Raw genomic sequence first — 57,671 nt, forward strand, 5'->3', positions numbered from 1 at the left:
AGCATTGTTGGAGAGTTTGATCCTGGCTCAGGACGAACGCTGGCGGCGTGCTTAACACATGCAAGTCGAGCGGTAAGGCCCTTCGGGGTACACGAGCGGCGAACGGGTGAGTAACACGTGGGTAATCTGCCCTGCACTCTGGGATAAGCCCGGGAAACTGGGTCTAATACCGGATACGACTTCGTTGGGCATCCAATGGGGTGGAAAGTTCCGGCGGTGCAGGATGAGCCCGCGGCCTATCAGCTTGTTGGTGGGGTGATGGCCTACCAAGGCGACGACGGGTAGCCGGCCTGAGAGGGCGACCGGCCACACTGGGACTGAGACACGGCCCAGACTCCTACGGGAGGCAGCAGTGGGGAATATTGCGCAATGGGCGAAAGCCTGACGCAGCGACGCCGCGTGAGGGATGACGGCCTTCGGGTTGTAAACCTCTTTCGCCAGGGACGAAGCGAGAGTGACGGTACCTGGAGAAGAAGCACCGGCTGACTACGTGCCAGCAGCCGCGGTAATACGTAGGGTGCGAGCGTTGTCCGGAATTATTGGGCGTAAAGAGCTCGTAGGCGGTTTGTTGCGTCGGTCGTGAAAACCTGGGGCTTAACCCTGGGCTTGCGGTCGATACGGGCAGACTTGAGTTCGGTAGGGGAGACTGGAATTCCTGGTGTAGCGGTGAAATGCGCAGATATCAGGAGGAACACCGGTGGCGAAGGCGGGTCTCTGGGCCGATACTGACGCTGAGGAGCGAAAGCGTGGGGAGCGAACAGGATTAGATACCCTGGTAGTCCACGCCGTAAACGTTGGGCGCTAGGTGTGGGGCTCTTTCCACGGGTTCCGTGCCGTAGCTAACGCATTAAGCGCCCCGCCTGGGGAGTACGGCCGCAAGGCTAAAACTCAAAGGAATTGACGGGGGCCCGCACAAGCGGCGGAGCATGTGGATTAATTCGATGCAACGCGAAGAACCTTACCTGGGCTTGACATGCGCCAGACATCCCTAGAGATAGGGCTTCCCTTGTGGTTGGTGTGCAGGTGGTGCATGGCTGTCGTCAGCTCGTGTCGTGAGATGTTGGGTTAAGTCCCGCAACGAGCGCAACCCTCGTTCCATGTTGCCAGCGGGTAATGCCGGGGACTCATGGGAGACTGCCGGGGTCAACTCGGAGGAAGGTGGGGATGACGTCAAGTCATCATGCCCCTTATGTCCAGGGCTTCACACATGCTACAATGGCTAGTACAGAGGGCTGCGAGACCGTGAGGTGGAGCGAATCCCTTAAAGCTGGTCTCAGTTCGGATTGGGGTCTGCAACTCGACCCCATGAAGTCGGAGTCGCTAGTAATCGCAGATCAGCAACGCTGCGGTGAATACGTTCCCGGGCCTTGTACACACCGCCCGTCACGTCACGAAAGTCGGTAACACCCGAAGCCCACGGCCTAACCCCTTGTGGGAGGGAGTGGTCGAAGGTGGGACTGGCGATTGGGACGAAGTCGTAACAAGGTAGCCGTACCGGAAGGTGCGGCTGGATCACCTCCTTTCTAAGGAGCATTCGACCCTCGCAGAGTCTGAAGCTTTGTCGAGTGGGAGGCCACTAGCAGCGGCGTATGTTCGCTGGGTGGAGCTCAAAGAATCGTGGAACTACTGGTTTTCGGCGCTCAGACAGCGCAGATGGGTCGGCACACTGTTGGGTCCTGAGGCAACACGCGTAGGCGTGCGAGGCTTCTGGTGACCGGAGTTGCTCCGAGTTCAAACCGGCCAGGGTGACCTGGAAGAGGTGTTCTCAGTAGTGGGCGGCTTTCTGGTGTGGTGTTTGAGAACTGTACAGTGGATGCGAGCATCTTTGTGGTCAAGTTGTTAAGGGCATACGGTGGATGCCTTGGCATCAGGAGCCGATGAAGGACGTGGGAGGCTGCGATATGCCTCGGGGAGCTGTCAACCGAGCTGTGATCCGAGGATTTCCGAATGGGGAAACCCGGCACCCGTTATGGGGTGTCACCTGCACCTGAATATATAGGGTGTGTGGAGGGAACGCGGGGAAGTGAAACATCTCAGTACCCGTAGGAAGAGAAAACAACCGTGATTCCGTGAGTAGTGGCGAGCGAAAGCGGATGAGGCTAAACCTACTGCGTGTGATACCTGACAGGGGTTGCGTAGTGGGGGTCGTGGGACCCACTGGCTGGGGCTGTCAACTCAGCGGAGAGTCATAAAATCATGTTGCTAGTCGAATCAGTCTGGAAAGCTGAACCGTAGAGGGTGAGAGTCCCTTAGGCGAAAGCGCGTGATCTCTCTTGGTGGTGTTCCCGAGTAGCAGCGAGCTCGTGGAATTTGCTGTGAATTTGGCGGGACCACCCGTTAAGCCTAAATACTTCCTGGTGACCGATAGCGGACTAGTACCGTGAGGGAAAGGTGAAAAGTACCCCGGGAGGGGAGTGAAAGAGTACCTGAAACCGTGTGCCTACAAGCCGTCAGAGCCTTTCGGGGTGATGGCGTGCCTTTTGAAGAATGAGCCTGCGAGTTAGTGCTGCGTGGCGAGGTTAACCCGTGTGGGGTAGCCGTAGCGAAAGCGAGTCTGAAGAGGGCGTTGAGTCGCGTGGTCTAGACCCGAAGCGGAGTGATCTACCCATGGCCAGGGTGAAGCGCCGGTAAGACGGTGTGGAGGCCCGAACCCACCAGGGTTGAAAACCTGGGGGATGAGCTGTGGGTAGGGGTGAAAGGCCAATCAAACTCCGTGATAGCTGGTTCTCCCCGAAATGCATTTAGGTGCAGCGTCGTATGTTTCACGGTGGGGGTAGAGCACTGGATGGCCTAGGGGGCCTACAAGCTTACTGAAGTCAACCAAACTCCGAATACCATCGTGTGAGAGTGCGGCAGTGAGACTGCGGGGGATAAGCTTCGTAGTCGAGAGGGAAACAGCCCAGAACACCAGCTAAGGCCCCTAAGTGTGCGCTAAGTGGGAAAGGATGTGGGGTCGCCCAGACAACCAGGAGGTTGGCTTAGAAGCAGCCATCCTTGAAAGAGTGCGTAATAGCTCACTGGTCAAGTGGTCCTGCGCCGACAATGTAGCGGGGCTTAAGCGTACCGCCGAAGCTGTGTCATTCATGCATATACATCCAGTGATGCTTTCGAGTGTCTCTGCAGTGGCATGGATGGGTAGGGGAGCGTCCTGCACCCCTGGAAGCGAGCGTGGAAACGACTCGTGGAGGGTGTGGGAGTGAGAATGCAGGCATGAGTAGCGATAGCAGAGTGAGAACCTCTGCCGCCGGATGACCAAGGGTTCCTGGGCCAGGCTAATCCGCCCAGGGTAAGTCGGGACCTAAGGCGAGGCCGACAGGCGTAGTCGATGGACAACGGGTTGATATTCCCGTACCCGCGTGAACGCGCCCATGATGAACCCAGCGATACTAACCACCCAAAGCTATGTGTTGAGCCTTCGGGCGATTCATGTGGTGGAGCGTGGGACCTGAACTGGTATTAGTCAAGCGATGGGGTGACGCAGGAAGGTAGTTCCGCCAGTGAGTGGATGTACTGGTGTAAGCGTGTAGGGCGGTGTGTAGGCAAATCCGCACACCATTGAGCCTGAGACGTGATGCGTAGCCGATTGAGGCGAAGTGGATGATCCTATGCTGCCGAGAAAAGCCTCTAGTGAGTGTTCAAGCGGCCCGTACCCTAAACCGACACAGGTGGTCAGGTAGAGAATACTGAGGCGTTCGGGTGAACTGTGGTTAAGGAACTCGGCAAAATGCCCCCGTAACTTCGGGAGAAGGGGGGCCGTGTGGCGTGAAGGGATTTACTCCTGGAGCGTTGTGTGGCCGCAGAGACCAGCGAGAAGCGACTGTTTACTAAAAACACAGGTCCGTGCGAAGTCGTAAGACGATGTATACGGACTGACGCCTGCCCGGTGCTGGAACGTTAAGAGGACGGGTTAGTCACCTTGTGTGGCGAAGCTCAGAATTTAAGCGCCAGTAAACGGCGGTGGTAACTATAACCATCCTAAGGTAGCGAAATTCCTTGTCGGGTAAGTTCCGACCTGCACGAATGGCGTAACGACTTCTCGGCTGTCTCAACCACAGGCCCGGTGAAATTGCACTACGAGTAAAGATGCTCGTTACGCGCGGCAGGACGGAAAGACCCCGGGACCTTTACTATAGCTTGGTATTGGTGCTCGGTTCGGCTTGTGTAGGATAGGTGGGAGACTGTGAAGCTCGGACGCTAGTTCGGGTGGAGTCGTTGTTGAAATACCACTCTGGTCGAATTGGGTGTCTAACCTCGGACCATGATCTGGTTCAGGGACAGTGCCTGGTGGGTAGTTTAACTGGGGCGGTTGCCTCCTAAAGGGTAACGGAGGCGCTCAAAGGTTCCCTCAGCCTGGTTGGCAATCAGGTGTTGAGTGCAAGTGCACAAGGGGGCTTGACTGTGAGACTGACGGGTCGAGCAGGGACGAAAGTCGGAACTAGTGATCCGGCCATGGCTTGTGGAAGCGTGGTCGCTCAACGGATAAAAGGTACCCCGGGGATAACAGGCTGATCTTGCCCAAGAGTCCATATCGACGGCATGGTTTGGCACCTCGATGTCGGCTCGTCGCATCCTGGGGCCGGAGTAGGTCCCAAGGGTTGGGCTGTTCGCCCATTAAAGCGGTACGCGAGCTGGGTTTAGAACGTCGTGAGACAGTTCGGTCCCTATCCGCCGCGCGCGTAGGAGACTTGAGGAAGGCTGTCCCTAGTACGAGAGGACCGGGACGGACGAACCTCTGGTGTGCCAGTTGTTCCGCCAGGGGCATGGCTGGTTGGCTACGTTCGGAAGGGATAACCGCTGAAGGCATCTAAGCGGGAAGCTCGTTCCAAGATGAGGTCTCCCACCTTTTATAGGGTAAGGCTCCCAGCTAGACGACTGGGTTGATAGGCCAGAGATGGAAGCGCGGTAACGTGTGGAGTTGACTGGTACTAATAGGCCGAGGACTTGTTCACAAAGGTGTTACGCATCCACTGTACGGTTTCTGAGATACCAGGCTGGGCACCTCGGGTGGGGTGTGGTCTGTGAATTTCATAGGTTTACGGTGATAATAGCGAAGAGGAAACGCCCGGTCCCATTCCGAACCCGGAAGCTAAGCTCTTCAGCGCCGATGGTACTGCACTGGGTACGGTGTGGGAGAGTAGGTCGTCGCCGTAATTTATTTCCGGAAGGGCCCCACAGGTATCTGTGGGGCCTTTTCCGCATGTCATGTTCGTGAGTGTTTATCCGTGTTCTAACCCGGATAAACACTCACGAGGGGTGAGCTGGGCCTGCCTGGAACTCTGGGGCCGCGGGCCGGTTGTTACCATGGTCGATGGCCTGCTGGCCGACTTGAGAATTTTTCAGCCCCGCCGGACGGGGCGTGGAGGTCTAGGTGTCAGAGTTCGAACGGCCCGACGACGGCCGCGGCGATCAGCCGCGCGGTCGCGGAGCCGGCGGTGATCGGCAGAACGATCGCCGTAAAGACGGTCGTCGTGGGTTCGCCGGCGACCGCAAGCCCCGTGGAGCCGGTACCGATCAGCGGTATGGCGGCCGGGCCCGTGACGACCAGGGCAGGCGTGACTCGTGGCGTGGTGACAACCGCCGGGAGGACCGCCCGCGCCGGGACGACTCCGACCGCCGCGACTTCCGCAACGACTCCGGACGTGGCCGGGACGACCGGCCTTTCCGCAAACCCACGCGGGACGACAACTCGCGCGGCTACGCCAGCGACAAACCCCGCCGTGACTTCACCCCGCGCGACCGGGACAACCGGGGCGGAGACCGACGCGGCTTCGACCAGGACCGCCCGCGCCGCAGCTTCGACCGGGACGAGCGCCCGCGTCGGGACTTCAGTGACCGGGGTCCGCGTAAGGACTTCGGCCGGGATGACCGTCCCCGCCGCGATTTCAATCGCGACGACAAGCCTGCTCGTAGCTACAACCGGGACGACAAGCCGCGCCGCGACGACGACCGCGGTCCCCGCCGGGACTTCAACCGGGATGACCGTCCGCGCCGCGACTTCACCCGTGACGATCGCCCGGCTCGTAGCTACAACCGCGATGACAAGCCGCGTCGGGACTTCAGTGACCGTGGCCCGCGCAAGGACTTCAACCGGGATGACCGTCCGCGCCGCGATTTCAATCGCGATGACAGGTCTGCTCGTAGCTACAACCGCGATGACAAGCCGCGTCGGGACTTCAGTGACCGTGGCCCGCGCAAGGACTTCGACCGGAGCGACCGTCCCCGCCGCGACTTCAGCGGTGACGACCGCGGTCCCCGGCGCGATTTCAACCGGGACGACCGCCCGCGTCGGGACTTCAGTGACCGTGGTCCGCGTAAGGACTTCGGCCGGGATGACCGTCCGCGCCGCGATTTCAATCGCGATGACAGGCCTGCTCGTAGCTACAACCGGGACGACAAGCCGCGCCGGGACTTCAGCAAGGACGACCGGCCCCGCCGCGACTCCGGCGACCGTGGCCCGCGCAAGGAATTCAGCCGCGACGACCGTCCCCGCCGGGACTTCAACCGGGATGACCGGCCACGGGAGGACTTCCGGCGCGAGGAGCGTCCGGCCCGCGGCTTCGAGCGGGAGGAACGGGCACCGGAGGCCGTCGAGCGCGACGACCTGCCGGTGAGCGAGGTTGCCGAGCAGGACGCCCCGAGGATCGAGGAACCCGCTCAGGACACCGAAGCACCCACAGCCGAAGCACCCACGGCCGAAGCGCCGAAGAAGCCCGCCAACCCCGACCTGGAGACGCTGCCCGAGGGGGCGGACATCTCCAAGCTGGACCCCGAGGCCCGCCAGGAACTCAAGAGCCTGCCCAAGGCCCAGGCCGAGGACGTCGGTCAGCACCTGGCCGCGGCGGGCATGCTGATCGACGAAGAGCCCGAGCTGGCCCTCAAGCACGCCCGCATCGCGCGCGGCAAGGCGTCCCGGGTCGCGATCGTCCGGGAAGCAGCCGGTCTGGCCGCGTACCACGCCGGTGAATGGGCCGAGGCCCTGTCGGACCTGCGTGCCGTGCGCCGCATGACGGGCTCGAACGCGCACGTCGCCGTCATGGCCGACTGCGAACGTGCCCTCGGCCGTCCGGAGCGTGCGCTCGACCTGGCCAAGGAAGTCGGTACGGACATCAGCCCGGCAACCGCCGTCGAGCTGCGGATCGTCGCGGCGGGTGCGCGCCGGGACATGGGACAGCTCGACGCCGCGGTCGTCGCGTTGCAGGGCCCGGACCTGGACCCGAAGCGCCGCGACCCGTGGAGCGCACGGCTGTTCTACGCGTACGCCGACAACCTTGAGGCCGCCGGCCGCAAGGACGAAGCGATCCGCTGGTTCCTCAACGCGGCGCAGGTGGACGACGAGGAAGAGACCGACGCGGCCGAGCGGGCCGTCGAACTTGGGGCCGCGCTGCAGTGAAACGTCGGCTGCTCGACATCTACGATGCCCTGCTGCTCGACCTTGACGGAACCGTCTACCGCGGTGGTGAGGCGGTTCCGGGAGCAGCCGAAGCGGTGAAAGCCGCCAGGGAGAACGGCACAGCCGTCCGGTTCGTCACCAACAACGCGTCGCGTAGCCCTGAGGACGTCGCGGAGCACCTGACAGGCCTTGGCGTCGCGGCGGAACCGATCGAGGTCAGCACCAGCGCTCAGGCGGCAGGCACTGTCCTCGCCGAACGCCTTGAGCCCGGCGACGAGGTCCTTGTCGTCGGGACGAGCGCGCTCGTGGACATCGTCGGCGCGGCCGGGCTCAAACCTGTCAGGACGTTCACCGACGACGTGAAGGCCGTCGTGCAAGGGCTGTCGCGGGACATCGGGTACCGCGACATCGCCGAGGCGACGCTCGCCATCCGTGCGGGCGCGCTGTGGGTGGCGTGCAACATGGACCCGACCCTGCCGACCGAGCGCGGTCAACTGCCCGGCAACGGCGCTCTGGTGGCCGCGGTACGGGCCGCCACGGGCCAGGAGCCGGTAGTCGCGGGCAAACCGGCGCGGCCGTTGATGGACGAGGCGATCACGTCGGCCAACGCCAGCAGCCCGCTGGTCGTCGGCGACCGCCTGGACACCGACATCGCCGGTGCTGTCACGGCCGAAGTGGACGCTCTGCTCGTCCTGTCCGGTGTCACCACGCCCGCCGATCTGCTGGCCGCGCCCGCATGGCTGCGGCCGCGGTATGTCGCGGCGTCGGTCGGCGACCTGTGCGGCCCCGCGGACGGGCTTGAGATTGCGGCACAGCGTGCATGGGAGGTCGACCGGACCGACCACCTGGTGACCGCGAGGTGGACCGGAAACGGCGCCGTGGTGGACGAACTGGCGTTATTGCGGGCGCTGTGCGCCGCGCACCGGCCGATCGACGGCGGCGAGATCAAGGTCCGCGCCGAGGACGACACGACACGAGGTGCGCTGCGGACACTGGGAATTGCCAGAACGGCGGTACCGTGAAGTGGTGCAGTTCAACTCCGAAGGCAGCTGGCGCGCACCCGTCCCGGGGCCGCCACCGGACCCGACCGAGACGACCACCGCGGCGATCGGCGCCGCGCTGGCCGGCCTGGAAGGGCTGGACGACCTTGAGCCGGTCGAGCACGTCGGCCGGTTCGACGCGGTGCACACGGCGCTGACCGAGGCGCTGTCGAGCATCGACAAGGTCTGAGACACCCATGCCCCGCAGGTCGCGGCTGGATGCTGAGCTCGTGCGTCGTGGCCTGGCCAGGTCACGCGAACACGCCTCCCAGCTGATCGCGGACGGCCACGTCACCGTCAGGGGCGTCGTGGCGAAAAAGCCCGCCACCGCCGTGGAAACCGATGCGGCCGTGGTGGTCAAGGAGGACGTCGACGACCCCGGCTGGGCCTCACGCGGCGCGCACAAACTGGTCGGCGCGCTTGCGGCGTTCGAGCCCGATGGGTTGACCGTCAACGGGAAACGCTGCCTCGACGCCGGTGCGTCCACCGGCGGTTTCACCGATGTGTTGCTGCGCAACGGCGCCTCGCAGGTCGTCGCCACCGATGTGGGCCGTGGTCTGCTGGTGTGGCGGCTGATGACCGACCCGCGAGTGCTGGTGCTGGACAAGACCAACGTCCGCGGCCTCACCCCGGACCTCACCGGGGGACCGGTCGACCTGGTGGTCGCCGACCTGTCGTTCATCTCCCTCAAACTCGTGCTGCCCGCGTTGCTCGCGTGCACGACCGAGGACGCCGACCTCGTGCCGATGGTCAAACCCCAGTTCGAGGTCGGAAAGCAACGGCTGGGCTCCGGCGGTGTCGTGCGGGACCCTGGACTCCGCGCCGAAGCCGTCATCGACGTGCTCACCGCCGCGGCGGAGCTGGGCCTGCGCCCGCACGGCGTGGTGGCCAGCCCGTTGCCGGGACCGTCCGGCAACGTCGAGTACTTCGTCTGGCTGCGGCGCGGTGATCGGCTCGAACCCGAGCAGGTCGCCGAACTGGTTCACACTGCTGTGCAGAAGGGACCGAGATGACCGAGAGACCGCCGATCTACGAGATCCTCATGGTCGTGCACACCGGGCGGCACGCGAACCGGCGGACCGCCGAACTGGTCGCCGAGCAGTTCGGCCGGGCCGGGGTCGCGGTCCGGGCACTGGACGTCGAAGCCGGTGACTTCAGCCCCGATCTCTCCACGGTCTGCGCGGACGAGAGCGCCGCCAAGGGCGTCGACCTGGTGTTCGTGCTCGGTGGTGACGGAACCCTGCTGCGTGCGGCGGAACTGGCCCGCCCGGTTGGCGTCCCGGTGCTCGGCGTGAACCTCGGCCGCGTCGGCTTCCTCGCCGAGGCCGACTCCGACGACCTCGACGTGGCCGTGCGGCGCGTGCTGGACGGCAAGTTCCACGTCGACGAGCGGATGACCCTCGACGTCGTGGCCACCCATGAGGGCGAGGAGATCGCCAGGACCTGGGCGCTGAACGAGGCCAGTGTGGAGAAGAGCAGCCGGGACAAGATCCTGGACGTGCTGATCGAGGTCGACGGCCGTCCGGTGTCGGCGTTCGGCTCCGACGGCGTGCTGTGCGCGACGCCGACAGGTTCGACGGCGTACGCCTTCTCCGCGGGCGGTCCGGTGCTCTGGCCGGACGTGCAGGCCATGCTTGTGGTGCCCAGCAACGCGCACGCCATGTTCGCGCGGCCGCTCGTGGTCTCGCCGGAGTCGGTCGTGGCCATGGAGGTCGACCCGGGCGGGCATCCGGCCGTGTTGTTCTGCGACGGCCAACGCACCTTCGAGCTGCCGCCGGGCGCCCGCGTGGAGGTCTCCGCGGGATCAGAGCCGGTCAGGCTGGTCCGGCTGTGGGACGGACCGTTCACGGACCGGCTGGTGAAGAAGTTCGGTCTGCCCGTCCAGGGGTGGCGCAAGCGATGACCGGAGACTTGCTTGCCGGGTCGAGCGTCAGCACTGTCGGAGCGGGTAGGTAGGGTTCGCACTGTGCTGGCCGAGATGCGCATCCAGGGCCTCGGCGTCATCGACGAGGCGACCCTGCAACTGGACCCCGGGTTCACCGTAGTCACGGGTGAGACCGGGGCGGGTAAGACCATGGTCGTGACCGGGCTGCATCTGCTGTCCGGTGGCCGTGCTGAGGCGTCCAGAGTGCGCTCTGGCGCGAGTCGTGCCGTGGTCGAGGGCCGTTTCCACGTGCCGCCCGACTCAGCGGCGGCGAAGGTCGCGGTGGAAGCCGCGGCGGAGCCCGACGAGGACGGCAGCCTGATCGCGCTGCGCACCGTCGGCTCGGACGGCAGGTCCCGTGCCCACCTCGGCGGCAGGTCCGTGCCCGTCGGCGTGCTGGCCGAACTGGCCGAGCAGCTGATCGCGGTGCACGGCCAGAACGACCAGCTGCGCCTGCTGCACCCGGCGGAGCAGCGCGCGGTGCTGGACACGTTCGCCGGGGACGCGGTCGCCAAAGCACTGGCGGATTACCGCTCCACGCGGGCGGAGTGGCTCGACGTCATCGAGGAACTGCGCGAGAAGACCGAACGTGCGCGTGAGCTGGCCAAGCAGGCCGACATGCTGCAGCACGGCCTGAAGGAGATCGAGGCGGTCGATCCCAAGCCGGGCGAGGACGTGGCGTTAGTCGACGAGGCCCGCCGCCTGGCGGACGTCGACCAGTTGCGCGAAGCGGCCGCGGGCGCGCACTACTCGTTGAGCGGCTCGCCGGACGACCCGGCCGACGGCGCCGGTGCGTTGTCGGCGGTCGACGAGGCACGGCGGCGGCTCTCGGGCTCCGAGGACCCGAAGCTGCGTGACCTTGAGCCGCGGCTGGCCGAAGCGGCCGTGTTGCTGAGCGACGTCAACAACGAGCTCAGCGGTTACCTGGAAGGGCTCGAGGCCGACCCGGCCCGGCTGGAACAAGTGCTCGCTCGGCAGGCCGAGCTGAAGATGCTGACCCGCAAGTACGCCACGGACATCGACGGCGTGCTGGCGTGGGCCGCTGACGCGGCTCAGCAGCTGACCGGCCTGGACACCTCCGAGGAAGCGCTGAACGCCTTGGCGCACCGCCGTGACGAACTGGCCGCGGAGCTGGCCCGGCACGCCTCGGCGCTGACCGAGGAGCGCGAGCGGGCGGCCCAGGAGCTGTCGTCCGAGGTGACCGCCGAACTCGCGGGGCTCGCGATGGGCTCGGCGGGCATCGAGGTCGCCGTCCGGCCGCGGCTGGCTTCCGCCGACGACTCGAACGCGCTGCGGGTCGGCGACGTCGTGCTGTCCGCCGGCGCGGATGGCGTCGACGAGGTCGAGATCCGGCTGCGAGCACACGACGGCGCGCAGGCGCTGCCGATCCACAAAGCGGCGTCCGGCGGTGAGCTGTCCCGGGTGATGCTGGCGATCGAGGTCGTACTCGCGCACGCCGACCCCGTGCCCACCATGGTGTTCGACGAGGTGGACGCCGGTGTCGGTGGTCGTGCGGCCATCGAGATCGGGCGTCGGCTGGCCCGGTTGGCCCGAAGCCACCAGGTCGTCGTGGTCACGCACCTCGCCCAGGTCGCGGCTTTCGCCGACCGGCACCTGGTCGTGGACAAGTCGGCGAAGGGCGGGCTGACGAAGTCCGGCGTGAAGACCTTGTCGGCGGATGAGCGCGTGGTCGAGCTCGCCCGGATGCTCGCGGGCATGGAGTCCACCGAGACTGGCCGGGCGCACGCGGAGGAACTCCTGGGCCTGGCGGAGACGGCGAAGCGCGAGGCGATCAACGGCAAGAAGTCGCGGCGCAAGAAGAGCTGACCTCGCCCCACTCGCGTGTCCACCATTCCGGCACCCCGAGTTACACGTTCCGGCACCATGAAGTCCCCGTACCGAATCGGTCATGGGGAATTTCATGGTGCCGGAAAGGTGGACACGGGGTGCCGGAAAGGTGGACACGGCGGTCGGACGGGCTGGTCACCGGCTGTGACCCGGGTTCCCTCGGGCGAGTGACTGTGCGCCGGAAACCGGCGCGCCGTGAGCATTGTGGACTGTCCATTTGGCACCATCGGGACATGAAGCTGCCGGGAGTGCTCAGTCGCGCGAAGCAGAGTCTGCCCGGGGTGACCGGGGTGGCGCGGGTGGACCGGCGCACCGGGGATCTGCTGCGCCGGATCGGCCGCGGTGATGTCGTCGTGCTCGACCAGCTCGACCTCGACCGGGCGACCGCCGACGCGTTGGTCGCGGCCGAGGTCGCCGGCGTGGTGAACGCTTCGGTGTCCATTTCGGGCCGGTTTCCCAACCTGGGGCCGGAAGTGCTTGTGGACGCGGGTATTCCGCTCATCGACGGTGTCGGTGTCCATGCGCTGCGGGAGATCCGCGAGGGCAGCAAGCTCCGGCTGCACGGCGGAATCGTCTACTGTGGAACGAAAGAGGTCGCGCGCGGCACCCTGCAGACGCCCGAGACCATCGCCGATCAGATGATCGAGGCGAAGGCCGGGATGTCCACCCAGCTGGAGGCCTTCTCCGCCAACACGATCGAGTTCCTGCGCCGGGAACGCTCGCTGATCCTCGACGGCATCGGCGTTCCCGAGCTGCGGGTGCCCATGAACAACCGCCAGGTCCTGGTCGTCGCGCCCGGTGCCGATCACGTCGAGGACCTCAAGAACCTCAAGCGGTACATCTCCGAGCACCGGCCCGTGATCGTCGGCGTCGCCGGCGGCGCCGACGCCTTGAAGGAGGCCGGGTACAAGCCCGACGTCATCGTCGGCGACCCGGACCGCATCAGCACGGACACGCTGATCGCCGGATCGGAGGTCGTCATCCCCGCGGATCCCGACGGGCACGCGCCCGGTCTGGAACGCATTCAGGACCTGGGCATCGGCGCGGTCACGTTCCCCGCGTCGAGCAATCCCGAGGATCTGGCGCTGTTGCTCGCCGACGCGCATGGCGCACGCCTCATCGTGACCGTGGGTTTCCAGGCCACGTTGCGCGAATTCCTCGACAGCGGCCGAAGCGGGTCCAACCCGTCCACCTTCCTCACGCGACTCAAGCTCGGCAGCAAGCTCGTCGACGGCAAGGCCGCCGCGAGCCTGCACCGCACCCGCGTGTCGACGGCCGCGATCGCCCTGCTCGTCCTCGCCGCTCTCGTCTCGGTCGCCGCCGCGGTCGCCGTCTCCGGCGTCGGCGCCACCTACACCGACTGGATCGTCGACACCTGGAACGACGGCGTTGCCTGGACCAAGGGGTTGTTCACGTGATCTCGCTGCGTTACCACATCATCTCCATCGCCGCGGTCTTCCTCGCGCTGGCCGTCGGGATCGTGCTCGGATCGAGCACGTTGAGCCGCACGCTGCTCTCCGGTCTGTCCGAGGACCGTGACGAACTGGCCAAGCAAGTCGCCGACCTGCAGGCCGAGCGCAACGGCCTGAACGCCAGACTGGCCGGCTCAGACGGGTTCGCCGGGTCGATCGGCCCGATGGCGGTCCGTGGCGAACTGGACCAGCGCACGGTCGTGCTGGTGACCACGTCCGACGCGCGCCCGGCCGACCGCGACGCGGTGAAGGCCCTGATCGGCAACGCGGGCGGCACGGTGTCCGGCGAGCTGCAGCTGACCGAGGCGTTCGCCGACCCGCAGAAGGTCGATCAGCTCAGGGACGTCGTCACGCGGCTGCTGCCCGCCGGCCTGCAACTGCCGACCGCGTCCGATCCCGGCACGCTCGCGGGCGGCCTGCTCGGAGCGCTCGTCCTGATCAACAAGGACACCAGCCAGCCGCAGGCCCAGCCGAACGAGACGGCCGCGGCCCTCACCGGGCTGGCCGACGGCGGCTTCATCCGCATGCCTGACACCTTCCAGCCGGGCCAGCTGGCCCTGATCCTCACCGGCAGTGCGCTGGCGGGCAACGGAGCCGGTGACCGCGCGTCGACGATCGCGCGGTTCGCCACCCAGATCGACCGGTCCGGCGCGGGTGCGGTGCTGGCCGGTGCCACGGGTTCGGCGGACGCCACCGGCCCGGTCGGGGTGGCCAGGGCCGACACGGCCGCGACCGCCGTTCTCTCCACTGTGGACAACGCGGACCTGAACGCCGGCCGGATCGCCACCGTCCTGGCGCTGAGCGAGCAGCTGGAGGGCAAGGCCGGGCGGTACGGCTACGCCGGGACCGCGCAGTCCGTGGTCCCCTGATCGTCACTCACGGTCACATCCGACACGCGCCTATACCCGGTTCCCCACCGGACGGCAAGAAGGTGTTACCGTGGAGCCCCGTGGAAAACAGTAGGCGGCTGCCTCAAGCACGGACGACAAAGCACGTTTTCGTGACGGGAGGCGTCGCCTCCTCCCTGGGCAAGGGACTCACCGCTTCCAGTCTCGGTCAACTGCTGACCTCCCGCGGTCTGCGGGTCACCATGCAGAAGCTCGACCCGTACCTCAACGTCGACCCGGGCACGATGAACCCCTTCCAGCACGGCGAGGTTTTCGTGACCGAGGACGGCGCGGAGACCGACCTGGACATCGGGCACTACGAGCGGTTCCTCGACCGTGACCTGACTGGTTCGGCCAACGTCACCACCGGCCAGGTGTACTCGACCGTCATCGCCAAGGAACGGCGCGGCGAGTACCTCGGTGACACCGTGCAGGTCATCCCGCACATCACCGACGAGATCAAGGCGCGCATCCAGGCCATGGCCCTGCCGGACGCCAACGGCGTCGTGCCCGACGTCGTCATCACCGAGGTCGGCGGCACGGTCGGTGACATCGAGTCGCTGCCGTTCCTGGAGGCCTGCCGTCAGGTCCGGCACGACGTCGGCCGCGACAACTGCTTCTTCCTGCACGTCTCGCTGGTGCCGTACCTGGCGCCGTCCGGGGAGCTGAAGACCAAGCCGACGCAGCACTCCGTGGCCGCGTTGCGCAACATCGGTATCCAGCCGGACGCGATCGTCTGCCGCGCCGACCGGGAGATCCCGGACTCGTTGAAGCGCAAGATCGCCCTGATGTGCGATGTGGACACCGAAGCGGTGGTGGCCGCGCCGGACGCGCCGTCCATCTACGACATCCCCCGCGTGCTGCACGGCGAGGGCCTGGACGCCTACGTGGTCCGCCGCCTCGGCCTGCCGTTCCGTGACGTGGACTGGGCCGTGTGGGGCGACCTGCTGGGCCGCGTGCACAACCCGAAGGAGACCGTGCGGATCGCGGTCGTCGGCAAGTACGTCGACCTGCCGGACGCGTACCTGTCGGTCACCGAGGCACTGCGCGCCGGTGGGTTCGCGCACCGCGCCAAGGTCGAGATCGTCTGGGTCGCGTCGGACTCGTGTGAGACGCCGTCCGGCGCGGCGCACGCGCTGTCCGGTGTGGACGGTGTGCTGATCCCGGGCGGGTTCGGCGTGCGGGGCATCGAAGGCAAGATCGGTGCGATCAGCTTCGCCAGGGACCGCAAGATCCCGGTGCTCGGGCTGTGCCTGGGCCTGCAGTGCATGGTGATCGACGTGGCCCGCAGCCTGGCCGGGCTGACCGGCGCGAACTCCGCGGAGTTCGACGAGAACACCGAGCACCCGGTCATCTCGACCATGGCCGACCAGGAGGACGTCGTCGCGGGCGAGCGCGACATGGGCGGCACGATGCGCCTCGGCGCGTACCCGGCCGCGCTGACCCCGGGCTCGACCGTGGCCAACTCCTACGGTGCCACGGAGGTCTCCGAGCGCCACCGGCACCGTTACGAGGTCAACAACGCCTACCGCAAGCGTTTGTCCGAGGCCGGCATGGTCTTCTCCGGCACCTCGCCGGACGGCCACCTGGTCGAGTTCGTCGAGCTGCCCGCGGACAAGCACCCGTTCTACGTCGGCACGCAGGCGCACCCGGAGCTCAAGAGCCGCCCGACCCGGCCGCACCCGCTGTTCTCCGGCTTCGTCAAGGCGGCGCTGGCGTACCGCACGGCGGACCGGCTGCCGGTGGAGTTCCCGGAGAACAACCACATCGTGAGCGTCGGGTCATGACCGAGCGGCACGCGTTCGACGTGGTGTCCACAAAGGACATCCATGTCGGCAGGGTGGTTGGCCTGCGGATGGACGAGGTCCGGATGCCCGGCGGCGGCACGGCCATGCGTGAGGTCGTCGAGCACCTCGGCGCCGTCGCCGTGGTCGCGTTGGACGAAGGGGACCGGGTGGTGCTGATCCACCAGTACCGCCACCCGGTCGGCCGCAGGCTGTGGGAGCTGCCCGCGGGCCTGCTGGACGTCTCCGGCGAGAGCGCGGTCAGTACGGCCGCGCGTGAACTGGAGGAAGAGGTCAACCTGGCCGCGGCCGAGTGGTCCGTCCTGGTGGACGTGGCGGCTTCGCCCGGCTTCACCGACGAGGTGGTCCGGGTCTTCCTGGCCCGGGGCCTGACGCAGGCCGACCGCACCGAGCCGGAGGGCGACGAGGAGGCCGACATCGTCGTCGAGCGCATCCCGCTGGACGACGCCGTGGCCAAGGTCTTCTCCGGCGAGATCATCAATGCCTCGACCGTGGCCGGTCTGCTGGCCGCCCAGGCCGTCCGCTCCGGCGCGGCCACCCCGCGCCCGGCCGACGCGCCATGGGACGACAAACCCACAGCCTTCGCCCATCGCCGCAGGTAAACCCTCGTGAGTGTTTATCAGGGTTCTAACCCTGATAAACACTCACGAGGGGGTTTGCTGGAGGGCGAGGTGGAGGGCGCGCAGGCCGTAGTACATCCGGGCGCGGATGATGTCGGGGGGAACGTTCAGCAGGGTCGCCAGTTCGGCGACCGACTGGCCCAGGAAGAACGCGCGGACGATCACCGTTCGCTGGTCCGCGGTCAACCGCCGGAGCGCGTCGGCGACGAGCGGTGATGGCAGTTCGTCGGCTCCGTCGATGGCACACCTCCATGGAGCGGAACGTGTGGAGGATGCGCCAATCGCAGGCTAGCACTTCAGAAGCGGGCCTCCAGGACTGTCCTGTCGTTGGTCGCCAGCCGGATCTCGATCCGGGTGATCTGGCCACGAGGCACGTCGGTCGTCGCCGTGGGCGTCATGGACGTGCCCGGACCGGCGCTCCAGCTGCCGACACGCGTCAACGCGCCGGACGAGTCGGCGATGAACAGCGTGTACGGCAACGCCCGCCCGCCCGGCTGCCCGCCGTACTCACATTTCACGTCGATCCGCGTGCCCCACGGCTCTTCGACCAACGTCACCGACGCGGTCACCGGGCTCGGAACCGTCTGCGTCAGCTGTGTGGTCACGCCGCCCGCCTCGGTCGGCTGGCTGGGGCGCAGGACAACGGCCAGCACCGCGCCCAGGGCCGCGGCGGTCACGACGGCGGCGGCGATCCCGATCCGCGTCCAACGACGGGACTTCCGCGCGGCCGTGATCAGCGTGGGCATCATGTCCTGCGGCTCGTCGAGCAGTTCGACCGCCTGCTGCTGTGGCAACGTGGACAAGATGGCGGGCAGCCCCGACAGTTCGGCGACCTGCCGCGCGCACGACTCGCAGGTCTCGAGGTGTTCCTCGTACTCGCGGCGCTCGTCGGGGGACAGGGAGCCCAGGACGTACGCGGCGTCCCATTCGCGGTATGAGGTCATGGCCCGGTCACCCCTCTTTCCTGCAGTGCGAGGCGCAACGCGCGAAGCCCGTAGTGCAACCGGGACAGGATCGTGGCCTCGGGGACGTCCAGGGCCTCCGCCAGGTCCGCCACCGATTGTCCCATGTAGTAGGCCCTGATGATCACCGTGCGGTGCTCGGGCGTGAGCTGGCTGAGCGCGTCGGAGACCAGCCACGAGTCCAGCGTCGGATCCGTGACGCCGACGACCTCGCGAGCCGCCGAGTACAACGCGGCCGCCACGTCGTGGTCGGCGAGCATGTCGGGGTTCTTCGACGCCCGCAGCAACACCTCCCGCACGACGTCGTGAGCGCGTTGTTCGTCGTTGGTCAGGCGCCGCACGTACCGCAACAGCGTTGCTGCGTGCTCGTCATGCAGAGCCCGCAGCAGCGCGATGTGGCTCTCGTTGATGGCTGACCTCCCGGCTTGCTACTCCAGCTCCCGCTCTGCCCTGGCGATCGCGGCGAATTCCTCCTCGGGAGCGTTCGCCACCAGATGGTGCCTGCTGTAGAACCAGAAGTATGCCAACGCCAGGAGCATGATCCCCGCGGTGACCGCCGCTGCGATCTCGTCGACGAAGAACGTGGCGACCACGGCCGCGACCGCGAGCACCGCGGCGATGCCCGTGGTGATCACGCCGCCAGGCGTCCGATAGGGCCGTTCCAGTTCGGGTTCCCGGATCCGCAGCACGATGTGCGACACGTTGAGCAGCACGTAGGACACCGTCGCGCCGAACACCGCGATGTTGATCAGCTTGTCGCCGTTCTGGATGATCACGGCCAGCGCGAACCCGATCGTGCCCGGCACGATCAGCGCGAGGTACGGCGTCTTGCGCCGGCCGGTGACCGACAGCCAGCGCGGCAGGTATCCGGCGCGGGACAGGGCGAAAAGCTGCCGGGAGTAGGCGTAGATGATCGAGAAGAAGCTGGCCACCAGCCCGGCGAGGCCGACGTAGTTGACGAACTGGGCGAGGAAGGTGTCGCCGCCGAAGGCGGTGCGGACCGCGTCGGGCAGCGGGTTCTTCGACTCGGCCAGGGCCGCGGAACCCGCGCCGCCCGGCGCGAAGACCAGGATCAGTGCGGCGAACAGCAGCAGTACGGTCATCCCGGCGATGATTCCGCGTGGCAGGTCGCGCTTCGGGTCACGCGCTTCCTCGGCGGCCAGCGGCACGCCCTCGATCGCGAGGAAGAACCAGATCCCGTAGACCAGCGCGGCCAACGCACCCGCGATCCCGAAGGGCAGGAACGAACTCGCGCCCACCGCGTCGGTCATCGGGATGTCGAACAGCTTGCCCGCGTCGAACTTGCCGATCATGCCGATCACGAAGGCCACCAGGGCGACCGTGGCGATCCCGGTGATCACGAACATCGCCCGCAGCGCCTCGCCGACGCCCCACAGGTGCGCGCCGACGAAGATCAGGTAGCAGACCAGGAACACCGGCCAGCCGCTGGTGAGCCCGAACAGGCCCAACGACTCGACGTACCCGCCGATGAACACCGCGATCGCGGCGGGCGCGATGGCGTACTCGATCAGGATCGCGATCCCGGTGAGGAACCCGCCGGTCGGGCCGAGTGCCCGGCGCGCGAAGCCGTAACCCGCGCCCGCGACCGGTAACGCCGACGCCATTTCGGCCAGACCGAAGACCATGCACGTGTACATCAGCGCCATCAGGACGGTCGCGATCAGCAACCCGCCCCAGCCGCCCTGGGCCAGACCGAAGTTCCAGCCGGCGAAGTCGCCGGAGACGACGTAGGAGACGCCGAGCCCGGCCAGCAGCACCCAGCCCGCGGCGCCGCGTTTGAGCTGGCGCTTGTCCATGTACTGCTGATCGACGGTCTCGTACTGCTTGGACACCGGCACTCCTCGGTTCGTGGTCGGGCCTCAGCTTCGTGCGTAATGGGTTACCGTCGGTCCTTTTGGTTGCCCGAGAGGGTGATACGGGTTACATCTTCGTGTCAAGGCCGCGGTCGGCGGTACAGGGGACGCCGTTGACATGCACCTTGTCACTCGGGTAGCAATGACCAGCAATGGATCGGGAGCGATCCTTTGGATTGGGGTGCCGATGCGACACACCGAAGGCCTGTTGAGCGTCGAGCAGCTGCGGGAGCTTGTCGACTCGGGGGAGATCGACACCGTCCTGGTCGCCATGACCGACATGCAGGGCCGGTTGCAGGGCAAACGGTGCTCGGCCGAGTACTTCGTGGAGGAAGTCCTCGCACACGCCACCGAGGCCTGCAACTACTTGCTGGCCGTCGACGTGGAAATGAACACGGTCGGCGGATACGCGATCTCGTCGTGGGACCGCGGTTACGGCGACTTCGTGTTGCGGCCGGACCTCAGCACGCTGCGTCGCATTCCTTGGCACGAAGGCACCGCCTTGGTGCTCGCCGATCTCGAATGGGTGCAGGGCGGCCCGGTCGCGCCCTCGCCACGGCAGATCCTGCGCCGCCAGCTCGACCGGCTGGCCGATCACGGGCTCGAGGCGTTCGTCGGCACCGAGCTGGAGTTCATCGTCTTCGACGACACCTACGAACAGGCTTGGCGGAAGACCTATCGCGACCTGACGCCCGCCAACCTGTACAACGTGGACTACTCGATGCTCGGCACCGGACGGCTGGAGCCGTTGCTGCGCGACATCCGCACCAAGATGAGCGGCGCCGGGCTGTACGTCGAGTCGGCCAAGGGGGAGTGCAACCCCGGCCAGCACGAGATCGCCTTCCGGTACACCAACGCGCTGACCACGTGTGACAACCACAGCATCTACAAAACCGGGGCCAAGGAGATCGCGGCGGCACATGGCAAGAGCCTGACGTTCATGGCCAAGTACAACGAGCGCGAGGGCAACTCCTGCCACGTCCACATCAGCGTTCGCGACACCGACGGCAACGCGGTCATGGCGGGCGACGGCGACCACGGTTTCTCACCGCTGATGGAGCACTTCCTCGCCGGGCAACTGGCGTGCCTGCGTGAGTTCACGTACTTCTTCGCGCCGAACATCAACTCCTACAAGCGTTTCGTGCCTGGCAGCTTCGCGCCGACCGCGGTCGCGTGGGGCGAGGACAACCGGACGTGCGCGCTGCGTGTCGTCGGACACGGTCCGTCGTTGCGGGTGGAGAACCGTGTTCCCGGCGGGGACGTCAATCCGTACCTGGCCGTGTCGGCGTTGGTCGCGGCCGGGCTGCACGGCATCGAGAACCAGTTGCCGTTGGAGCCGGCGTTCACCGGCAACGCGTACGACTCCGACAAGCCGCACGTGCCGCATACTCTCAGGGACGCGGCTGACCTGCTCGCCGAAAGCAAGCTCGCGAGGGCCGCCTTCGGCGAGGACGTGGTCGACCACTATCTCAACGCGGCGCGTGTCGAACTCACGGCGTACGAGGCCGCGGTGACCGATTGGGAGAGAGTACGTGGCTTCGAACGGCTCTAGCGTGCCGCTGATCGGCGTCACGACCTATTTGGAACAGGCCAGGTTCGGCCTGTGGGACCGGCCGTCCGCGGTGCTCATGCGGTCCTATCTGGACTGCGTCGTCACCGCGGGCGGGATGCCGGTCATGCTGCCACCGGTCGGCCGCTGGCTGCCGGAGCACGTGTCCCGTTTGGATGGTCTGGTGCTGTCCGGCGGCGCGGACATCGACCCGAGCCGGTACGGCCAGGCACCGCACGCGGCCACCGGGACGCTGCGCCTGGAGCGCGACACGTCCGAGTTCGGCCTGTTCCACCTGGCGCTGGAAGCCGACATCCCGGTCCTCGGGGTGTGCCGGGGCATGCAGCTGATCAACATCGCGCTGGGCGGGACGCTGCACCAGCACGTGCCCGACGTCGCTGGTTCGACCACCCACAACCCGACGCCGGGTGTGTTCGGCAGCAACGAGATCAAGCTCGCGCCGGGCAGCGTGGTCGCGGGTCTGGTGGGCGAGCACACGACCGTGCACTGCCACCACCATCAGGCGATCGACCAGCTCGGCTCCGGGCTGTCGGCGGTGGGCTGGGCGCAGGACGGCACCGTCGAGGCCGTCGAGCTGCCGGAGGCCGGGTTCGTCACCGGCGTGCAATGGCATCCGGAGGAGAACTCCACGGATGTCCGTCTCTTCCAAGGCCTGGTCCAGGCCGCCATCCAGAAATCAGCACAGGGGAAGTCGCAGTGACCACAGGGTTCGACGTCATCAACCCGGCCACCGAGGAAGTCGTCGAGACCGTCGCGCTCACCTCGGTCGAGGAGACGGACGCGGCGATCCGGCGAGCACACGCGGCCTGGCCCGCCTGGCGGGCGGTCGCGCCCGCCGACCGGGCGCGGTTGCTGCGCCGGTTCGCGTCCGCTGTGGACGCCGACCTGGAGAACCTGGCCCGGCTGGAGGTGACCAACGCCGGGCACACCATCGGCAACGCCCGCTGGGAGGCCGGGAACGTCCGTGACGTCCTCGAGTACTACTCAGCCGCGCCGGAACGGTTGTTCGGCAGGCAGATCCCGGTGCCGGGCGGGGTGAGCGTGACGTTCGCCGAGCCGCTCGGGGTGGTCGGCGTGATCGTGCCGTGGAACTTCCCGATGCCGATCGCGGGTTGGGGTTTCGCCCCCGCGCTGGCCGCGGGCAACACGGTGGTCCTCAAGCCCGCCGAGCTGACGCCGCTGACCGCGATCCGGATCGGGCAGCTGGCGCGTGCGGCCGGCATTCCCGAGGACGTGTTCCAGATCCTGCCGGGCAAGGGATCGGTTGTCGGGCAACGGTTTGTCGACCACCCGCTGGTCCGCAAGATCGTGTTCACCGGGTCCACCGAGGTCGGCAAGCAGATCATGGCGGGGTGTGCCCGTCAGGTGAAAAGGCTGACCCTGGAACTCGGCGGCAAGAACGCGAACATCGTTTTCGCCGACGCGGACCTGGAGAAGGCCGCGGCCACGGCGCCGTACGGCGTGTTCGACAACGCCGGCCAGGACTGTTGCGCGCGGTCGCGAATCCTGGTGCAGCGCAGCGTGTACGACCGGTTCATGGAACTGCTCGAACCGGCCGTCAAAGGCGTCGTGGTCGGCGATCCCGGCCAGGAGGCCACCGAAATGGGCCCGCTGATCTCGGCCGCGCACAGGTCGTCCGTCGCGTCCTATGTGCCCGGTGACGCGCCGGTCGCGTTCCGCGGGACTGCTCCGTCTGGCCCCGGCTTCTGGTTCCCGCCAACGGTTCTCGCACCAGTGTCGCCTTCGGACCGTGCGGTGACCGAGGAGGTCTTCGGTCCGGTGGTGGCCGTGCTACCGTTCGAGGACGAGGAAGAGGCGCTGCGGCTGGCCAACGACACCGAGTACGGCCTGTCCGGTTCGATTTGGACGCGGGACGTCGGCCGCGCGCTCCGCGTGTCGCGCGGGGTCGAGGCGGGCAACCTGTCCGTCAACTCCCATTCGTCGGTGCGGTACTGGACGCCGTTCGGCGGCTTCAAGCAGTCCGGCCTCGGCCGGGAGCTCGGGCCGGACGCGGTGGCGGCGTTCACCGAGACCAAGAACGTGTTCATAGCCAATGACTGAGGAGCATCGATGAGGTTGCAGGACCGGGTCGCGGTGGTCACGGGTGGTGGCAGCGGAATCGGCCTCGCGTCGGTGCGGCGCCTGGCCGCCGAGGGCGCCAAGGTCGTCGTCGCCGACATCGACCCGGACGCCGGCAAGTCCGCGGCCGACGAGGTGGACGGCATGTTCGTGCGCACGGACGTGACCGATCGCGCACAGGTCGAGGCTCTGTTCCAGTCCGCAGTGGACACATATGGCTCGCTGGACGTCGCTTTCAACAACGCGGGCATCTCCCCGCCGGAGGACGAGTCCATTCTGAACACCGAGCCGGACGTCTGGCAGCGGGTGCAGAACGTCAACCTCAACTCGGTATACCTCTGCTGCAAGGCGGCGATCCCGCACATGCTGCGCCAGGGCAAGGGGTCGATCATCAACACGGCGTCCTTCGTGGCGGTGATGGGCGCGGCGACCTCGCAGATCTCCTACAGCGCCTCCAAGGGCGGAGTCCTGGCGATGACCCGGGAGCTGGGCGTGCAGTTCGCCCGGGAGGGAATCCGGATCAACGCCCTGTGCCCGGGACCGGTGAACACGCCGTTGCTCAAGGAACTGTTCGCTTCGGACGCCGAACGCGCCCAGCGCCGCCTGGTCCACGTCCCGATGGGCCGGTTCGCCGAACCGGAGGAGATCGCCGCCGCGGTCGCCTTCCTCGCCAGCGACGACTCGTCGTACATGACGGCATCCAGCTTCCTGGTCGACGGAGGGATCTCGTCGGCGTACGTGACCCCGCTGTAACGTCGTGCCCGCGGACTGAGTCGCTCGCCGTGATGTTGGGGTTCTGTGACGTTGGTACTCTGCCCCCGCGGATCGGGTAGCGCAGAGGTCGTCGCGCGCTGACTCCACATCAGCGAGGACGCTGGTTCGATTCCAGCCCCGGTCCGCGCCTTCCTGGGGCCGTAGCGCAGAGGTCGTCGCGCCGCCGTTGCATGGCGAGAGGACGCCGGTTCGAATCCGGCCGGCTCCACGTGCTCCGGGCGACCCAGCTCGGTTACGTCGTAGCCGCCCGTGGGGCCGAATCCGTATCCGCTCCGCTGGCGGACCTGCGGCTACGACCTCCGCAACATCCCATACAGCAGGTGCGGCCCCTACATCGACGACGTCGTGCACACGAACTGAGACCGTGCGCCTTGTGCCAAACTGGGGCCCGTGATCGACGACGCGGATTTCGAGGCGTGCCTTGCCATGCTGGGCAAGGTGCGGGCGTTGCCGGTCGATCACCCACAGCGGCTGGCGATGGAACGGGCCGTGGACGGGTTTGTCAAGGACGGCAAGCGCCGCCGCACGAGCGAACGCCGCCGGAAGGCCGCCGCAGCCGACCGTGCCCTGGTCGCCAGAACCAGCCTTGGTGCGGCTGACCGCGTCGAAGACGTGTCCGTTGAAGCCGCGGGTTCGGGCGGGACGCTGCGCCGGAGCAAACAGTGTTACGTCTGCAAGGAACCATACTTCGAGCTTGACGCCTTCTACCAATGGATGTGTCCGTCCTGTGCGCGGCTGAACCGCGAGCGCCGCGAGGCTGCCACGGACCTGACCGGGCGGCGGGCCTTCGTCACCGGAGGGCGTGTCAAGATCGGTTTTCACGTTGTCCGAATGCTGGTCCGGGACGGCGCGGAAGTAGTTGTCACCACGCGCTTTCCCGCTGACGCCGCACGGCGGTTCGCGGCCGATCCGGTGACCGCGCAAGCGCTTGACCGGCTGCACATCGTCGGTATCGACCTGCGGGATCCACGTCAAGTGGTCGGCCTGACCGAGAAACTGCGGGCCGATGGCCGCCCGGTGGACATCCTGATCAACAACGCCGCCCAGACCGTGAAACGTCCTGCTTGGTCGTACGCGCAGTTGGTTCAGGCCGAATCGCAGGACGTACCGCTCGGCATCGATGCCGCGCCGGGGTTCGACCGCACCCTTCCGGAGCCGAACGCGTTGGCGGTCGTTCTCGGTGATGTGGACGCGAGCGGGCTGATGGTGGACCCGTCGCCGGTGAACTCGTGGACCGCGAAGGTCGGTGAGATCGGTCCGGCGGAGATGCTCGAAGTGCAGCTGATCAACGCGGTCGCGCCTTACCTGCTGACCGACGGGCTCATGCCGTTGCTGCGGGCGTCGAGGTCCGCGCGGCGGTACGTCGTCAACGTCTCCGCGGTCGAAGGCTGGTTCGCGGCCAAGTACAAGTCCGGCGCGCACCCGCACACCAACATGGCCAAGGCCGCGCTGAACATGCTGACCAGAACGACCGGACAGGACCTCGCCGCCGAAGGCATCTTCGTGTCCAGTGTGGACACCGGCTGGATCACGGACGAGAACCCGTTGCCGACCAGGACGCGCCTCGCCGGGGAAGGCTGGCGGCCGCCGCTGGACGTACTCGACGGCGCCGCCCGCGTCTACGACCCGATTGTCCGCGGTGAAGCGGGCGATCCGCCGTCAGGCGTCTTGCTCAAGGACTACCGTGAGGTGGCGTGGTGAGCCTGGAAGACGGTGGAGCGACAGCCTGATCAGGCGAAGGTGAGCGTCACCGGCGTGCCGGGCTCGACCGAGTGGCTCACCGTGCAGGTCAGGTCGACGGCCTTGGTCACGAGCTTGACGAGGGTGGCCTGATCGGTCTCGCTCAACTTGGACATGTCGAGTTCGAACTTGGTCTCGACGCTGGTGACCCGGTCGGCCTCGACGTCCTTCTCGGCGGTGACCACCATGTCGATCGGGGCGTCGTCGCCGAGCCTGCGGGAGATGACGTTGTCGGCCGACAGCGTCGCGCATGCCCCGAGCGCCGCCATCAGCAGTTCGACCGGCGAGAAGTCCGCGCCGTCCTGCGAGCGGCCGATGGTGATCTCGGCGCCGCGGGCGTTGGTCGCCACGAACTTGGCAGGCGCGGACCGCCGGATCTGGACCGGGGTCGGGGTCATGCTGTCTCCTGTCGGATTGTTGCGGCTGCTCGGTGTAACGCGATGAGCAGCGGTCATGTTCCATCAACGTAGCGGCGGCACAGGGTGAGGCTCTCCGCGATGACGGCCTCGACGAGATCCGGGCTCCTCTCGGCCTGCTCCACCAGGTAGTGCGCGGAGCCGTGCATGACGTTGTACAACAGCACCGCCGCGGTACGAGGTGTGCTGAGGGCGAAATCGCCCGCCGCGGTCCCGGCTTCGAGGATCTCCGCGAGCAGGGCGGCGTGCGAGTTGGTCGCGAGATCGGCTTCGTGCCCGTGCTGGGAGTGGTGGAACAGGGCGTCGTGCAGCCGGGCGTGCGCGAGGTAGCCGCGCAGGCTGGATTCCATCCAGCACAGCAGCCTGCCCAGCCAGTCGCCTGCGTCGATCTGGTCGAGCTCGGCGCGCTGGAGCGCGGTCAGATCGTCGACGAACCGGTCCTGCAGCGCCGTAATGAGCTGTTCCTTGGACCGGAAGTACAGGTAGAACGTGCCTTTGGCGACCTCGGCGCGGGCGACGACCTCGTCGACGGTCAGCCGGGTGACGCCTTTGTCGACCACGATCGCCAGCGCCGCGTCCAGCAGATCGCCGCGGCGCCGTTCCGGTGCCTCGGTGCGCTGCCTCGCCCGTGATCCTGCCACGCGCTCATTGTGTCACCGCTTGCCATCGAGAATCATTTTCATTAATGTGACTGACGGTCAGTCACTAGGAGGACGTGTGGGGGACATCAGGCAGACGACTGCCGGCCGCCGGTACGCGGTGCTTGCGGCGCTCTATCTCGTGGCCGACATCGGCTACTCGTTCTTCTTCGGGGCGTTGCACACGATCCTGTTGCGCGGCGGGGTGCCCCTCGAGCAGTTGGCGTTGATCAACCTGCTGGGACTGCTCTACGCCGGGCGGTTCCTGCTCGGTCCGCTGGTGGACCGGATCGGCACCTACCGCGGCTGGCTGATGATCACCCAGGTCGTGCTGGTGGTGGTGTGGTTCGCCATGGCATCGGCCGATCCCGTGGCCGATCTGCCGTCGGTGCTCGTGCTCATGGCCGCCGGGCTGGCGGTGTCCGCGTTCCACGACACCGCGATGAACGGGCTGGCAGTGCGGTTGTTGCCGCCAGGCGAGCGGGGGATGGGCAACGGCATCCAGGCCGGGATGGCCAGCGTGTCGATCGTGCTGGGGGCCGGTGGTGCTCTGCTGCTGTACTCCTACGCGGGCTGGGGCGTGACGGTCAGCGCGCTTGGGGTGCTGTACCTCGTGCCGTTCGGAGTGCTGCTGTTCGTGCCCGAACCGCCTGGCGAACGTCGGCGGACACCAGGGCTTCCGCTGGTGACATTGTTCAAGCACCGGCGGCTACGTGTGTGGACGTTGTTCGTCGTACCGCTGTTCGCGCTCGGAATGTACGTGGCCACTGCGATACAGGCGCCCATGATGCTGGCAGCGAACTGGTCTCTTGACCGGATAGCCGTCGTGCAGAGCACGGTGTCCGGACTGGTCGGACTGGCGGCGGGGTTGGGAGCCGGTGCTTTGGTCACCCGGCTCGGCCGCCGCCGGTCGGTCGTCGCGATGGGCGGATTCCAAGTGTTCGCGTTGGCCTCGCTGTTGCCCTTGTCGCACGGCGGTTCCGTACTGGCGCTGGACATCGCGGCGGTACTGACGGTGACCGTCGGCTACGCCGGGACGGTCGTCTGCGTGTTCACCGTGTCCATGGACCAGGCGCGTCCGGAATCGGCGGCCACTGACTTCACCCTGCAGACATCCGTGCTCGGCGTACTGCGGCTCGTGGTGAGCTCGGCCGGGCTGGCCGTGGCCGGATTCGTCGGATTCCCTTCCCTGATCGGCCTTTCAGTGCTGCTCGCGGTCGCGGGCACGTACATCACCGCGCGCTGGCTGCGTGGTCACAAATCAATGGAGCTCGTATGACACGTGATGAGGGCGTACTGGATTTCGCTGTCCGGTCGGTACGGCTGTGGTTGGCGAGTGCTGTCGCGACAGGGATCGGCGTGGTGGTGACGCGCTTGGTGCAGGCGTACGCCGTGGCTGTCCTGATCGCCGCTCCGCTGACAGGTCGTCCATGGGACACAGCGCTGTGGGGATTGTGGCTGGCGGGGGGAATGGTCGTGGCCCGTGCGGTTCTGTTGTGGGTCGGCGAATCGGTCGCCCAGACAGCAGGACACCGTGTCACCGCGGGTGTACGGCGGCGGTTGCTGGACCATTTACTGGTGCTTGGTCCGTCCTCTGTGGCCACTCGATCAAGTGGAAAGCTGGCCGCGACACTGACCGAGGGCGGCGCGGCGTTGGAAACCGCGGTGGTACGCGGCGGACCGGGCCGGCTGTTGTCCTGGGCCGGACCGCTGTCGGCGGCGCTGGCAGTCGGGATCGTCGATCCGCTCAGTGGCGCCGCGATCGCCCTCGCGCTCGTGGTCGCGCAGACCGTGGGTCCACTGTGGAACAAGATCGGACGGAAGGGGCACGCTCAGGTCTTCGCCGACATAGCCGCGATGGACGCCGGATTCGTCGAAGCCGTTCAGGGAATGCCCACGGCCAAAGCGTTCGGGGCGACCGGCCGGGTCCGCAACCGGCTGGCGGCCCAAGCCGAACGGGTCCGGCTGGCGAGCATGCGCGTGCTCAACGCCTTGTTCACCCAGATGCTGGTGTCCCGGTGGGCGATCGCCGCGGCCTGTGCTGTTGTGGTGATACGAGTGGGTTTTCTCGCCGCTGACGGCCGGATCTCCGTGGTGGCGGCGCTGACTGTCGTGCTGATCACGCTGGTCGCGTTCACGCCGATCGACGAGGCGGCCAAGTACCGGCACGCGAGCATGAGTGCGCCGATGGTCGCCGCCGAACTGGACGCCTTCCTGGCCGAACGACCAGTGGTGCCGGATCCGGAGAACGGAAGGAAGCTGACCACCTTGCCGACGCGGATCGCCGTGGAGGAGGTGTCGTTCCGATACCCCGGCCGGGACGAGGACGCTCTGTCCGAGGTGAGCCTCGAACTTCGTCCCGGACGTGTCGTCGGACTGGTCGGTGCGTCCGGTTCGGGCAAGAGCACCCTGGTGTCGCTGCTGCTGCGGCTGCTCGATCCGACGTCCGGCCGGATCACTGTGGACGGTCACGACCTGCGCGAGCTGTCGCAAAGCCATTGGTGGCGGCACGTCGCGGTGGTCAGTCAGGACACGCACCTGTTCCCGGGAACATTGCGTGAGAACATCGCATTGGGTCGGCCGGACGCGTCGCTTGACCAGATCGAGGCCGCCGCTGCCGCCGCCGGGCTGGCCGCGGAGATCGGTGCCATGCCGGACGGCTACGAGACCACGGTCTCCGAGCGCGGGACCAGCTTGTCCGGTGGGCAGCGGCAACGGATCGCGATCGCCCGGGCTCTGCTGGCCGATCCCGCCGTGCTGATTCTTGACGAGGCGACCGCCGCGCTCGACGGCAGAACCGAGCAGACAGTGCAGGCCGCCATCGCCCGTCACGCGCGCGACCGGGCCGTTCTTGTTGTGGCCCACCGGATGTCGACGGTTCGTGACGCCGACGAGATCGTGGTCCTCGACAACGGCAGGGTCGTCGAACGCGGCAGCCATGAGGCACTGATGTCCAGTGCCGGTACCTATCACCGTCTTGTCCACTCTGGAGTGACCCAGTGACCGAACCTGTGACGAAGTCAGGAACCCTTCGGACGGAACGGCCGTTGTGGCGGCTGTTGCCGTACATGGCATCCCGGCCGGGCGTGCTCTGTCTTGTTGTCCTTTCCGGACTGCTCTACTACGCGACCATTGTCGTTCTGCCGGCGTTGACCGCATACCTTTTCGCCACGCTCGTGACCGCGCGTGGCGGAGCGGAAGGCGCACTCATGACGGCGATCGTCGTCGCTGTGGCCGTGGTCGGCCTTGCCCAGTGGTGGCAGGCGAGTATCGGCCATGACTGGGCTTACCGACTGCTCAAAGTACTGCGGATACGTATCGTCGACGGCATCGCACGTGCCACTCCAGGCAGGCTGCTCGGCAGGCGGACCGGCGAGTTGGCGGAGATCGCGAAGAACGACGTCTCGGCCACGGAGTTGTTCTTCGCGCACACCGCTGGCGACTATGTCGGCGCGGTCGTGGTCTCTGTCGGATCGTTGGTGGCCGTGGCTGTGCTCAGCCCACCGTCCGCGCTGGTACTGGCGTTGCTGATGGTTCTGGTCGCGGTGGTGCCCGTCGTGCTGGCACGCCGGGCTGCTCAGCAGGGACAGGCTGTGCGTACGGCGGCTGGCGCGGTGGCCGCCGAGACAATGGATGTCATTCAGGGCATCCGGGAACTCGCATTGGCTCGGCGCGGGCGTGACTACGCTGACCGTGTGCTTGCTGGAGGTGACGCGCTAGGCGTGCAGTATCGCCGATACGCACGCCGGGCCGGCGCCGAGTTGGTCACCACGGAACTGTTGCTGGGCCTCGGATTGCTCGTGCTGGCCACCGTGGCCGTCGCCGACGAGGTGGCCGTGCAGTGGTTGCCGGTGTTGATCGTGCTCGGTACCGCCGCGTTGGCGCCGATCGCCACCGTTTCGGCCACCGCACGCACCCTCGGCGACGTGCGTGCCGTCGCGGCCCGGGTGCTTGCCATCGTCGACTACCCGGCTCACGTCGCCGAGCCCGAATCGCCCCGCCCGATGCGTCCGGTGATCCCCGACGTCGAGTTCTCCGATGTCCGCTTCGGCTACACCACTGAGGTGCTCAGCGGGGTGTCGTTCCGCATCGAGCAGGGCGAGACCGTCGCGCTGGTCGGGCGTTCCGGCGCGGGCAAGACGACGTGCGCCCATCTGCTGCTGCGGTTCTGGGACGTCAACGGAGGTGCTGTGCGTATCGGCGGTGTCGACGTACGCGACCTGACCAACGAAGACCTGCGCCGCTACGTTTCCCTTGTCCCGCAGGATGTCTTCCTGTTCGACGACTCGATCGCCGGCAACATCCGGCTCGGCCGGCCGGACGCGACCGACGCCGAGGTCGCCGAAGCCGCACGGCTCGCAGGCGCGCACGAGTTCGTCCAAGCGTTGCCGGAGGGCTATGACACCAACTGCGGTGAGCGCGGCGCACTGCTGTCCGGCGGGCAACGCCAGCGCATCGCCATCGCGCGGGCGTTGCTGACCCGGGCACCCGTGCTGGTCATGGACGAGGCAGTGTCTGGTTTGGACACCGAAAGCGAACGGGCGCTGCACGAAGGCCTGGACGCCGCACGCGGATCGCGCACGACGCTGGTGATCGCCCACCGGCTGTCCACCATACGGCGTGCCGACAAGGTTGTCGTCCTCGACGGCGGCACCGTGGTGGCCCAGGGAACGCACGAGGAACTCGTGACGGGCGACGCCGGTTACCGGGATCTGCTGGCTCGCCAGGATCGTGTGTGAAGGCGACGGCTATTTGCCGGAGGGCGTGATGAGGGCGGTTTCGTAGGCGACGATGACGAGTTGGGCGCGGTCGCGGGCCTGGAGTTTGGCGAGCAGGCGGCTGACGTGGGTCTTGACGGTGGCGACGCCGACGTGCAGGTGCTGGGCGATCTCGGTGTTGGACAGGCCGCGGGCGATCAGGGCGAGGACCTCGCGCTCGCGGTCGGTCACGCCGTCGAGGTCGCGGGCGGTGATGTTGGCGGGTTCCGGGCGGCTGGTGAACTCGGCGATCAGCCGCCGGGTGACGGTGGGCGCGAGCAGGCTTTCCCCCGCGGCGATGACACGGATGGCGGACAGCAGGTCGGCGGGCGGGGTGTCCTTCAGCAGGAATCCGCTGGCGCCCGCGCGCAGCGCGCCGTAGACGTACGAATCCAGGTCGAACGTGGTGAGCATGAGCACCCGCGTGTCCGTGGACGCGCAGATCTGCCGGGTCGCCTCGATGCCGTCCATTTCGGGCATGCGGACGTCCATCAGCACCACGTCCGGCTGCTCGCGGCGGACGACCTCGATCGCCTCGGCGCCGGTGCCCGCCTCGCCGACGGTCCGCAGACCGTCCGCGGTGTCGATCAGCATCCGGAAGCTGCCGCGCAGCAGCGCCTGATCGTCGGCGACGACAACACGGATCACGAATGCACTCCTGGGACAGTCACGGGCTGTAGGGACGGACGTGAGCGGTCATGACGCCTCCGCGGTGTACGGGAGGCTGGCGGAGACGGCGAAGCCGCCCGTCGGTAAAGGCCCTGCGGAGAACTCGCCGCCGTACATCATGACGCGTTCGCGCATGCCGATGAGGCCATGGCCGGACCCCGGTGTGCCGCCAGGCCCGGAGTCGACCACGGTGATGCGGACCTCCTGGCCGGACGTGGTCACTGTGACCGTGCACGGCACGGGACCCGCATGCTTCACGACGTTGGTGAGGGCTTCCTGAACGATTCGGTACACCGACATCTCCACGCCGGACGGCAGGGAGACGGCAGGGGCGGTCATGGTCACGGCGACACCGGCGCTGCGTGCGCGTTCGGCGAGCTCGGGCAGGCCGGACAGGCCCGGCGCGGGCGCCAATTCGGGACTGTCGGACCGCAGGACGCCGAGCATCCTGCGCATGTCGTTGAGCGTGTTGCGGCTGGTCGACTCGATGACACGTAAAGCGTCCCGTGCCTCCTCGGGGCGTTGGTCGGCGACGTGGTTGGCGATCCCGGCCTTCACCGCGATCAGGCTCATGCTGTGCGCGACGATGTCGTGCAGCTCCCGGGCGATCCGCAGCCGTTCGTCGTTGACCATGGACTCGGCCAGTTGCCGGGCGGACGTCGCCGCGTACGACCGACGGGCCCAGATCCATCGTCCGAGCGCCCAGGCCGTGACCATGACCATGGTGACGAGTACGAGGATGTCCCGAGGCAGATCCGAGAACGACTGTTCGGTGAAGATCGCCGTCGAAACCGACGCGACCGCGGTGCACGCCAGCGCGGCCACCAGGGACACCACGGGTCCGCGGTTGGTGGCGGACAGGACGTAGAGCACCGCCGCGGCGGGGATCCACGGCTCGCGGGTGGCGCTGAAGAACGTCGCCAGCATCGATCCGAGCAGCGCCACCGCGAACATCGGCACCGGCCACAGGCGCCGGACGGCCACCGGGACGGTGGCCACGGCCGAGATCAGCCAGCCGAACCACAGCGGCCCGGCGAACGGCGGCTGGCTGTCGTCGACGACCGACAGGAACGAGATGTGCACGGCCAACAGCACCGCCGCGGCCACGGTGTCGACGGCGACGAGCTCCCACAGCTTCAGCCTGCGGGCGAGGAAGGGACGTTGGCCGGGCATGCACTCAACGTTATCCGAGCTGGTCAGGGCGGACATCCGACCACGGTCCCTCATTCTCGCGGTGGACTCGGACTACAGTCTCAGCGTAGGTTGACCGCAGTCAGTGCCAACTTCATATGGGCCGCCACGAGCCGCGGCGGGAGAGTCTCCGCCGTCCCGGCGGGGCACCGAAGGAGCAAGCCTCCCCGCAATCTCTCAGGTACCAGCTACCGCCCCGGCCAGGCCACTCTGGAAAGAAGGCGCGAGCCTCGCCAACGGTGAAAGCCGCTTCCACGAGCGGTGAAGCTCTCAGGCACCCAGGACAGAGGGGGAGTTCCCGACGACGAGGAGGAGCTCCCGGATGCTCGACGCCGAACTGTCCACAGTAGACCCCGAGGTGGCCGGGGCGCTCGCCGCCGAGCTGGCCCGCCAGCGCGGGACGCTGGAAATGATCGCCTCGGAGAACTTCGCGCCCCAGGCCGTGCTGGAAGCGCAGGGCTCGGTGCTGACCAACAAGTACGCCGAGGGCTACCCCGGCCGTCGCTACTACGGCGGCTGTGAACACGTCGACGTCGTCGAGCAGCTGGCCGTCGACCGGGTGAAGGACCTCTTCCACGCCGAGCACGCGAACGTCCAGCCGCACTCCGGCGCCCAGGCGAACGCGGCGGCGATGTTCGCCCTGCTCGAACCGGGCGACACGATCCTCGGCCTGGACCTCGCGCACGGCGGGCACCTCACGCACGGCATGCGGATCAACTTCTCCGGCCGCCTCTACAACGTCGTGGCCTACCACGTGGACAAGGACACCGGCCTGGTCGACATGGCCGAGGTCGAGCAGTTGGCGCGGCACCACCGGCCGAAGCTGATCGTCGCGGGCTGGTCGGCCTATCCGCGCCGGTTGGACTTCGCGAAGTTCCGGGAGATCGCCGACGCCACCGGCGCCAAGCTGATGGTCGACATGGCTCACTTCGCCGGCCTGGTAGCGGCCGGCCTGCACCCCAACCCGGTGCCGTTCGCCGACGTCGTCACCACGACCACGCACAAGACGCTGGGCGGCCCGCGCGGCGGCGTCATCCTGAGCGGCAAGGACCTGGCCAAGAAGATCAACTCGTCGGTGTTCCCCGGCCAGCAGGGCGGGCCGTTGGAGCACGTCATCGCGGCCAAGGCGGTGGCCTTCAGGATCGCGGCCACCGAGGAGTTCCGGGAACGCCAGCAGCGCACCCTCGCCGGAGCACGCATCCTGGCCGAGCGCTTGCTCGATGCGGGCCTGAACGTGCTCACCGGCGGCACGGACGTGCACCTGGTGCTCGTCGACCTGCGCGAGTCCGCACTGGACGGGCAGCAGGCCGAGGATCTGCTGCACAGCGTGGGAATCACGGTCAACCGTAACGCCGTGCCGTTCGACCCGCGGCCGCCGATGGTCACCTCCGGCCTGCGGATCGGCACCGCGGCCCTGGCCACCAGGGGCTTCGGCGCGGCGGAGTTCACCGAGGTTTCCGACGTGATAGCCGAGGTACTCCAGCCAGGAGCCGACCTCGCCGAGGCACGCGCCCGTGTCGAGGCGCTGGCCGGCAAACACCCGCTCTACCCTGGCCTGTCATGACCATCAGCGTTTTCGACCTGTTCAGCATCGGGATCGGGCCGTCCAGCTCACACACGGTCGGCCCGATGCGCGCGGCGCGCACGTTCGCCGCGGGGTTGGCTGAGCACGGTCTGATCGAGCACACCGAGACCGTGCACGCCGAGCTGTTCGGATCTCTCGGCGCGACCGGTCACGGCCACGGCAGCCCGAAAGCCGTTCTGCTCGGGCTGGAGGGGGAACGTCCCGAGGACGTGGACACCGATACGGTCGACGCGCGCGTCGCGGCGATCCGCGACCGGCGGCGGCTGAAGTTGCTGGGACAAAAGGAGATCACCTTCGACGAGGACGCCGATCTGGTGATGCACCGGCGTAAGTCGCTGCCCGCGCACCCGAACGGGATGAAGTTCACCGCGGTGAACGCCCAGGGCGAGGAAATCGCGGCGCGCACGTACTACTCGGTCGGCGGCGGGTTTGTCGTGGACGCCGAAACCACCGGCGAGCTGCGGATCGTGCCCGACACGACCGCCGTGCGCCACCCGTTCAGGACCGGCGCGGAGCTGCTTGACCACTGCGCGGCGACCGGACTGCCGATCAGCCAGGTGATGCTGGCCAACGAGCTGTCCTGGCGCACCGAGGACGAGGTCAGGACCGGCCTGCTGAAAATCTGGGACGTCATGCGGGAGTGCGTCCGCAACGGGTGCAGCAGGGAGGGAACGCTGCCCGGCGGCCTGAAGGTGCCGAGGCGCGCGAAAGCCTTGTACGACAAGCTCATCCACGAGGACGGCGCGCAGGACCCGTTGCACGCGATGGACTGGATCAGCCTGTACGCGTTGGCGGTGAACGAGGAGAACGCGTCCGGCGGCCGCGTCGTCACCGCTCCGACCAACGGCGCCGCGGGCATCATCCCGGCCGTGCTGCACTACTACGTGCGGTTCGTGCCGCACGCGGACGCCGACGGTGTCGTGAGATTCCTGCTGACGGCCGGGGCGATCGGCGTGATCCTCAAGGAGACCGGCTCGATCTCCGGGGCCGAGGTCGGCTGCCAGGGTGAGGTCGGGTCGGCCTGCGCGATGGCCGCGGCCGGGCTCGCCGAGGTGCTCGGCGGCAGCCCGCAGCAGGCCGAGAACGCCGCCGAGATCGGGCTGGAGCACCACCTGGGCCTGACCTGCGACCCGGTCGGCGGGCTGGTGCAGATCCCGTGCATCGAACGGAACGCGGTCGGCTCGACCAAGGCCGTGCACGCCGCCCGGATCGCACTGCGTGGCGACGGTTCGCACATCGTCCCGCTGGACAAGGCGATCAAGACGATGCGCGAGACCGGCGCGGACATGAGCACCAAGTACAAGGAGACCGCGCGTGGTGGCCTGGCACTCAACGTGATCGAATGCTGAGTGCCTACACTTCCCGCTGTGACCGATTCGGACGTTTCGACACTGGCCAGCGCGGACGACGCGCTGTTCCGCCCGGTCCGGACCGGCAACGCGTTCGAGGAGACGGTGGAACGCCTGCTCCAGGCCATCCGGCTGGGCGTGGCCGGGCCGGGGGAGCGGCTGCCCGCCGAGCGTGACCTGGCGACCCGGTTGAACATCAGCCGGGTCACCCTGCGTGAGGCCATCCGCGCGTTACAGGAAGCCGGGTACGTCGAGTCCAGGCGCGGCCGGTACGGCGGCACGTTCGTCAACGAGACGCTCCCGGCCGCCAAACCCGCAGGCCGCCAGGTCACGGCCGCGGAGCTGGAAGACGTGCTGACCATGCGCCGGGTGCTCGAAGTCGGCGCGGCCGAAGCGGCAGCGGGCCGGTCGCTGACCGAGGCGGACAGCGCCTACCTGCGGGATCAGCTGACCGAGGCGCGGACCCACGACCTGTCGGAGTACCGCCGCAAGGACTCCCGGCTGCACCTGGCGATCGCCGAGGTGGCCGCGTCGCCCACGCTGACCTCGGCGGTGGCCGACGTGCGGGTCCGGCTGAACGAACTGCTCGGCGCGATCCCGTTGCTGCCGACCAACATCGAGCACTCGAACTCGCAGCACGCGGCGATCGTCGACTACATCCTCGCCGGGGACGTGGCCGGCGCGAGGGACACGATGGCCGAGCACCTCGACGGCACCGCGTCCCTGCTGCGCGGATTCCTGTCCTAGGGGTTCTGCCGGCAGTGGCCGCGGTTGGCGAGCACGATCGGCAATGCCGTGGCGCGGCTGACGTTCCAGCTCTGCCATGAGTCGTCGTCCTGCATCTGGAAGCCCGCGCCGACCAGGGCACACGCGCGGTGTTCCGGCGGCAGTGCCGCCAGGACCGGTGCGGCGTCGGCGCCGAGCCGGGACAGGTAGTCCACGTCGATCTTCTGGGTCTCCTGGTAGCGCGCGACGTTGTGCTCGGCGATCAGCCGTTCCGGGTTGAGCACGGCGAAGACCAGCAGGCCGCTCAGGGCCGAGCCGACGATCGCGCGCGGCAGCCACCGGGCTTCCAGCCGCACGCCCGCCACGATGACCATGACGTACACCAACCCCAGCCACAGTTCGAAGGCCTCGACCGACAACCGCAGCACGGTGAAGCCGTACGCCTCCTGGTAGGTCCACATCCGGCTGAGCGCCGACGCGACGATCACCAACACCAGCAGGGACAACGCGCCCAGCAGGCCGCGCAACCACGCCCGGTCGACGGAAGTCCTCCTCGGCGCCCAGCGAACCACGGCGGCCACGACGACAAGCGTCAGCAGGGTCACGGCAAGCAGTTGCCAGAAACCGCTGCGGGCGTACTCGGCGAATTCCACTTCCGCGGTGTTCAGCACGTACTCGACGCCACCGAACAGCGCCGTGAACTGGACGGCCGCGAACGCCGCGAACAACAGCACCAGGATGCCCACCGGCAACGCCCATTCCATGACCGACAGCCGGGATGGCGGGCGCTCGTCGTCCGGCAACTCGGGCGGTGCGGTGATCACCAGGCTCACCCCGGCCGTGCCCACCGCGACGACGGTGAACAGCACGATCCAGCGGATCGCGCTGTCTTCGTCCATCGTGGGCACGATGTTCTCCAGCAAGCGCGCGAACGCCGCGTCCGCGCCGGCGAGCAGCGGCACGAACACGGCCAGCAGCACCAGGCTGACCAGAATCGACTTGACCAGCCGCACGGTCTTCTTGGTCGTCCTGCCGCTCAACGCACTCAGCCCGCGAATCACCCACGGCAGCGCGAGCACGCTGCCGAGCGCGACCGACACCGAGCCCAGGAGCATGCCCCAGAGCGACCGGCCGCCCGCGACCGCGAGGGACGCCGCGGCCAACGCGCCGAGCATGCACATGTACGACAGCCAGTCCGCGTCCCGGAACGCCGTCATGGCGACCAGAGCCAGGGCCAGGACACCCCAGACGACCGTCCACAGTCTGAGCCTGCCCATGACCATCCAGGCCGATCCGGCGCAGACCAGCGCCACGACCAGGTAGCCGATGCCCGACGGGGTGTCGGGTAACGCGATCGCGCCCGCGGCACCGGCGATCCCGATCGCCAGCAGGGTCCTGGGCGGCGCGGGCTCGGCGGGCTTCTCCCACCGCATGATCGTGCTGTACGTGGCAGGCGCAATAACTGAAGGCGAATTCATTAACTTCTCCAGGTAGAGCCTCGTGAGTGTTTGTCCGTGTTCTAACCCTGATAACCACTCACGAGGGCTGAGCAGGCAGAACGATGCGGATGCCGGCGGGTTCGACGACGGAGATCTCGCCGCCGTGCAGGTCGATCACCCAGCGGGCGATGGCCAGCCCGAGGCCGGTGCCACCGCCCGCCCGTTCGCCTCGGGTGAACCGTTCGAACACGCGCTCACGGTCCGCGGGCGCGATGCCCGGGCCCTGGTCACGGACCTCGATGACCACACCGCCGTCACCGACCGGACGGGACACCACGACGACTTCGCCACCCCGCGGCCCGTGCCGGACGGCGTTGTCCAGAAGGTTCCAGATCACCTGGTGCAGCCGGGCGCGGTCGGCGAAGACCTTGCCGGGCCGCACGTCCAGCACGAACCGGGCCTCCCGGCCGGCCACCTCGACCTCGGCGACGACCTCGTCCAGCATCGGCGCCAGCTCGAAGTACTCACGGTGCAACGGGCTCACCCCGGCGTCCACACGGGACAGGTCGAGCAGTTCGGAGACCAGCCGTCCCAAGCGTTCCGTCTGCGACAGCGCGGTACGCAACGTCGCCGGGTCCGGATCGGCGACCCCGTCGACCACGTTCTCCAGCACCGCCCGCAACGCCGAGATCGGCGTACGCAACTCGTGCGACACGTTCGCGATGAGCTCACGGCGTTGCTGATCGGCCGTGGCCAGGTCGGCGGCCATGGTGTTGAACGCACGCGCCAGCTCACCGACCTCGTCACGTGACGTCGCCCTGACTCGACGGGTGTAGTCACCTCGGGCCATCGAGCGGGCCGCGGCCGTCATCTCGCGCAACGGCCGTGTCATGCCGTGCGCCAGGATCTGCGAGGTGATCACGCCGATGGAGATCGCGATGAGCGAGGTGTACGTCGGCAGCCAGCCCAGCCTGATCCAGAAGTACGTCAACGCGGTCGCCCCCGCGCCCGCGACCAGCAGGCCGATCTTCAGCTTGATCGACCGGATCGGGTCGAGCGGTCTGGGCAGGCTTCTCATTTGGGCACCTCAAGGGCGTAACCGACACCGTGCACGGTCCGGATCAGGTCCGCGCCGAGTTTGCGGCGCAGCGCCTTGATGTGGCTGTCGACGGTCCGCGTGGCCGCCGGATCCGTCCACCCCCACACCTCGCTGAGCAAACGTTCGCGCGGCACGACCGCCCGCGGCCGGCCCGCCAGGTGTGCGAGCAGTTCGAACTCGGTCGGCGTCAGGTGCGCGGGCTCCCCGGCCCGCTGCACCCGCCGTTCCACCGGGTCGATCTCCAGGTCGCCGAGCACGATGGTGGACTCGGCCCGGTTGCCCTCGTGAACGACGACACTGCGTTCCACGCGCCGTAACAGCGCGTGCACGCGAGCCGCGAGCTCCCGGATCGAGAACGGCTTGGTCATGTAGTCGTCGGCGCCGACGGCGAGACCGACCAGCAAGTCGGTCTCGTCGTCTCGCGCCGTCAGCATCAGCACAGGCACAGGGCGGTGCGCCTGCACCCGACGGCACACCTCCAGGCCGTCGAAGCCCGGAAGCATCAGGTCCAGCACGATCAGGTCCGGTACGACCTGCTCGGCCTTCGCGACCGCGGCAGGCCCGTCGTGCGCCAGTTCGACCTCGAACCCCTCGGCGCGCAGCCGCGCCGCTATCGACTCGGCGATGGTCAGCTCGTCCTCGACGACCAAGATCCGCCGTTGCCCCTCCCGCATGTCCCCGACCCTATGCGGACGGTATGGAGACGACCCGGGCGAGATGTGAAGGTCCTGTGGACATCGCGCCGCTGTCGGTTTCCTGTCGATCGGCCCACATCGGCGGGGACTGCGAAAGGATCGCCCCCGTCAGCTACTGGAAAACGATGGGAGTGAGCATGTCCCGAAGACTTGGTGTGCTGGCCGCGGTGCTGGTGGGGGCCGCGCTCGTCGCGCCGTCGGCGGCCGCCGAGACCGACCGGTCCGGCCGGTTCCCGGCCGAGTTCGCCCTGCCCAACGGCTTCATGCCGGAGGGCATCGCGATCGGCGACGCACCGACGGCGTACTTCGGCTCACGGGCGGACGGTTCGCTCTTCCGCGTCGACCTGCGGACCGGGAAGGGTGAGGTGTTCTCCCAGGGCCCTGGCACACCGTCGGTCGGCCTCAAGGTCGACGACCGCGGGCGGGTGTTCGTGTCCGGCGGCACCGGCGGTGACGCGCGGGTCGTGGACGCCAGGTCCGGTGCCGTGCTGAAGAGCTACAAGTTCGCCGACACCGACACGTTCGTCAACGACGTGGTCGTCACCGACCGGGCGGCCTACTACACCGACTCCCGCAAGGCGGTGCTGTACAAGATCCCGTTCGGGCGGCACGGCAAGCTGCCGGAGACCCACACGTCGATCCCGCTGAGCGGGGACTTCGTCCTGACGCCCGGCGTGAACAACGCCAACGGCATCGCCGAGACGCCGGACGGCCGGGCCTTGCTGGTCGTGCAGAGCAACACCGGGTCGCTGTTCCGTGTCGACCCGGCGACCGGCGTGGCCACGAAGGTCGACCTCGGCGGTGAGGTGCTGACCAACGGGGACGGCCTGCTCGTCGAGCGCAACACGCTCTACGTGGTGCAGAACAGGCTGAACACGCTCGCGGCGTTCAAGCTCAACTGGCCGGGGACCAAGGGCAAGCTGGTCACCAAGGTCACCGACCCGCGCTTCGACGTGCCGACCACGGTGGCGTCGTTCGGCAAGCGCCTGTACCTGCCGAACGCGCGCTTCAACACGCCGCCAACCCCGGAGACCCCGTACAACGCGGTCGCCATCCCCAAGCCCTAGGAGCAGATAGCTCCCTGAGCTGCGGAGCCGACGAGGCGGGCGTACTTGGCCAGGACACCGGTCCGCCTCGTCGGCTCGGGCGCGGTCCAGCCCTGCTTGCGCCGCTCCAGCTCCTCGGGCGAGATGTCCAGGTCCAGCGTCCGGGCCGCCATGTCGAGCACGATCCGGTCGCCGTCCTGGACGAACGCGATCGGCCCGCCGTGCGCGGCCTCCGGCGCGACGTGACCGATGCACAGACCGGTCGTGCCGCCGGAGAACCGGCCGTCGGTCAGCAGCAGCACCTCTTTGCCCAGCCCGGCGCCCTTGATCGCGCCGGTGACCGCGAGCATCTCCCGCATTCCCGGGCCACCGCGCGGTCCTTCGTACCGGATCACCACCACGTCGTTGGGCCGCAACGTGGTCAGCGCGTCCATCGCGGCCTGCTCGCCGTCGAAGACCCTCGCGGTTCCTTCGAACCGGGACGAGTCGAAGCCCGCGCTCTTCACCACCGCGCCCTCCGGCGCCAGGCTGCCGTGCAGGATCGTCAGGCCGCCGGTGGGGTGGATCGGGTTGGTCAGCTTGCGCACCACCTCGCCGTCCAGCTCCGGCGGCGCCAGCTCCTCGAGGTTCTCCCTGAGCGTCCTGCCGGTCACGGTGAGACAGTCGCCGTTCAGCATTCCCGCGTCCAGCAACGCCTTCATCACCACGGGCACGCCACCGACCCGGTCGACCGCGGTCATCACGTGCCGTCCGAACGGCTTCACGTCCGCGAGGTGCGGCACCCGGTCACCGATACGGGTGAAGTCCTGCAGCGTCAGCTCGACTTCGGCCTCGTACGCGATCGCCAGCAGGTGCAGTACGGCGTTCGTCGACCCGCCCAGCGCCATCACGACGGCGATCGCGTTCTCGAACGCCTCCCGCGTCAGGATGTCGCGTGCGGTGATGCCTTTCGCCAGCATCCCGACGACCGCTTCGCCGCTGGCCCGGGCGAACGTGTCCCGGCGCCGGTCCACTGACGGCGGGCTCGCCGAACCCGGCAGCGACATCCCCAGTGCCTCGGCCGCGCAGGCCATCGTGTTGGCCGTGTACATCCCGCCGCAGGCGCCCTCACCCGGGCAGATCGCACGTTCGATCTTGTCGACCTCCTCGCGGGTGATCAGGCCGCGGGCGCAGGCACCGACCGCCTCGAACGCGTCGATGATCGTGACCTCGCGACCGTCCACAGTGCCCGGCAGAATGGACCCGGCGTAGAGGAACACCGCGGCGACGTCCAGGCGCGCGGCGGCCATCAGCATGCCCGGCAGGCTCTTGTCGCACCCGGCCAGCAGGATCGCGCCGTCCAGGCGTTCGGCCTGCATCACCGTCTCCACGGAGTCCGCGATCACCTCACGTGACACCAGCGAGAAGTGCATGCCTTCGTGGCCCATGGAGATGCCGTCGGACACCGAGATCGTCCCGAACTCCATCGGGAACCCGCCCGCGGCGTGCACACCCTGCTTGCCGGCCTGCGCCAGGCGTTGCAGCGACAGGTTGCAGGGCGTGATCTCGTTCCACGAGGACGCGACGCCGATCTGCGGTTTGGCGAAGTCCTCGTCTCCCATTCCGACCGCCCGGAGCATGCCCCGGGCCGCTGCCCGTTCCAACCCGTCGGTGACATCACGGCTACGCGGCTTGAGGTCCATGCCGCGACTCTAATGCGGAAAACTCCGCGCGGGAGCGACTGTCGCGGCCGTTCATGGCGTGGGCCTGAGGCTCACCAGTGCAGTTCGTTGCCGTCGGCGTCCGTGCCGCCCTTGGCCAGCAGGAGGATCCCGTCGATCATGCACCAGATCACGCCGGCGCCGATGAACGACAGCAGCAGCTGGGCGACGGCCATCGAGGTGTGTCCGGTGTAGAACCGGCCGATGCCGAACGGCAGGAAGAACTGCAAGACGCCCGCGACGGCCCGGTTCCGGCCGCCGGCGGGCATGACCGCGTTCGACTGCGGCATGGCGGGCGGGTACGTCATCGTCGGCATGACCGGTATGGGTGCCGGGGGAGCGAGGGCCGACGGATGCGGGAAGGGCAGGTCGGCGAACAGCGGCCGGAGGTCCGCCCGGGTCTCGGCTCCCACAGCCTTCGCCACGCGCTCGTCGTACTCCGCCACGGGCAGCCTGCCCTGCGCGAAGTGCTCGCCGAGCACCTGAAGCGCCTCGTCGCGCTCCTGGGTGCCGATCCGTAGGAGGTCCGGGTCGTTCACGGCTGCCACAGTACTCAACACACGTAACGAAATTGCCTAGGTCCAACTGGACCGGGGCGGATTCCGTGGTGATCAACTGTATGGTCGGTGCATGTCGGTGGACGGGGTGATCGCCGGATATCTCGATCATCTTGCCGTCGAGCGGGGCACGGCACGCAACACGCTCGACAGCTACCGCCGTGACCTCAGCAGGTACGCCGAATACCTGGGCACGACGGATTTTCGTGGGATCACCGAACAGACCGTCTCCGAGTTCCTCGCGGTCCTGCGTGAAGGCGACGACGACCACCCGCCGCTGGCGGCGTCCTCAGCGGCACGTGCCCTCGTCGCGGTACGAGGCCTGCACAAGTTCGCGCTCCGGGAAGGCCTGGTCGACACCGACCCGGCGCGTGACGTGAAACCGCCGCAGACCCCACGGCGCCTGCCGAAGGCCTTGCCCCTCGACGACGTGCTCAAGCTCCTCGACATCCCCGGCGACGGCGCGGCTCAACTGCGCGATCGCGCGCTGCTGGAATTGCTGTACTCGACCGGCGCCCGGATTTCCGAGGCCGTCGGCCTCGACATCGACGACATTGACACGATCGAGCGAACCGCCTTGCTCGACGGCAAGGGAGGAAAACAACGACTCGTGCCGATCGGCCGTCCGGCGCTCGCCGCGCTTGACGCATATCTCGTACGAGCGCGACCGGCGTTGGCCAAGCGCGGCACGCCCGCGGTCTTCCTCAATCAACGAGGTGGACGGCTTTCGCGGCAGAGCGCGTGGCAGGTGTTGAAGGACGCCGCGGAGCGAACCGGCATCACGGCGAAAGTTTCCCCGCACACACTTCGTCACTCTTTTGCCACACATCTCCTCGAAGGTGGCGCCGACGTTCGGGTGGTTCAGGAACTTCTCGGCCATGCGTCCGTAACCACAACGCAGATCTACACGCTAGTAACGGTGAACACGCTCCGCGAGGTGTACGCGACCGCCCACCCTCGCGCGAACGGATAATCTGACAAGGCCGGACAAACGGAGGTGTTGCGGACGATGTTTGGGGTAGACGAGCCTGTCCATGAGCGGCTCACCCTGACCGACGTGCTGCACGCGCTCAGCGACCCAACCCGACTCGCCGTCGTCGCGCAGCTGGACCGTGTTGGCGAGCTGTCATGCGGCTGCCTCGACGTGACCGTCGCCAAGTCCACGCTGTCCCAGCACCTGCGTGTCCTGCGAGAAGCGGGCGTCACGCACACCAGACCCGACGGCAACCAACGCTGGTTGTCGGTACGGCGTGAGGCACTGGACAACCAGTTCCCAGGCCTCCTGGATTCCGTTCTGGCGGCACACGCACGCGCGTCGGCATTCGTTTCCTGAACCGGCCGATACGGCACCTTACCGGCGAGGCGCGTTGCCACGTGGGTTGGTCACGCTTAGTCTGCGCCCAGGCCGGACGACAAGGAGCTAGGTCGGCATGTCGACATTCGAGTCAGCGGCGCAGCCTTACGGCGTGCCGGGGCACGCCTCGGCACCGCCTTACCCAACCGCGTCCGCACCAGCGCCTTATCCCGCTCCACCGCCGTCCCCACCGCCATCGCCGCCACCGTCATCACCCCCGCCACCGTCATCACCGCCATCGCCACCGCCGTATCAACCGCAGGAGCGCCCGCCCGTCACCACGGTGCCGGTGCGTCCCGTAGAGGATCCCTTGAGTCTCCCCGCCAAGCCGGCGACTGATGCCGAAGAAGACGACCCGTCAGCCGGTCCGGACGGATCGATCGGACCGACCGGGCGCCCGAAGCGGCACATCCCCGAGCCGGCCATGCTGGAGAAGCACGGCCCGGCGAAGGTGCTGGCGATCTGCAACCAGAAGGGCGGCGTCGGCAAGACCACGTCGGCGATCAACCTCGGCGCGGCGCTGACCGAGTTCGGCAGGCGCGTGCTGCTGGTGGACTTCGACCCGCAGGGCGCGCTGTCGGTCGGCCTGGGCATCCCGGCGCACCAGCTGGACCAGACGATCTACAACGTGCTGATCGAACGCGGGCCCAACCTCGACGACGTGGTCATCCGCACCACGGTCGAGGACATGGACCTGCTGCCGAGCAACATCGACCTGTCCGCGGCCGAGGTGCAACTGGTCGCGGAGGTCGGTCGTGAGCACGCGCTGCTGCGCACCCTGCGGCCCGTGATCGACAAGTACGACTACATCCTGGTGGACTGCCAGCCGTCACTCGGGCTGCTGACGGTGAACGCGCTGGCGGCGGCCGACGGCGTGCTGATCCCGCTCGAATGCGAGTATTTCAGCATGCGGGGTGCCGCGCTGCTGATGGACACGATTCAGAAGGTCCAGGAGAGGTTGAACCCGAGACTGGAGATCACCGGCATTCTCGCGACCATGTTCGACCCCCGTACCCTGCACTCACGCGAGGTGATGGCCCGCGTCGTGGAGAGGTTCGGGGATATCGTGTTCGACACCGTGATCAACAGGACCGTGCGCTTCCCGGAGACGACCGTCGCCGGTGAGCCGATCACGCGCTGGGCGCCGCGATCGGCCGGGGCGAAGGCCTACCGCGCGCTGGCTCGCGAGGTGATCGCCAGGTGACCCGCCGCGCCCCTTTGCCGGGTGCGGCCGAGCTCTTCCGTCCGACAACTCCACCAAAGCCGGAGACCCGGCCAAACGTGGTCCGGGGTGGCTCGCCGCGCCAGAAACACGACACCAAGATCACGGTGTACGTGTCCGACGAGGAACTGCTCGCCCTCGAACACGCCCGGCTGGCGTTGCGCGCCAAACACGGGCTCGCGGTCGACCGTGGCCGCGTCGTGCGTGAGGCGATCGCCGTGTTGCTGGCCGATCTCGACGAGTACGGCGAAGAGTCGCTGCTGGTGCGCAGGCTCCGCCAGGAAAACGGGCAGTGACGACCGCGTTGGACACCCCTCCCACCGAGCCGGCCGCCCCGAAGTTCACCGTCAAACTGTCGAACTTCGAAGGCCCGTTCGACCTCCTGCTGCAGTTGATCTCGCAGCACGAGATGGACGTGACGGAAGTGGCGCTCCATCGGGTGACGGACGACTTCATCGCGCACATCAGGGCGATGGGCAAGGACTTCGACCTCGACGAGACCACGGAGTTCCTGGTGGTCGCGGCGACGCTGCTGGACCTGAAGGCGGCCCGGCTGCTGCCCGCGGGTGACGTGGAGGACGAGGAGGACCTGGCCCTGCTGGAGGCCCGTGACCTGCTCTTCGCCCGGCTGCTGCAGTACCGGGCGTACAAGCAGGTCGCCGCCCTGTTCGCGGAACTCGAAGCGACCGCTCTGCGGCGCTACCCCCGCTCGGTCGCGCTGGAGGACCGCTACACCTCGCTGTTGCCCGAGGTGATGCTCGGCGTCTCCCCGGAGAAGTTCGCGGAGATCGCGGCGGCGGTGTTCCGCCCGAAGCCGCCGCCGACGGTGTCCTTGGCCCACGTTCACATGCGTGCTGTTTCGGTCAAGGAGACCGCGGGCATCCTGCGGGTCCGGCTGGCGGAAGCGGGGGAGCTGACCTTCGCCGAGATGATCGCGGACTGCGAGCACATCACCGAAGTGGTCGCGCGCTTCCTGGGCCTGCTGGAGCTGTACCGCGAGGCGGTGGTGCTGTTCGAACAGGACGAACCGCTCAGCGAGCTTCGGGTGAAGTGGACCGGCGGCAGTGTCGAGGAGGCCAGGGCCGCGGCCGAAGCGGCCAGGACCTCCACCGAGGAGGAGGAATACGGGTGACCACACCCGAGCAGGAAACCGCCGCGTCGGGCGACCCGGAGCAGGCCGTGCCGCACGCCGGGGCAGAGGTCGCCGAACCGGGCGCGGCCGCGGAGCCGGCAGTCGAGGCCGGTGACTCGGGCGCCGACGCCGAACCTGCGGCCGAGGCAGCCGCGGACGCGCAGGCCACAGCTGTGGAGGCTGAGCCCGAAGACCTGAGCGTCGCTGACTCGGCTGGGTCAGCCGCGGACGCGCACGCCACCGACTCAGGTCATGAGATCGCCGACCCGGCTGCCGGGTCCGTGACCACGGAGGCCGAGGCCGCTGAGTCGAGCGTCGACACGGAGCCTGTCGGCGAACCGGTCGCGGACGCCGGGGCAGTCGCGGACGCGCCGCCCACCGACTCGGCTGCCGCGGGAGCCGAGGCCGCTGACCAGGGCATCCTGGCGGGGCCCGCCGCGGAAGCCGCAAAGGAGGAAGGCGCCGCCGTAGCCTCCGGCCTGCCGGACCTCACCGAGGACGAAGGCCTGCACTGCGCCCTCGAAGCCCTGCTGCTCGTCGTCGACTCCCCGGTCGAGGCCGAGATGCTCGCCGACGCCCTCGACCAGCCGGTGAAGCGTGTCCGTGCCGCCCTCAAGACCATGGCCGCCCGGTACCAGGAGCAGAACCGCGGCATCGACCTGCGGGACGTGGGCGGCGGCTGGCGGTTCTACACCCGCGACAAGTACGCGCCGTTCGTCGAGAAACTCCTGCTCGACGGGCAACGGGCGAAGCTCACCAGAGCCGCCCTGGAGTCCCTCGCGGTCATCGCGTACCGGCAGCCGGTGACCAGGGCGAGGGTCGCGGCGGTGCGTGGCGTCAACGTCGATGGGGTGATCCGTACCCTGCTCGCGCGCGGTCTGATCGAGGAGACCGGCACGGACCGGGACACGGGTGGCATCCTTTATCGGACGACCGAGTTGTTCCTGGAGCGGTTGGGGCTGTCCTCGCTGGAGGACCTGCCGCCGATCGCTCCCCTGTTGCCCGAAGTGGATGCGATCGACGATGTCTGAAAGCCCGGAAGGTGTCCGGCTGCAGAAGGTGCTCTCCAAGGCGGGAGTCGCGAGCAGGCGCGCGGCCGAGGACCTGATCGCCGAAGGCCGGGTCAGCGTCGACGGCGAGATCGTGCGCGAGTTCGGCCGGCGGGTCGACCCGAAGAACGCCGTGATCCACGTCGACGGCGTGCGGGTGGTGCTCAGCGAGGACATGGTGTACCTGGCGTTCAACAAGCCGCTGGGCGTGCACACCACGATGACCGACGACCGCGGCAGGCCGTGCGTCGGTGACTGGGTCCACAAGTACGAGCGCAACGCGAACGCGGGGATCTTCCACGTCGGACGTCTCGACGCCGACACCGAAGGCCTGCTGCTGCTCACCAACGACGGTGACCTCGGCCACCGGCTGACACACCCGTCGTACGAGGTGCCCAAGACCTACCTCGCCGAGGTGCCCGGCCCGGTGCCCAGGGAGATCGGCAAGCAGTTGAAGGAAGGCGTCGAACTGGACGACGGCTGGGCGCGTGCGGACTCGTTCCGGCTGGTGGATTCCATGCCCGGCAAGGCGATGGTGGAGATCGTCCTGCACGAGGGGCGTAACCGGATCGTCCGGCGGATGCTGGAGGAAGTCGGGCACCCGGTGCAGCGGCTGGTCCGCACGGCGTTCGGCGAGGTCCGGCTCGGCAATCAGCGCCCGGGCACGATGCGGGCGTTGAACCGCAACGAGATCGGCGCCCTGTACGCCGCTGTGGGCCTGTGACTCGTCCCTACACGATCCTCAGCGCGGCGATGTCGGTCGACGGCTACATCGACGACGCCACGGAGGAGCGCCTGATCCTGTCCGGTGACGAGGACTGGGATCGGGTGGACGAGCTGCGTGCGAGCGTCGACGCGATCATGGTGGGCGCCAACACGATCCGCCGTGACAACCCCCGTCTCGGCGTTCGTTCGGACAAGCGCCGCGCGGACCGTGAGGCGCGTGGGCTGCCCGCGAACCCATTGCGGGTGACGTTCACCGCGTCGGGCTCGCTCGGCAACGATGCCGCTTTTTTCCGTGACGACAACTTCGTCGTGTTCGGGCCGCCTGCCGTTCCGCTGCCGGTGATGCTGGCGGATCTGGCCAGGCGAGGTGTGCGCAGGCTGCTGGTCGAGGGCGGAAGTGCTGTGCACACCGCGTTTCTGACCCAGAACCTGGCCGACGAGGTGCGGCTCGCGGTCGCTCCGATCTTCGTCGGCGACAGCCGCGCGCCCCGATTTGTCCAAGATGGACGGTTCGGGACCGGCCGGATGGTGCTCGGGGAGATCCGGCAGGCCGGTGACTGCACGGTGATGCAGTTCTTCCCGGACGCGGACCGCTACTGGCTGCGGCAGTGCATTGAGGAATCGCGCAAGTGCCCGCCGTCGGAGACCGCGTATCCGGTCGGTGCGGTGATCGTGGGATCGGACGGCAGGGAGATCTCCCGCGGCTACTCGCGGGAGACCGATCCGACAGCGCACGCCGAGGAAGAGGCGTTGGCGAAGGTCTCGCCGGACGACCCGCGCCTGAAGACGGCGACCATCTACAGCTCGCTGGAACCGTGCAGTACGCGCAAGTCGCGGCCACGAAGCTGTGCACAGTGGATCATCGGCTCCGGCATCCCCAGGGTCGTCTTCGGGCTGCGCGAGCCCAGCCGGTTCGTGGTCGGTGCGGGCTTCGAGATGCTCGCCGCCGCCGGGGTGACGGTCGTGGAACGACCGGATGTGGCACCGGAAGTCAAGCTCGTGAGCACTTTGTACGGTTAGCACCGCGCGAACTGGAAATTCCCCGATACTCCATTCGAGTGACAGCCTGGTCTAGACCCTTGATCTTGACGTGGTCTAAACCACATCGTGTCTGACATCGCTCCACCCCTGCCGTTAGAGGAGACTGATGTCCAAGCTTCGATGGCACCATGTCGCGGCCTTGGTGGCCGCTTCGGCCACGGCCGTGTTCGGCTTCGCCGTGGCGCCCGCGGCCGGCGCCGGTGGCGTTTCGGCCACCTTCAGCAAGGGTTCCGACTGGGGGACCGGCTACGAGGGCAAGTACACGATCACCAACGGCAGCACCGCCGCCCGTACGTCGTGGACGCTGGAGTTCGACCTTCCCGCCGGGCACAGCCTGGCCGGGCTGTGGGACGGCAGCCAGACCACCAGCGGCCAGCACGTGACGGTGAAGAACACCTGGAACGGCACCATCGCGCCGGGTGCCTCGGTCAGCTTCGGCTTCAACGTGAAGTACAGCGGTGCTTACGCCGCACCGACCGGCTGCAAGCTCGACGGTGGCTCGTGTGACGCCACCGGCCAGCCGCCGACGACCACACCGCCGCCCACCACGACGCCGCCCCCGACCACGACGCCGCCGGCACCCGGTGGCCTGAAGAACCTCGGTTACTTCGCGCAGTGGACGGTCTACGGCCGCAACTACCACGTCAAGAACATCCACACGAGCGGTTCGGCCGCGAAGCTGACGCACATCAACTACGCGTTCGGCAACGTGACCAACGGCCAGTGCGTGCTCGGTGACGCCGAGGCCGACACCGGCAAGTTCTACGATGCCGCGTCCAGTGTGGACGGTACATCGGACACGTGGGACACCGGCGCGCTGCGCGGCAACTTCAACCAGCTGCGCAAGCTGAAGAAGATGTACCCGCACATCAAGGTGCTGTTCTCGTTCGGGGGCTGGACCTGGTCCGGCGGCTTCGGCCAGGCCGCGCGGAACCCGGCCGCGTTCGCCGACTCGTGCTACAAGCTGGTCGAGGACCCGCGCTGGGCGGACGTGTTCGACGGCATCGACATCGACTGGGAGTACCCGAACGCCTGTGGCCTGTCCTGCGACACCAGCGGCTTCGCGGCGTTCAAGAACCTGTCGCAGGCCCTGCGTGACCGCTTCGGCAGCGGCAACCTGGTCACCGCGGCGATCACGGCCGACGGCTCGAACGGCGGCAAGATCGACGCGGCCGACTACGGCGGCGCCGCGCAGTACCTCGACTGGTACAACGTGATGACGTACGACTACTTCGGCGGCTTCAACGCCCAGGGTCCGACCGCCCCGCACTCGCCGCTGACGTCGTACAACGGCATCCCGCAGCAGGGCTTCAACTCGGACGCGGCGATCCAGAAGCTGAAGAGCAAGGGCGTCCCGGCGAGCAAGCTGTTGCTCGGCATCGGTTTCTACGGCCGCGGCTGGACCGGCGTCACGCAGAGCGCACCAGGCGGTTCCGCGACCGGCGCGGCCCCCGGCACGTACGAGGCGGGCATCGACGACTACAAGGTCCTGAAGACCAAGTGCCCGGCGACGGGAACCGTCGCCGGAACCGCGTACGCGTACTGCGGCAACCAGTGGTGGAGCTACGACACCCCGGCCACCATCGGCGGCAAGATGACGTACACCAAGAACCAGGGTCTCGGCGGCGCCTTCTTCTGGGAACTGTCCGGCGACACGACCAACGGTGAACTCATCACGGCCATGGGCAACGGCCTGAAATAGCAGGTCAGCCCTCGTGAGTGTTTATCAGGGTTAGAACCCTGACAAACACTCACGAGGGCAGGGGGAGTGGCCCGGGAAGGCCTGGTGCGGTTAGCTGGTCGGCATGCGCGTGATCGTGGTCGGTGGCGGGATCGTAGGCGCGGTCGCCGCGTACCGATTGGCGGCCGAGGGCGCGGAAGTGCTGGTGGTGGACGCGGAGCACGTCGGTCAGGCGACCGCGGCCGGCGCAGGCGTGGTCTCCCCGTGGCCGGTGGGCGAACCGTCGCTCGGGACCGCGGACTTCTGGTGGGCCGCTGCCGCGCAGTACCCGGTTCTGCTGGGACAATTGGCTTCCGATGGCGAGCCCGATCCGGGGTACACGCGGGTAGGCGCGATCACCATCGCCGACGACGAGAGCGGCCTGACCGAAGCCGCCACGATGATCCGGGCGGTCAAGGAGCGCGATCCGTCCGTCGGCGACATCGAAATGCTGCCGCCCGGCGAACCCGCGAGGCGCTTTCCCGCGCTCAGCACTGATCTGGCGGGATTGTTCGTCAGTGGTGTCGGACGGGTCGACGGCCGCGTCATGCGGGATTCGTTGCTTCGCGCGGCCGAACGCTATGGCGCACGCCGGATCCACGGCGAGGCGAAGCTGGTGACCGCCTTGTCTCGCGTGACCGGAGTGGAAGTCCGCGGCGAGGTGATCGGCGCACACGTGGTCGTCGTCGCCGCGGGTGCCTGGACGGCGACACTGTGTCAGGCGATCGGCGTCGAGGTTCCTGTGGAGCCACAACGCGGCCAGATCGCGCACCTGCGTCTGTCCGGAGTGGAGACGTCGGACTGGCCGGTGATCCGCTCGATGAGCGATCACTACCTGCTGGCGTTCCCCGGCGGCACGGTCGTGGCCGGGGCGACGAGGGAATTCGGCTCCGGGTTCGACCATCGGCTCACCGCGGGAGGCGTGCACAAGATCCTGTCGGACGCGCTGCGGGTGGCGCCGGGACTCGCCGACGCCACCCTCGCCGAGGTCAGGATCGGGTTCCGGCCGTTGAGCACCAGCGGCCGCCCGGAGATCTCGTCGCCGGTGGACGGTCTGGTGATCGCGACCGGCCTCGGCCCGAGCGGGCTCACGCTGGCGCCGTTGACCGGCACCCTCGCGGCTGAACTGGCGCTTGGTCGTCAGAGCTCCTTGGCCAGCAGCGACACCAGATAGGTCCCGCCCTTGGTGCGTTGCTGCCCGACCTCGACGAAGCCGATGCGCTTGTGGAAGCGCAGGCTGCCGGGGTTCGGCGGTTCGAGGTTGACCTCGCAGAGCACCCGCGGGATTCCGTGCTGGGCGGCGTATTCGCTGATCAGGTCGTAGAGCTTCACGCCGATGCCGCGATTGCGTGCCTCTTCGGCGACCACGATCCGGTCCACGTAGATGAACCTGTCGTAACGCTCGCTGAAGAAGCGGTAGTTCTCGCTGCCGTAGTCCACGCCTGGCGGCAGTGTGAGCACGAACCCGAGTACCGTCTCGCCGTCCCTGAGCGCCACGGTCAGCTCGGACATCTCGATCAACTCGGCAAGTTCGGCCTCGGTGGCCTCGTTCACATTGGGCACCGCGGCGTTGTTCATGTCGAGGATCATCTCGGCGTCGGCGGGCTTGAGCATCACGCTGTCCATGCGATGGATATTGACACACTCCACGTTGAAAACGTTTGCATCCCTCCTGGCCGCTGCGCCTCGGGGCGGCCAGGCAGAATAGACGACTGGAACGGTTTTCGACGAAGGGCGGCACGGTGGCACTGGGTGATGCGCGTTGGGGTGATCTGCGTGGGGTGATCGCGCTCGACGGCCCTTCCGGCACCGGGAAGTCCACCGTGGCTCGTCGGCTGGCCAGCACCCTGCGGGCCGGCTACCTGGACACGGGCGCGATGTACCGGGCGGTGACGCTCGCCGTGCTGCGCGCCGGCGGGGACGCGACCGAGATCGCCCGCACCGCACGGGTGGAAATGGGGACCGACCCGGCCGATCCGGCGGTGTCGCTGGACGGCGCCGACGTCGCGGCCGAGATCCGTGGCCCCGAGGTCACGCTGGCCGTGTCCGAGGTCTCAGCGGTGGCCGAGGTCCGGCGGATCCTCGTCGACCAGCAGCGCGCGATCATCGCGTCCGTCCTGGCCGAGAAGGGCGGGATCGTGGTCGAGGGCCGCGACATCGGAACCACGGTCGCGCCGGATGCCGAGTTGAAGGTGTACCTCACCGCCTCCGCTGACGCGCGCGCTCAGCGCCGTTCCCGCCAGGACCTCGCTGCGGGGCGTACCGCGACCGTCGAAGAGACGCTCGCGGACGTGCAGCGACGTGACGACTACGACTCATCGCGTGCGGTGTCGCCGCTGCGTCAAGCCGAGGATGCGGTCGAACTGGACACGACCGACCTCGACCTGCCGGGGGTGCTCGCCTCCCTGCTGGACATTGTGGACAGTCGCGGCCTGCGTACCGGCCAGGCGGTGGGCCGGTGAGCAAGGCCGCCCCCGACCTGCCTGAGGACGCGCTGCCGTGGCTGCACGAAGTCGGCAGGGTGATCGGCAGGTACCTCTACGTGCCGGCGTTCCGGTTCCGCGTGCACAACATGGACCGCCTCCCGCTGGACGGTCCGGTCGTGCTGGTGGCCAACCACAGCTCGATGATCGAGCCTCAGGTGCTGTTCGGAATACTGCCGCGGCGATCGGTGTTCCTCGTCAAAGGTGAACTCTTCAAGGGGATCGCCGGCAAGGGGCTGAGGGCGATCGGGCAGCTGGCGATCCGCAGGGGAGAGCCGGACCGCAAGCCGCTGCTCGCCGCCGTGCGTGTGCTGCGCGGTGGTGGTCTGATTGGTGTGTTCCCCGAAGGGACGCGAGGCGACGGCGACGTGCTGAACGCCGAGCAGGGGGCGGCCTGGCTCGTCCGGCAGTCCGGTGCGGTCGTGCAGCCGGTGGCCGTGCGGGGGACCCGGCGGCCCGCGGGCTCCGGGCGGCGGTTCCGGCCAGTGGTGGACGTGCTGGTGGGTAAGCCTTTTGAGCTGACGGTGGGGCCCGGCAGGACCGGGCTTGCCGCCGGAACCGAACAGATCAGGGTCGCGCTGGCGGACCTGGTCGGTGAACTGGATCGAATGCGAGACTTGCGATGACTGAGCTGGACGGTACCTGGGTCGATGAGTCCGACTGGGACATCACCCCGGGCGCCGATGAGGATGCTGAGGGCACGGCGGCCCAGCCGGTGCTGGCGGTGGTGGGCAGGCCGAACGTCGGCAAGTCGACGCTGGTCAACCGGATCCTGGGGCGCCGCGAAGCCGTGGTGCAGGACGTGCCGGGCGTGACCCGCGACAGGGTGGCGTACGACGCGCTGTGGAACGGCCGGAAGTTCACGGTGCTGGACACCGGCGGCTGGGAACCGGACGCCGCGGGACTGCAGAAAGCCGTTGCGGCCCAAGCGGAATACGCGATGTCCACAGCGGACGCGATCCTGCTCGTCGTGGACGCCTCGGTCGGCGCGACGGCCACGGAGGAAGCGGCGGCTCGCATCCTGCGCCGCTCGAAGCGCCCGGTGCTGGTCGTGGCGAACAAAGTGGACGACGACCGGCTCTTCGCGGACGCGATGGCCCTGTGGAACCTCGGCCTGGGCGAGCCGTTCCCGGTGAGCGCGCTGCACGGCCGCAACAGCGGTGACCTGCTGGACAAGATCCTCGAGGTGCTGCCCGAGACGCCGCGTGACGACTTCAACCGCACCGGCGGGCCGCGCCGAGTGGCCCTGGTCGGCAAGCCGAACGTGGGCAAGTCGTCGCTGCTGAACAAGCTGACGGGCGAAGACCGCGCGGTCGTCGACTCGGTGGCGGGAACCACGGTCGACCCGGTGGACTCCCTCGTGACCCTCGACAACGAGGTCTGGCGCTTCGTGGACACGGCGGGCCTGCGCAAACGCGTGAACACCGCCAGCGGCGCGGAGTACTACGCCTCCCTGCGCACGAAGGCGGCGATCGACGCCGCGGAAGTCGCGATCGTGCTGCTGGACGCCTCGACCCCGATCAGCGAGCAGGACCTCCGCGTCCTGACGATGGTGGTGGAGTCAGGCCGGGCCTGCGTGATCGCGATGAACAAGTGGGACCTGGTCGACGAGGACCGGCGTCACCAGCTGGTGCGCGAGCTGGAGCGAGGCCTCGTCCGCATCCCCTGGGCGGAACGCGTGAACATCTCGGCCCTGACCGGCCGAGCCGTGCACAAACTGGCACCGCACCTGCGGACCGCGCTGAAATCGTGGGACACCCGCGTGCCGACCGGCCAGCTGAACTCCTGGCTGAGCGACCTGATCGCGGCCACCCCGCCGCCAGTCCGCAGCGGCAAACAGCCCAAGGTCCTCTTCGCCACGCAGGCCCAGGCCAGGCCGCCCACACTGGTCCTGTTCACCACGGGCTTCCTCGAGGCAAGCTACCGCCGTTTCATCGAACGCAAGTTCCGCGAGGAGTTCGGCTTCACCGGGAGTCCCGTGCGGCTCTCGGTGAGGGTGCGGGAGAAGCGCAAGAAGTAACCCGGTGCGAGCCGCCCCGGGACGTACGCTAAGCTTCTCCTCGCACCGGGCAACCGGATGCGGCCGGGACGTGGCGCAGTTTGGTAGCGCACTTGACTGGGGGTCAAGGGGTCGCAGGTTCAAATCCTGTCGTCCCGACGGTCGAAGTAGGGCGAAAGCCCAGGTCAGGGCCTTGGATCACTACGGTGAGACAAGGCCCTGATCACGTTTCCGGGCACGTCGTCTCACATTTTCACACGAACGCTTGTACTGCTTCTTCAGCCGAGCAACTCGTCGAGCTGGTCTGCTGCCTCTCTGAGGTGCTCGACGTCGGGATGGATGTAGACACGCTTGGTGAAACTCAGGTCAGCGTGACCGGCCCAGGCGCTCACCACGACGTCGGGGACGCCCGAGGTGGCGAGGTAGGTCAGGCACGCGTGTCGGGCGTCGTAGGGCCGGACTTTGCGGACGTTCGCCTGGGCCATCAGCTTGTAGATCGCCCGCCGGAACTTGTCCGTCTTCCAAGGCGCTCCCAGCTCGTCGACCATCACGAAACCGGACCGCTCGTACACCTCACCAGCGTGGATCGCTTCGGCCGTCTGCTTGGCTTTGAACGTCTTCAGAGCCGCGTGGAGAGGCTTGGGCAACGGCAGCTTCCGCTTGCCCTTCTCTGACTTCGGCCCCTTCTCCTCGACCTCACCGTCTACAAGGGTCCGGGTCAGCTCCACTGACAGAGTCCCTGCTTCAAGGTCGACGGCCGACCAGCGAAGCCCGCAGACCTCGGCCGGTCGCATTCCGATCAGCGACAGCAGCACCGGCGCGTACAGCCGGCAATCTCGTATCGCGGCGAGGAAGTGTCTCACCTCCGTCTCACCCCAGGGTTTGCGCTCAGCCGCCGCTGCTGCGGCCTGCCGGCGGGCTTCGCGAGGTATCTGGGTGTACTGCGCGACGTTCCGTACGACCAACTTCCGCCGCACGGCCACGTTCAACGCCGACCTAAGCCTGCCCAGCGTCAGCTTCACCGATCTCACGCTGAGTCCGGTTCCTGGCTTTCCACCACGCCTGCGGCCTGAGGTGAGCATCCAGTCCACCA

General features: G+C 67.8%; 50 protein-coding genes, 3 tRNA genes, 3 rRNA genes and 2 riboswitches (1 of these 58 running past the window's edge). Of the genes, 41 read left to right on the forward strand and 15 right to left on the reverse strand.

Translation table 11 applies throughout. The features are described from left to right. Window positions 1-4 precede the first annotated feature (4 nt). The 13 genes from GC106_RS40800 (at window position 5) to GC106_RS40860 (ending at window position 16,968) form a co-directional block, all read left to right on the forward strand. A 16S ribosomal RNA gene (locus GC106_RS40800) occupies window positions 5-1,523 on the forward strand. A 306-nt stretch (window positions 1,524-1,829) separates the two neighbouring features. Then, window positions 1,830-4,949: ribosomal RNA gene (locus GC106_RS40805) — 23S ribosomal RNA — on the forward strand. A gap of 85 nt (window positions 4,950-5,034) precedes the next feature. Continuing rightward, window positions 5,035-5,151: ribosomal RNA gene (gene rrf / locus GC106_RS40810) — 5S ribosomal RNA — on the forward strand. Together the 16S, 23S and 5S rRNA genes form the textbook arrangement of a ribosomal RNA operon. A gap of 217 nt (window positions 5,152-5,368) precedes the next feature. Beyond that, window positions 5,369-7,390 (forward strand): hypothetical protein, encoded by a 2,022-nt coding sequence (locus GC106_RS48430; protein ID WP_173141551.1) that lies wholly within the window; start codon window positions 5,369-5,371, stop codon window positions 7,388-7,390. Next, on the forward strand, window positions 7,387-8,412 hold the full coding sequence (locus GC106_RS40820; protein WP_173141552.1) for an HAD-IIA family hydrolase: 1,026 nt from the start codon (window positions 7,387-7,389) through the stop codon (window positions 8,410-8,412). The genes GC106_RS48430 and GC106_RS40820 overlap by 4 nt, the downstream gene beginning before the upstream one ends. A gap of 4 nt (window positions 8,413-8,416) precedes the next feature. Then, entirely contained in the window at window positions 8,417-8,620 is a 204-nt protein-coding gene (locus GC106_RS40825; protein WP_173141553.1) for a hypothetical protein, read from the forward strand. 7 nt (window positions 8,621-8,627) lie between these two features. Next, window positions 8,628-9,443 carry a TlyA family RNA methyltransferase gene (locus GC106_RS40830; RefSeq protein WP_173141554.1) on the forward strand — a complete coding sequence of 272 codons (816 nt, stop codon included), beginning with the start codon at window positions 8,628-8,630 and terminating at the stop codon, window positions 9,441-9,443. Then, window positions 9,440-10,333 carry an NAD kinase gene (locus GC106_RS40835; protein WP_173141555.1) on the forward strand — a complete coding sequence of 298 codons (894 nt, stop codon included), beginning with the start codon at window positions 9,440-9,442 and terminating at the stop codon, window positions 10,331-10,333. The genes GC106_RS40830 and GC106_RS40835 overlap by 4 nt, the downstream gene beginning before the upstream one ends. Before the next feature lie 63 nt (window positions 10,334-10,396). Next, on the forward strand, window positions 10,397-12,181 hold the full coding sequence (recN, locus tag GC106_RS40840) for a DNA repair protein RecN (protein ID WP_312873274.1): 1,785 nt from the start codon (window positions 10,397-10,399) through the stop codon (window positions 12,179-12,181). Window positions 12,182-12,435: 254 nt separating this feature from the next. Continuing rightward, window positions 12,436-13,620: a putative cytokinetic ring protein SteA gene (gene steA, locus GC106_RS40845; RefSeq protein WP_173141556.1), complete on the forward strand. Its 1,185-nt coding sequence runs from the start codon at window positions 12,436-12,438 to the stop codon at window positions 13,618-13,620. After that, a complete protein-coding gene (locus GC106_RS40850) occupies window positions 13,617-14,543 on the forward strand; it encodes a copper transporter (RefSeq protein WP_173141557.1) in 927 nt (308 codons plus the stop codon). The genes steA and GC106_RS40850 overlap by 4 nt, the downstream gene beginning before the upstream one ends. 98 nt (window positions 14,544-14,641) lie before the next feature. Further along, the gene (gene pyrG / locus GC106_RS40855) at window positions 14,642-16,348 is read left to right on the forward strand and encodes a CTP synthase (RefSeq protein ID WP_173141612.1); all 1,707 of its coding nucleotides are present in this window, start codon (window positions 14,642-14,644) and stop codon (window positions 16,346-16,348) included. Continuing rightward, window positions 16,345-16,968, forward strand: coding sequence for an NUDIX domain-containing protein (locus GC106_RS40860; protein WP_173141558.1), 624 nt, complete (start codon window positions 16,345-16,347; stop codon window positions 16,966-16,968). Before pyrG ends, GC106_RS40860 begins: the two co-directional genes overlap by 4 nt. A 42-nt stretch (window positions 16,969-17,010) precedes the next feature. Here GC106_RS40860 and GC106_RS40865 read toward each other — a convergent pair whose 3' ends face one another. The 4 genes from GC106_RS40865 to eat form a co-directional block, all read right to left on the reverse strand. Further along, on the reverse strand, window positions 17,011-17,268 hold the full coding sequence (locus GC106_RS40865; RefSeq protein ID WP_312873286.1) for a sigma factor-like helix-turn-helix DNA-binding protein: 258 nt from the start codon (window positions 17,266-17,268) through the stop codon (window positions 17,011-17,013). Between the two features lie 14 nt (window positions 17,269-17,282). Then, the gene (locus tag GC106_RS40870) at window positions 17,283-17,930 is read right to left on the reverse strand and encodes an anti-sigma factor family protein (RefSeq protein ID WP_173141560.1); all 648 of its coding nucleotides are present in this window, start codon (window positions 17,928-17,930) and stop codon (window positions 17,283-17,285) included. Then, on the reverse strand, window positions 17,927-18,289 hold the full coding sequence (locus GC106_RS40875; RefSeq protein WP_312873287.1) for a sigma factor-like helix-turn-helix DNA-binding protein: 363 nt from the start codon (window positions 18,287-18,289) through the stop codon (window positions 17,927-17,929). Before GC106_RS40875 ends, GC106_RS40870 begins: the two co-directional genes overlap by 4 nt. Before the next feature lie 87 nt (window positions 18,290-18,376). Further along, window positions 18,377-19,765 (reverse strand): ethanolamine permease, encoded by a 1,389-nt coding sequence (eat, locus tag GC106_RS40880; protein WP_173141614.1) that lies wholly within the window; start codon window positions 19,763-19,765, stop codon window positions 18,377-18,379. A 244-nt stretch (window positions 19,766-20,009) separates the two neighbouring features. On the opposite strand from eat, the gene GC106_RS40885 reads away from it, so the two are divergent. The 7 genes from GC106_RS40885 (at window position 20,010) to GC106_RS40915 (ending at window position 25,946) form a co-directional block, all read left to right on the forward strand. After that, window positions 20,010-21,374, forward strand: a complete 1,365-nt coding sequence (locus tag GC106_RS40885) for a glutamine synthetase family protein (protein ID WP_173141561.1) — start codon at window positions 20,010-20,012, stop codon at window positions 21,372-21,374. Then, entirely contained in the window at window positions 21,355-22,092 is a 738-nt protein-coding gene (locus GC106_RS40890) for a gamma-glutamyl-gamma-aminobutyrate hydrolase family protein (protein WP_173141562.1), read from the forward strand. Before GC106_RS40885 ends, GC106_RS40890 begins: the two co-directional genes overlap by 20 nt. Beyond that, window positions 22,089-23,453 (forward strand): aldehyde dehydrogenase family protein, encoded by a 1,365-nt coding sequence (locus GC106_RS40895; protein WP_312873275.1) that lies wholly within the window; start codon window positions 22,089-22,091, stop codon window positions 23,451-23,453. The genes GC106_RS40890 and GC106_RS40895 overlap by 4 nt, the downstream gene beginning before the upstream one ends. A gap of 9 nt (window positions 23,454-23,462) precedes the next feature. After that, on the forward strand, window positions 23,463-24,224 hold the full coding sequence (locus GC106_RS40900) for a 3-oxoacyl-ACP reductase (RefSeq protein WP_173141564.1): 762 nt from the start codon (window positions 23,463-23,465) through the stop codon (window positions 24,222-24,224). A 69-nt stretch (window positions 24,225-24,293) separates the two neighbouring features. After that, a tRNA-Trp gene (locus GC106_RS40905) sits at window positions 24,294-24,370 on the forward strand. Window positions 24,371-24,379: 9 nt separating this feature from the next. Continuing rightward, window positions 24,380-24,453: transfer RNA gene (locus tag GC106_RS40910), tRNA-Ala, on the forward strand. A 182-nt stretch (window positions 24,454-24,635) separates the two neighbouring features. Further along, window positions 24,636-25,946, forward strand: coding sequence for an SDR family NAD(P)-dependent oxidoreductase (locus GC106_RS40915; protein WP_312873276.1), 1,311 nt, complete (start codon window positions 24,636-24,638; stop codon window positions 25,944-25,946). Between the two features lie 29 nt (window positions 25,947-25,975). Here GC106_RS40915 and GC106_RS40920 read toward each other — a convergent pair whose 3' ends face one another. Beyond that, complete coding sequence (locus GC106_RS40920; protein ID WP_173141565.1) at window positions 25,976-26,383, reverse strand: OsmC family protein; 408 nt, start codon at window positions 26,381-26,383, stop codon at window positions 25,976-25,978. 53 nt (window positions 26,384-26,436) lie between these two features. Continuing rightward, window positions 26,437-27,042, reverse strand: coding sequence for a TetR/AcrR family transcriptional regulator (locus tag GC106_RS40925; protein ID WP_173141566.1), 606 nt, complete (start codon window positions 27,040-27,042; stop codon window positions 26,437-26,439). Between the two features lie 76 nt (window positions 27,043-27,118). Between GC106_RS40925 and GC106_RS40930 the strand changes: the two genes are divergently transcribed. Genes GC106_RS40930 through GC106_RS40940 form a run of 3 tightly spaced genes read left to right on the forward strand, consistent with a single transcriptional unit; the run spans window position 27,119 to window position 31,778 of the window. Continuing rightward, window positions 27,119-28,318 carry an MFS transporter gene (locus GC106_RS40930; RefSeq protein WP_173141567.1) on the forward strand — a complete coding sequence of 400 codons (1,200 nt, stop codon included), beginning with the start codon at window positions 27,119-27,121 and terminating at the stop codon, window positions 28,316-28,318. Then, the gene (locus tag GC106_RS40935; protein WP_173141568.1) at window positions 28,315-30,042 is read left to right on the forward strand and encodes an ABC transporter ATP-binding protein; all 1,728 of its coding nucleotides are present in this window, start codon (window positions 28,315-28,317) and stop codon (window positions 30,040-30,042) included. Before GC106_RS40930 ends, GC106_RS40935 begins: the two co-directional genes overlap by 4 nt. Further along, complete coding sequence (locus GC106_RS40940; protein WP_173141569.1) at window positions 30,039-31,778, forward strand: ABC transporter ATP-binding protein; 1,740 nt, start codon at window positions 30,039-30,041, stop codon at window positions 31,776-31,778. The genes GC106_RS40935 and GC106_RS40940 overlap by 4 nt, the downstream gene beginning before the upstream one ends. A gap of 9 nt (window positions 31,779-31,787) precedes the next feature. Here the strand turns inward: GC106_RS40940 and GC106_RS40945 are convergent, their stop codons facing one another. Together GC106_RS40945 and GC106_RS40950 are read right to left on the reverse strand one after the other, a co-directional pair. After that, window positions 31,788-32,444 (reverse strand): response regulator, encoded by a 657-nt coding sequence (locus tag GC106_RS40945; protein ID WP_173141570.1) that lies wholly within the window; start codon window positions 32,442-32,444, stop codon window positions 31,788-31,790. Window positions 32,445-32,492: 48 nt separating this feature from the next. Further along, on the reverse strand, window positions 32,493-33,638 hold the full coding sequence (locus GC106_RS40950) for a sensor histidine kinase (protein ID WP_173141571.1): 1,146 nt from the start codon (window positions 33,636-33,638) through the stop codon (window positions 32,493-32,495). Window positions 33,639-33,765: 127 nt separating this feature from the next. After that, window positions 33,766-33,860: riboswitch (glycine riboswitch) on the forward strand. Continuing rightward, window positions 33,861-33,953: riboswitch (glycine riboswitch) on the forward strand. Window positions 33,954-33,978: 25 nt separating this feature from the next. Between GC106_RS40950 and glyA the strand changes: the two genes are divergently transcribed. From glyA to GC106_RS40965, 3 genes are read left to right on the forward strand one after another with little or no spacing between them, the layout of a single operon-like run. Beyond that, entirely contained in the window at window positions 33,979-35,220 is a 1,242-nt protein-coding gene (gene glyA, locus GC106_RS40955; protein ID WP_173141572.1) for a serine hydroxymethyltransferase, read from the forward strand. Then, window positions 35,217-36,590, forward strand: coding sequence for an L-serine ammonia-lyase (locus GC106_RS40960; protein ID WP_173141573.1), 1,374 nt, complete (start codon window positions 35,217-35,219; stop codon window positions 36,588-36,590). The genes glyA and GC106_RS40960 overlap by 4 nt, the downstream gene beginning before the upstream one ends. A gap of 18 nt (window positions 36,591-36,608) precedes the next feature. Further along, window positions 36,609-37,337 carry a FadR/GntR family transcriptional regulator gene (locus tag GC106_RS40965; RefSeq protein WP_312873277.1) on the forward strand — a complete coding sequence of 243 codons (729 nt, stop codon included), beginning with the start codon at window positions 36,609-36,611 and terminating at the stop codon, window positions 37,335-37,337. Here the strand turns inward: GC106_RS40965 and GC106_RS40970 are convergent. From GC106_RS40970 to GC106_RS40980, 3 genes are all read right to left on the reverse strand, one after another. Continuing rightward, window positions 37,334-38,749, reverse strand: coding sequence for a DUF4153 domain-containing protein (locus tag GC106_RS40970; protein WP_246367978.1), 1,416 nt, complete (start codon window positions 38,747-38,749; stop codon window positions 37,334-37,336). The genes GC106_RS40965 and GC106_RS40970 overlap by 4 nt on opposite strands. A 103-nt stretch (window positions 38,750-38,852) precedes the next feature. Next, window positions 38,853-39,833 (reverse strand): sensor histidine kinase, encoded by a 981-nt coding sequence (locus GC106_RS40975; protein WP_173141574.1) that lies wholly within the window; start codon window positions 39,831-39,833, stop codon window positions 38,853-38,855. Next, window positions 39,830-40,528: a response regulator transcription factor gene (locus tag GC106_RS40980; protein WP_173141575.1), complete on the reverse strand. Its 699-nt coding sequence runs from the start codon at window positions 40,526-40,528 to the stop codon at window positions 39,830-39,832. The genes GC106_RS40975 and GC106_RS40980 overlap by 4 nt, the downstream gene beginning before the upstream one ends. A gap of 158 nt (window positions 40,529-40,686) precedes the next feature. Between GC106_RS40980 and GC106_RS40985 the strand changes: the two genes are divergently transcribed. Next, a complete protein-coding gene (locus GC106_RS40985; RefSeq protein WP_173141576.1) occupies window positions 40,687-41,616 on the forward strand; it encodes an SMP-30/gluconolactonase/LRE family protein in 930 nt (309 codons plus the stop codon). Here GC106_RS40985 and ilvD read toward each other — a convergent pair. Together ilvD and GC106_RS40995 are read right to left on the reverse strand one after the other, a co-directional pair. Further along, on the reverse strand, window positions 41,613-43,277 hold the full coding sequence (ilvD, locus tag GC106_RS40990; RefSeq protein ID WP_173141577.1) for a dihydroxy-acid dehydratase: 1,665 nt from the start codon (window positions 43,275-43,277) through the stop codon (window positions 41,613-41,615). The two genes, GC106_RS40985 and ilvD, sit on opposite strands and share 4 nt — an antisense overlap. Before the next feature lie 71 nt (window positions 43,278-43,348). Beyond that, window positions 43,349-43,834 (reverse strand): DUF1707 domain-containing protein, encoded by a 486-nt coding sequence (locus GC106_RS40995; protein ID WP_312873279.1) that lies wholly within the window; start codon window positions 43,832-43,834, stop codon window positions 43,349-43,351. Window positions 43,835-43,925: 91 nt separating this feature from the next. Between GC106_RS40995 and xerD the strand changes: the two genes are divergently transcribed. From xerD to GC106_RS41045, 10 genes are all read left to right on the forward strand, one after another. Beyond that, window positions 43,926-44,825: a site-specific tyrosine recombinase XerD gene (gene xerD / locus GC106_RS41000; RefSeq protein WP_173141578.1), complete on the forward strand. Its 900-nt coding sequence runs from the start codon at window positions 43,926-43,928 to the stop codon at window positions 44,823-44,825. Window positions 44,826-44,861: 36 nt separating this feature from the next. After that, the gene (locus tag GC106_RS41005; RefSeq protein ID WP_173141579.1) at window positions 44,862-45,185 is read left to right on the forward strand and encodes an ArsR/SmtB family transcription factor; all 324 of its coding nucleotides are present in this window, start codon (window positions 44,862-44,864) and stop codon (window positions 45,183-45,185) included. A gap of 400 nt (window positions 45,186-45,585) precedes the next feature. Further along, on the forward strand, window positions 45,586-46,410 hold the full coding sequence (locus GC106_RS41010) for a ParA family protein (protein ID WP_312873288.1): 825 nt from the start codon (window positions 45,586-45,588) through the stop codon (window positions 46,408-46,410). Further along, complete coding sequence (locus GC106_RS41015; protein WP_173141581.1) at window positions 46,407-46,724, forward strand: hypothetical protein; 318 nt, start codon at window positions 46,407-46,409, stop codon at window positions 46,722-46,724. The genes GC106_RS41010 and GC106_RS41015 overlap by 4 nt, the downstream gene beginning before the upstream one ends. Next, entirely contained in the window at window positions 46,721-47,560 is an 840-nt protein-coding gene (locus tag GC106_RS41020) for a segregation and condensation protein A (protein WP_312873280.1), read from the forward strand. The genes GC106_RS41015 and GC106_RS41020 overlap by 4 nt, the downstream gene beginning before the upstream one ends. Beyond that, window positions 47,557-48,591 carry an SMC-Scp complex subunit ScpB gene (scpB, locus tag GC106_RS41025; protein WP_376777817.1) on the forward strand — a complete coding sequence of 345 codons (1,035 nt, stop codon included), beginning with the start codon at window positions 47,557-47,559 and terminating at the stop codon, window positions 48,589-48,591. Before GC106_RS41020 ends, scpB begins: the two co-directional genes overlap by 4 nt. Beyond that, window positions 48,584-49,333, forward strand: coding sequence for a pseudouridine synthase (locus GC106_RS41030; RefSeq protein ID WP_173141582.1), 750 nt, complete (start codon window positions 48,584-48,586; stop codon window positions 49,331-49,333). The genes scpB and GC106_RS41030 overlap by 8 nt, the downstream gene beginning before the upstream one ends. Beyond that, entirely contained in the window at window positions 49,330-50,355 is a 1,026-nt protein-coding gene (locus GC106_RS41035; RefSeq protein WP_173141583.1) for a dihydrofolate reductase family protein, read from the forward strand. Before GC106_RS41030 ends, GC106_RS41035 begins: the two co-directional genes overlap by 4 nt. A gap of 127 nt (window positions 50,356-50,482) precedes the next feature. After that, window positions 50,483-52,078, forward strand: a complete 1,596-nt coding sequence (locus tag GC106_RS41040; protein ID WP_173141584.1) for a glycosyl hydrolase family 18 protein — start codon at window positions 50,483-50,485, stop codon at window positions 52,076-52,078. A 103-nt stretch (window positions 52,079-52,181) separates the two neighbouring features. Then, on the forward strand, window positions 52,182-53,270 hold the full coding sequence (locus tag GC106_RS41045) for an NAD(P)/FAD-dependent oxidoreductase (RefSeq protein WP_173141585.1): 1,089 nt from the start codon (window positions 52,182-52,184) through the stop codon (window positions 53,268-53,270). Here the strand turns inward: GC106_RS41045 and GC106_RS41050 are convergent. Beyond that, window positions 53,237-53,722: a GNAT family N-acetyltransferase gene (locus GC106_RS41050; protein WP_173141586.1), complete on the reverse strand. Its 486-nt coding sequence runs from the start codon at window positions 53,720-53,722 to the stop codon at window positions 53,237-53,239. The genes GC106_RS41045 and GC106_RS41050 overlap by 34 nt on opposite strands. 116 nt (window positions 53,723-53,838) lie before the next feature. On the opposite strand from GC106_RS41050, the gene cmk reads away from it, so the two are divergent. From cmk to GC106_RS41070, 4 genes are all read left to right on the forward strand, one after another. Further along, on the forward strand, window positions 53,839-54,558 hold the full coding sequence (gene cmk, locus GC106_RS41055; RefSeq protein ID WP_312873281.1) for a (d)CMP kinase: 720 nt from the start codon (window positions 53,839-53,841) through the stop codon (window positions 54,556-54,558). Beyond that, window positions 54,555-55,205 carry a lysophospholipid acyltransferase family protein gene (locus GC106_RS41060; protein ID WP_173141587.1) on the forward strand — a complete coding sequence of 217 codons (651 nt, stop codon included), beginning with the start codon at window positions 54,555-54,557 and terminating at the stop codon, window positions 55,203-55,205. Before cmk ends, GC106_RS41060 begins: the two co-directional genes overlap by 4 nt. Continuing rightward, window positions 55,202-56,599 carry a ribosome biogenesis GTPase Der gene (gene der / locus GC106_RS41065; protein ID WP_173141588.1) on the forward strand — a complete coding sequence of 466 codons (1,398 nt, stop codon included), beginning with the start codon at window positions 55,202-55,204 and terminating at the stop codon, window positions 56,597-56,599. Before GC106_RS41060 ends, der begins: the two co-directional genes overlap by 4 nt. Window positions 56,600-56,663: 64 nt before the next feature. Next, window positions 56,664-56,737 (forward strand) — tRNA-Pro (locus tag GC106_RS41070). Between the two features lie 119 nt (window positions 56,738-56,856). On the opposite strand, the gene GC106_RS41075 is transcribed toward GC106_RS41070, so the two are convergent. Continuing rightward, window positions 56,857-57,671, reverse strand: the 3' portion of a protein-coding gene (locus tag GC106_RS41075; protein WP_173141589.1) for a site-specific integrase. The gene runs 355 nt beyond the window's last position; only the last 815 of its 1,170 coding nucleotides appear in the window; its start codon lies off the right edge, out of view — the gene reads right to left on this strand; it ends in the stop codon at window positions 56,857-56,859.

The organism is Kibdelosporangium persicum (genome assembly GCF_013280595.1).
Classification (GTDB): domain Bacteria; phylum Actinomycetota; class Actinomycetes; order Mycobacteriales; family Pseudonocardiaceae; genus Kibdelosporangium; species Kibdelosporangium persicum.

Excerpts from the sequence above, each read along its gene's own strand:
- GC106_RS40830 (WP_173141554.1), top strand. The coding sequence starts at position 8,628 with ATGCCCCGCAGGTCGCGGCTGGATGCTGAGCTCGTGCGTCGTGGCCTG.
- GC106_RS40835 (WP_173141555.1), top strand. The coding sequence starts at position 9,440 with ATGACCGAGAGACCGCCGATCTACGAGATCCTCATGGTCGTGCACACC.
- steA (WP_173141556.1), top strand. The coding sequence starts at position 12,436 with ATGAAGCTGCCGGGAGTGCTCAGTCGCGCGAAGCAGAGTCTGCCCGGG.
- GC106_RS40860 (WP_173141558.1), top strand. The coding sequence starts at position 16,345 with ATGACCGAGCGGCACGCGTTCGACGTGGTGTCCACAAAGGACATCCAT.
- GC106_RS40870 (WP_173141560.1), bottom strand. The coding sequence starts at position 17,930 with ATGACCTCATACCGCGAATGGGACGCCGCGTACGTCCTGGGCTCCCTG.
- eat (WP_173141614.1), bottom strand. The coding sequence starts at position 19,765 with ATGGACAAGCGCCAGCTCAAACGCGGCGCCGCGGGCTGGGTGCTGCTG.
- GC106_RS40885 (WP_173141561.1), top strand. The coding sequence starts at position 20,010 with ATGCGACACACCGAAGGCCTGTTGAGCGTCGAGCAGCTGCGGGAGCTT.
- GC106_RS40900 (WP_173141564.1), top strand. The coding sequence starts at position 23,463 with ATGAGGTTGCAGGACCGGGTCGCGGTGGTCACGGGTGGTGGCAGCGGA.
- GC106_RS40920 (WP_173141565.1), bottom strand. The coding sequence starts at position 26,383 with ATGACCCCGACCCCGGTCCAGATCCGGCGGTCCGCGCCTGCCAAGTTC.
- GC106_RS40935 (WP_173141568.1), top strand. The coding sequence starts at position 28,315 with ATGACACGTGATGAGGGCGTACTGGATTTCGCTGTCCGGTCGGTACGG.
- GC106_RS40950 (WP_173141571.1), bottom strand. The coding sequence starts at position 33,638 with ATGCCCGGCCAACGTCCCTTCCTCGCCCGCAGGCTGAAGCTGTGGGAG.
- glyA (WP_173141572.1), top strand. The coding sequence starts at position 33,979 with ATGCTCGACGCCGAACTGTCCACAGTAGACCCCGAGGTGGCCGGGGCG.
- GC106_RS40960 (WP_173141573.1), top strand. The coding sequence starts at position 35,217 with ATGACCATCAGCGTTTTCGACCTGTTCAGCATCGGGATCGGGCCGTCC.
- GC106_RS40970 (WP_246367978.1), bottom strand. The coding sequence starts at position 38,749 with ATGCGGTGGGAGAAGCCCGCCGAGCCCGCGCCGCCCAGGACCCTGCTG.
- GC106_RS40975 (WP_173141574.1), bottom strand. The coding sequence starts at position 39,833 with ATGAGAAGCCTGCCCAGACCGCTCGACCCGATCCGGTCGATCAAGCTG.
- GC106_RS40980 (WP_173141575.1), bottom strand. The coding sequence starts at position 40,528 with ATGCGGGAGGGGCAACGGCGGATCTTGGTCGTCGAGGACGAGCTGACC.
- GC106_RS40985 (WP_173141576.1), top strand. The coding sequence starts at position 40,687 with ATGTCCCGAAGACTTGGTGTGCTGGCCGCGGTGCTGGTGGGGGCCGCG.
- ilvD (WP_173141577.1), bottom strand. The coding sequence starts at position 43,277 with ATGGACCTCAAGCCGCGTAGCCGTGATGTCACCGACGGGTTGGAACGG.
- xerD (WP_173141578.1), top strand. The coding sequence starts at position 43,926 with ATGTCGGTGGACGGGGTGATCGCCGGATATCTCGATCATCTTGCCGTC.
- GC106_RS41005 (WP_173141579.1), top strand. The coding sequence starts at position 44,862 with ATGTTTGGGGTAGACGAGCCTGTCCATGAGCGGCTCACCCTGACCGAC.
- GC106_RS41030 (WP_173141582.1), top strand. The coding sequence starts at position 48,584 with ATGTCTGAAAGCCCGGAAGGTGTCCGGCTGCAGAAGGTGCTCTCCAAG.
- GC106_RS41040 (WP_173141584.1), top strand. The coding sequence starts at position 50,483 with ATGTCCAAGCTTCGATGGCACCATGTCGCGGCCTTGGTGGCCGCTTCG.
- GC106_RS41045 (WP_173141585.1), top strand. The coding sequence starts at position 52,182 with ATGCGCGTGATCGTGGTCGGTGGCGGGATCGTAGGCGCGGTCGCCGCG.
- GC106_RS41050 (WP_173141586.1), bottom strand. The coding sequence starts at position 53,722 with ATGGACAGCGTGATGCTCAAGCCCGCCGACGCCGAGATGATCCTCGAC.
- der (WP_173141588.1), top strand. The coding sequence starts at position 55,202 with ATGACTGAGCTGGACGGTACCTGGGTCGATGAGTCCGACTGGGACATC.